At 71.1% G+C, this 45,217-nt stretch carries 38 protein-coding genes and 2 pseudogenes; 17 read left to right on the plus strand and 23 right to left on the minus strand.

Going from position 1 to position 45,217, the window contains the following annotated elements:
- A pseudogene (locus VET29_RS40115) lies at positions 1-145 on the plus strand (IS5/IS1182 family transposase); the annotation flags it as partial.
- A 6-nt stretch (positions 146-151) separates the two neighbouring features.
- Here VET29_RS40115 and VET29_RS40120 read toward each other — a convergent pair.
- From VET29_RS40120 to VET29_RS40135, 4 genes are all read right to left on the minus strand, one after another.
- On the minus strand, positions 152-628 hold the full coding sequence (locus VET29_RS40120; protein WP_324931366.1) for an exonuclease domain-containing protein: 477 nt from the start codon (positions 626-628) through the stop codon (positions 152-154).
- A gap of 192 nt (positions 629-820) precedes the next feature.
- Positions 821-1,153 (minus strand): DUF6204 family protein, encoded by a 333-nt coding sequence (locus tag VET29_RS40125; RefSeq protein ID WP_324931369.1) that lies wholly within the window; start codon positions 1,151-1,153, stop codon positions 821-823.
- A 164-nt stretch (positions 1,154-1,317) separates the two neighbouring features.
- On the minus strand, positions 1,318-1,950 hold the full coding sequence (locus VET29_RS40130; protein ID WP_324931372.1) for a hypothetical protein: 633 nt from the start codon (positions 1,948-1,950) through the stop codon (positions 1,318-1,320).
- A gap of 155 nt (positions 1,951-2,105) precedes the next feature.
- Entirely contained in the window at positions 2,106-6,038 is a 3,933-nt protein-coding gene (locus VET29_RS40135; RefSeq protein WP_324931375.1) for a discoidin domain-containing protein, read from the minus strand.
- A 248-nt stretch (positions 6,039-6,286) separates the two neighbouring features.
- On the opposite strand from VET29_RS40135, the gene VET29_RS40140 reads away from it, so the two are divergent.
- Positions 6,287-9,481, plus strand: a complete 3,195-nt coding sequence (locus VET29_RS40140) for a S8 family serine peptidase (RefSeq protein ID WP_324931378.1) — start codon at positions 6,287-6,289, stop codon at positions 9,479-9,481.
- Here VET29_RS40140 and VET29_RS40145 read toward each other — a convergent pair.
- From VET29_RS40145 to hemE, 5 genes are read right to left on the minus strand one after another with little or no spacing between them, the layout of a single operon-like run.
- On the minus strand, positions 9,463-10,218 hold the full coding sequence (locus VET29_RS40145) for a metallophosphoesterase (protein ID WP_324931381.1): 756 nt from the start codon (positions 10,216-10,218) through the stop codon (positions 9,463-9,465). The genes VET29_RS40140 and VET29_RS40145 overlap by 19 nt on opposite strands.
- A 5-nt stretch (positions 10,219-10,223) precedes the next feature.
- Positions 10,224-11,507, minus strand: a complete 1,284-nt coding sequence (locus tag VET29_RS40150; RefSeq protein WP_324931384.1) for a CoA transferase — start codon at positions 11,505-11,507, stop codon at positions 10,224-10,226.
- A gap of 20 nt (positions 11,508-11,527) precedes the next feature.
- Positions 11,528-12,220, minus strand: a complete 693-nt coding sequence (gene hemQ / locus VET29_RS40155; protein ID WP_324931387.1) for a hydrogen peroxide-dependent heme synthase — start codon at positions 12,218-12,220, stop codon at positions 11,528-11,530.
- Positions 12,221-12,224: 4 nt separating this feature from the next.
- Positions 12,225-13,742, minus strand: coding sequence for a protoporphyrinogen oxidase (hemG, locus tag VET29_RS40160; protein WP_324931390.1), 1,518 nt, complete (start codon positions 13,740-13,742; stop codon positions 12,225-12,227).
- On the minus strand, positions 13,739-14,773 hold the full coding sequence (gene hemE, locus VET29_RS40165) for a uroporphyrinogen decarboxylase (protein WP_324931393.1): 1,035 nt from the start codon (positions 14,771-14,773) through the stop codon (positions 13,739-13,741). Before hemE ends, hemG begins: the two co-directional genes overlap by 4 nt.
- A 135-nt stretch (positions 14,774-14,908) precedes the next feature.
- Here hemE and VET29_RS40170 point away from each other — a divergent pair, with 135 nt between their 5' ends.
- Complete coding sequence (locus tag VET29_RS40170) at positions 14,909-15,472, plus strand: DUF3000 domain-containing protein (protein WP_324931395.1); 564 nt, start codon at positions 14,909-14,911, stop codon at positions 15,470-15,472.
- Between the two features lie 86 nt (positions 15,473-15,558).
- On the plus strand, positions 15,559-15,744 hold the full coding sequence (locus VET29_RS40175) for a DUF397 domain-containing protein (RefSeq protein ID WP_324931398.1): 186 nt from the start codon (positions 15,559-15,561) through the stop codon (positions 15,742-15,744).
- Positions 15,745-15,918: 174 nt separating this feature from the next.
- On the opposite strand, the gene VET29_RS40180 is transcribed toward VET29_RS40175, so the two are convergent.
- Complete coding sequence (locus VET29_RS40180) at positions 15,919-17,067, minus strand: dipeptidase (protein WP_324931401.1); 1,149 nt, start codon at positions 17,065-17,067, stop codon at positions 15,919-15,921.
- 254 nt (positions 17,068-17,321) lie between these two features.
- Between VET29_RS40180 and VET29_RS40185 the strand changes: the two genes are divergently transcribed.
- The 3 genes and pseudogenes from VET29_RS40185 to VET29_RS40195 all read left to right on the plus strand — a co-directional run.
- Positions 17,322-18,038, plus strand: coding sequence for a response regulator (locus VET29_RS40185; protein ID WP_133902500.1), 717 nt, complete (start codon positions 17,322-17,324; stop codon positions 18,036-18,038).
- 169 nt (positions 18,039-18,207) lie between these two features.
- Positions 18,208-19,404 carry a ribonuclease D gene (locus tag VET29_RS40190; RefSeq protein WP_324931408.1) on the plus strand — a complete coding sequence of 399 codons (1,197 nt, stop codon included), beginning with the start codon at positions 18,208-18,210 and terminating at the stop codon, positions 19,402-19,404.
- An 85-nt stretch (positions 19,405-19,489) separates the two neighbouring features.
- A pseudogene (locus VET29_RS40195) lies at positions 19,490-20,299 on the plus strand (DUF72 domain-containing protein); the annotation flags it as partial.
- Here the strand turns inward: VET29_RS40195 and VET29_RS40200 are convergent.
- From VET29_RS40200 to dxs, 3 genes are all read right to left on the minus strand, one after another.
- On the minus strand, positions 20,295-21,440 hold the full coding sequence (locus VET29_RS40200; protein ID WP_324931466.1) for a HAMP domain-containing sensor histidine kinase: 1,146 nt from the start codon (positions 21,438-21,440) through the stop codon (positions 20,295-20,297). The pseudogene VET29_RS40195 and the gene VET29_RS40200 overlap by 5 nt on opposite strands.
- Before the next feature lie 23 nt (positions 21,441-21,463).
- Positions 21,464-22,138, minus strand: a complete 675-nt coding sequence (locus VET29_RS40205) for a response regulator transcription factor (RefSeq protein WP_324931411.1) — start codon at positions 22,136-22,138, stop codon at positions 21,464-21,466.
- A 132-nt stretch (positions 22,139-22,270) separates the two neighbouring features.
- Positions 22,271-24,196, minus strand: coding sequence for a 1-deoxy-D-xylulose-5-phosphate synthase (dxs, locus tag VET29_RS40210; protein WP_324931414.1), 1,926 nt, complete (start codon positions 24,194-24,196; stop codon positions 22,271-22,273).
- 96 nt (positions 24,197-24,292) lie between these two features.
- Here dxs and VET29_RS40215 point away from each other — a divergent pair, with 96 nt between their 5' ends.
- Positions 24,293-27,970, plus strand: coding sequence for a hypothetical protein (locus VET29_RS40215; protein WP_324931417.1), 3,678 nt, complete (start codon positions 24,293-24,295; stop codon positions 27,968-27,970).
- Positions 27,971-28,021: 51 nt separating this feature from the next.
- A complete protein-coding gene (locus tag VET29_RS40220) occupies positions 28,022-28,915 on the plus strand; it encodes a hypothetical protein (RefSeq protein ID WP_324931420.1) in 894 nt (297 codons plus the stop codon).
- Positions 28,916-29,307: 392 nt separating this feature from the next.
- On the opposite strand, the gene VET29_RS40225 is transcribed toward VET29_RS40220, so the two are convergent.
- Positions 29,308-30,456 carry a class I SAM-dependent RNA methyltransferase gene (locus tag VET29_RS40225; RefSeq protein WP_324931423.1) on the minus strand — a complete coding sequence of 383 codons (1,149 nt, stop codon included), beginning with the start codon at positions 30,454-30,456 and terminating at the stop codon, positions 29,308-29,310.
- Positions 30,453-32,468, minus strand: a complete 2,016-nt coding sequence (locus VET29_RS40230; protein WP_324931426.1) for an APC family permease — start codon at positions 32,466-32,468, stop codon at positions 30,453-30,455. Before VET29_RS40230 ends, VET29_RS40225 begins: the two co-directional genes overlap by 4 nt.
- 93 nt (positions 32,469-32,561) lie before the next feature.
- Between VET29_RS40230 and VET29_RS40235 the strand changes: the two genes are divergently transcribed.
- On the plus strand, positions 32,562-33,227 hold the full coding sequence (locus VET29_RS40235; RefSeq protein ID WP_324931429.1) for a TrkA family potassium uptake protein: 666 nt from the start codon (positions 32,562-32,564) through the stop codon (positions 33,225-33,227).
- Positions 33,228-33,261: 34 nt separating this feature from the next.
- A complete protein-coding gene (locus VET29_RS40240; protein WP_324931432.1) occupies positions 33,262-33,918 on the plus strand; it encodes a TrkA family potassium uptake protein in 657 nt (218 codons plus the stop codon).
- 9 nt (positions 33,919-33,927) lie between these two features.
- Here the strand turns inward: VET29_RS40240 and VET29_RS40245 are convergent, their stop codons facing one another.
- From VET29_RS40245 to VET29_RS40255, 3 genes are all read right to left on the minus strand, one after another.
- Complete coding sequence (locus VET29_RS40245) at positions 33,928-34,791, minus strand: hypothetical protein (protein WP_324931434.1); 864 nt, start codon at positions 34,789-34,791, stop codon at positions 33,928-33,930.
- A gap of 70 nt (positions 34,792-34,861) precedes the next feature.
- Positions 34,862-35,596 (minus strand): DUF3159 domain-containing protein, encoded by a 735-nt coding sequence (locus VET29_RS40250; protein WP_324931436.1) that lies wholly within the window; start codon positions 35,594-35,596, stop codon positions 34,862-34,864.
- Entirely contained in the window at positions 35,593-35,967 is a 375-nt protein-coding gene (locus tag VET29_RS40255; protein ID WP_324931439.1) for an OB-fold nucleic acid binding domain-containing protein, read from the minus strand. The genes VET29_RS40250 and VET29_RS40255 overlap by 4 nt, the downstream gene beginning before the upstream one ends.
- A gap of 97 nt (positions 35,968-36,064) precedes the next feature.
- Here VET29_RS40255 and VET29_RS40260 point away from each other — a divergent pair, with 97 nt between their 5' ends.
- On the plus strand, positions 36,065-36,781 hold the full coding sequence (locus tag VET29_RS40260; protein WP_324931442.1) for an alpha/beta hydrolase: 717 nt from the start codon (positions 36,065-36,067) through the stop codon (positions 36,779-36,781).
- On the opposite strand, the gene VET29_RS40265 is transcribed toward VET29_RS40260, so the two are convergent.
- Positions 36,778-37,446 (minus strand): DUF3710 domain-containing protein, encoded by a 669-nt coding sequence (locus tag VET29_RS40265; RefSeq protein WP_324931445.1) that lies wholly within the window; start codon positions 37,444-37,446, stop codon positions 36,778-36,780. The genes VET29_RS40260 and VET29_RS40265 overlap by 4 nt on opposite strands.
- On the minus strand, positions 37,447-37,917 hold the full coding sequence (dut, locus tag VET29_RS40270; RefSeq protein ID WP_324931448.1) for a dUTP diphosphatase: 471 nt from the start codon (positions 37,915-37,917) through the stop codon (positions 37,447-37,449).
- 24 nt (positions 37,918-37,941) lie between these two features.
- On the opposite strand from dut, the gene VET29_RS40275 reads away from it, so the two are divergent.
- On the plus strand, positions 37,942-38,412 hold the full coding sequence (locus VET29_RS40275) for a DUF3093 domain-containing protein (protein WP_324931451.1): 471 nt from the start codon (positions 37,942-37,944) through the stop codon (positions 38,410-38,412).
- A gap of 55 nt (positions 38,413-38,467) precedes the next feature.
- On the opposite strand, the gene VET29_RS40280 is transcribed toward VET29_RS40275, so the two are convergent.
- The gene (locus VET29_RS40280) at positions 38,468-38,776 is read right to left on the minus strand and encodes a DUF4193 domain-containing protein (protein WP_324931454.1); all 309 of its coding nucleotides are present in this window, start codon (positions 38,774-38,776) and stop codon (positions 38,468-38,470) included.
- 482 nt (positions 38,777-39,258) lie between these two features.
- Between VET29_RS40280 and cei the strand changes: the two genes are divergently transcribed.
- Positions 39,259-39,930, plus strand: a complete 672-nt coding sequence (gene cei, locus VET29_RS40285; RefSeq protein ID WP_324931457.1) for an envelope integrity protein Cei — start codon at positions 39,259-39,261, stop codon at positions 39,928-39,930.
- Here the strand turns inward: cei and VET29_RS40290 are convergent.
- The gene (locus VET29_RS40290) at positions 39,927-40,742 is read right to left on the minus strand and encodes an inositol monophosphatase family protein (protein WP_324931470.1); all 816 of its coding nucleotides are present in this window, start codon (positions 40,740-40,742) and stop codon (positions 39,927-39,929) included. The genes cei and VET29_RS40290 overlap by 4 nt on opposite strands.
- 65 nt (positions 40,743-40,807) lie before the next feature.
- On the opposite strand from VET29_RS40290, the gene ppgK reads away from it, so the two are divergent.
- Together ppgK and VET29_RS40300 are read left to right on the plus strand one after the other, a co-directional pair.
- Entirely contained in the window at positions 40,808-41,569 is a 762-nt protein-coding gene (gene ppgK / locus VET29_RS40295; protein WP_324931460.1) for a polyphosphate--glucose phosphotransferase, read from the plus strand.
- A gap of 237 nt (positions 41,570-41,806) precedes the next feature.
- Positions 41,807-43,177: an RNA polymerase sigma factor gene (locus VET29_RS40300; RefSeq protein ID WP_324931474.1), complete on the plus strand. Its 1,371-nt coding sequence runs from the start codon at positions 41,807-41,809 to the stop codon at positions 43,175-43,177.
- Between the two features lie 140 nt (positions 43,178-43,317).
- On the opposite strand, the gene VET29_RS40305 is transcribed toward VET29_RS40300, so the two are convergent.
- A complete protein-coding gene (locus VET29_RS40305) occupies positions 43,318-44,112 on the minus strand; it encodes an EamA family transporter (RefSeq protein WP_324931477.1) in 795 nt (264 codons plus the stop codon).
- 272 nt (positions 44,113-44,384) lie between these two features.
- Between VET29_RS40305 and VET29_RS40310 the strand changes: the two genes are divergently transcribed.
- Positions 44,385-44,576 carry a DUF7455 domain-containing protein gene (locus VET29_RS40310; protein ID WP_324931463.1) on the plus strand — a complete coding sequence of 64 codons (192 nt, stop codon included), beginning with the start codon at positions 44,385-44,387 and terminating at the stop codon, positions 44,574-44,576.
- Positions 44,577-45,217 lie beyond the last annotated feature (641 nt).

Genomic DNA, 45,217 nt, shown 5'->3' on the forward strand with positions numbered 1-45,217 from the left:
CCGGCGCTGCACCGACCGCGACGCCACGATCATCGACTTCTACCTCCACCTCGCCGCCGCGTTCGTCACCGTCCGCTGCCTCATCCAAGCAGCCCGCCACACCCACCGATGGGACACCCACCCCACCACCCGCCGCCTCAAGTAACCCCATCTACTGCCGGAGCCTCTTAATCACCGCATTTCCGGCGCGGGACACTAGCCCATGGGCGAGGTCGAACTCCTCGACGAGCGCGCCAAGCTTGTAGGTCGTGCGACCGGGCAGCAGGCGCCGGGCGAGCTTGAGCGTGTCGAACACCTCGGGGCACTCCCAGTCGCCGAGCTTGCGCTGAAGCACGCCGACATCGACGTGCGCGTTGTGGGCGATCAGCGCGGAGGCGTCCAGTGCCTTCAGCACGTCGGCTTCGACGTACGCGAAGACCGGCGCGTCGGCCACCTGCTCGTTGCTGATGCCGTGGATCTTTCGAGCGAAGGAGGTGATCGGCAGGTCGGGCTTGACCAGCCAGCTCTCCGGCTCGCCGATGGCGCCGCCGACGATGGGCACCGCGGCCAGCTCGACCAGGTTGGGCGGCTGCTGACCGTTGCCCTCGACATCAACCACGACGTAGGTCAGCGAGGCCCAGTCGGTCATGCTGGCGTTCCCTTCCATCCGGTCTACGACCTTCAGGCTGCTCGCCTCCGGCAACACGCTGGCAACAGGGTGTACGTCTTCAGCAGTCGGCACCCGATGAGCAACGTCCGCTTCGACACCCCCGTCTCACGCGCCCGCATCCGGCACCGCCGGTGATCGTCGTGGGCAGTGGGCGGAGCCGGTCGGTGGTGGCTATCGGCGGCGGATCTTCATGAGGTTCATGTCGGTGGCCGAGGCACGCAGGTCGCGGAAGTCGACGCCGTACGCCTCGACCGCAGTGGCGGCGAGGGCCAGTGCGCGGTCGCACACCGCGCGGTCGGTCGCGGCGACCTCGGCACGTAGCTCGACCCTGAAGCTGAAGAAGTCCAACCCGCGGTCGTAGCTCAGCGCGCCGTCCGGTGAGAAGCGGCCCGCGGTGAGCATGTCGTGCTCGTCCGCGGCGGCGAGCAGTCGGGCGCGGCCGGCGTCATCGAGGTCGGTGAACCGGCCGCGAACCGTCACGCGGTAGGTGTGCTCCTCAGGCATGGGTCTCCCTCACGGAACCGTCGAGGGTGGTCAGCCTTGCGGAGCGACGACGGTCGGGCAATCGAATTCACGATCCCCACCGGCACCGTGGTCGGCATCACCGAGTCGCGCACAGACGGAATGTCCCGCCGGAACCGTGGTTCCGGCGGGACATTCCGTTGACATCACACGCAGTAGCTCGGGATCGCCATCGCCGTCAGGGTGGCGCTGTGGCCGGCCACGAACGTGGTCGACGTCGGGGTCGCCACGCCGTTGCGGACCGTGAAGCTCTGCAGCCTGCCGGCGTAGATCTCGTCCTCCCAGGGATCCTGCAGCTGCGCGGACAGCAGGACCACCTCGCGATGACCGTTGACCTGCTTGCAGCCGTAGCGGCTGATCTCACGGATGCCGCCACCCTCGTACAGCTCGAAACCCCCGCCGGAGGCCGCCAGCACCGGCTGCCAGTCGTAACCGTTGTTCAGGTGCCACACGCCGAACCACGAGGTGCTGATGCCGTTCAGCTCCGTCACGAGCACCTCCTGCCGTCCGTCTTGGTCGAGGTCCACGACACGCAGCGGCGACACCGGCTCCCCACCGGTCGGAATGCGCTTGTAGTAGCTGGTCGGACCCACGGTGCCGACGAGGATCTGGTCGTTCGGGTTGTCCTGGGCCTGTGCCAGGGTCACCCGGTCGATCCGGTGGTCGCCGTTGAGGTCGGCGTACACGACCGACATGTCGTCGTCTGCCGACGCGGTGGCCGGCGCGACGAATGCCGCGGCGATCGCGAAAAGGGCGAGCAGGGGCACAAACGCTTTCATTTAAATTCTCCCCAGAATTCCTGACGCTCCCCGAAGCGCCGCTATTTGTCACCTGGAGAGACGCCGGCCGGCAACCGGAGTTCATTGATGTGGCTCAGATCACAGCGAAAGGGGTGGCCGGGCACCCTCGTCCCGGCCACCCCCGCACTGCCCGGTCAGTTCCTGTTGATCGTGAACGTGGTCGTCGTGTTCCTGATGTCCACGGCGTTGTTGCTCAGCGTCAGGTTCGTGAACGTGACCGAGCCACGGGCCGGCCCCTCACCCGGTTCGGGCAGTTCGTTGGCCCAGATGCCGAATCCCGACTTCGCGTCGTAGGCGTCACCGCTGCGCCTCGCCCCCGAGATCGACACGTTGGTGAACACCGTGTCGGCCACCGGGAACAGTGGCTGCCCACCCACGTAGTCGGTCTGGAACATGACGCCGCTGTACGTCGGGTCCACGATGTCCACATCGGATACCCGAATGCCCTGGAATATCTTCGTCGCCGAGTAGACCCAGATTCCCGGGAAGGTCTGGGCGCCCCAGAAATGGCCACCCGACCGAACGACCGAGGCATTCTCGAAACGGGTCGGCGGCGATGAGCAGAACCCGTTCATCGGAATGCCGAAGTCCAGCGAGCTGATCGTGATGCCGGAGTACACCAGCGTGTCCGCCACGTACAGGTTGCGGAACACGTTGTTGCAGCCGCCGTACACCGCGATGCCCGCGGCCCGCCACGTCAGCAGCGACGACAGGTTCTCGAACGTGTTGTTCGCGACCTCGCCGCCACCGCCGTCCTGCGCGTTGAACAACGCGAAGCTGTCGTCGCCCGTCGCGCGGGACTCGTTGTTGGACACCAGGTTCCCCGAGCTGCCGTTGGTCATGTTGACGCCGTCGGCGAAGGTGTCCCGGATCCGGTTGTTGCGGATCGTCATGTTGTCGGTGTTCGCGCCCCAGTAGAGGCACACCATGTGCTCGACCCAGACGTTCTCGATGGTCGTGTTCGAGATCCCGTTGAAGTCGAACACCTTGCCCGGCCCGTCGATCCGCGACGTGTAGTTGCCGAAGTAGGCGAACCCGGAGAACACCGACCCGTTGGCCGAGGACTCCGCGCGGAACCCGATGTCGGAGTTCTCCTGCCCGGACGGGGCGAAGAACCTCGTGTACCACGGTCCGGCACCGACGACGCGGACCGCCTTGAGGTACACCTGGAACTTGCTGGACGTCTGGTAGTCGCCAGGCGGCAGGTAGACACCCACCAGGTTGGCGTTCTGCCGCGCCTGGTCGAGCGCGTTCTGCACGTCCTGCTGCGTGAACCCGGCCGGCACCGCGTACCGCGCGGGGTCCGGGTTCGCGATCGGCGACACCTGCTCGAGGTTCACGAAGTCGACCGCGAACGTGCCCGAGTTGGCGGCGTCCTTCTGCAGCCTGATCCGGTGGCCCGCCGGGACCGACGAGTTCAGCATGACGTTGGCCTCGTCGTAGATGTGCCGCGGCCCACCGGCACCCGGCGAGTTGCCGGGCCCCGCCTCCGCGCCGTACAACCACGCGTACTTCGACGTCAGGTTGATCGCCTTGTGGAACACGCCGTCGACGTAGATGTTCAGCGTCGAGTCGGTCCCGCCACCGCCCGCCGAGTCCGGGATGGAGAACCGGGTGACGAGCGTGTTGGTCGGCGCCTTGGTTGTCCACTCGACGTACGCGCCGTTGGTGTTCAGCGTGACGGCACGCCGGCCGGACGCCTCGCCGGCGAGGTCGCCGACCGTCCTGTTCGGACCGATCACGGACGCGCCGCCGCCGGTGACGCCGTCCTCGGCCTCGTAGTAGTCGTACGGCATGTTCGCGCCGCGGCCGACGAACAGGTTCTGTGTCGAGGTGTTGTTGGCCTGCTTGGCCGGCAGCTCGTTGCCGTCGTTCGCGAGCACGGTGGTGACCGTGTACCGGCCGTTGGCGGCCGTCCACGAGCCGAGCCCGACGGGGTTGGCCGACGCTCCCGGCTGGATCACACCACTCGCCGAGCCGGTCAACGTGGCGACCGTGGCGCCGGTCGTGGCGTTCCTGAGCGTCAGGGTGACGCCGTGCGCGCCGCTCGCCGAGGCGATCGTGCCCTGGTTGCGGATCGCCACCGAGAAGCTCACCGCCGCGCCGGCCTGCGGAGTCGACGGCGACCAGCTGACCGAGGCGACCAGGTCGGACGTCGGCACCGCGGTGACCACGAGCGGCGAGCCGCTGGTGAGACTGTTGTTGGTCTCCACCTTCTCGATCACCGTGTTGTCCTCGTCGACGACCGCCTTCGGCGTGTAGCTGCCCGCGTTTCGCGCGCCGATGTTCGCCGTGACCGTGGTGGTCGCGCCCGCGGCGAGCGCCCCGACCGCGGCCGTGCCGACGGCCGTGTCCCCGAGGTAGAACCTCACGTTGGTGGCACCGGACTGGCGGTCGCCCGCGTTGCGGACGGTGGCCGACAGCGTCACCGCGTCGCTCTCCGACGGCGAGGCCGGGGTCCAGCTCAGGTTCGACACCTGCAGGTCCGGGTTCGCGGCGGGCTCGCCGATCACCTGGAGCTCGGCGACCTGACCGGCCGGCGCGCCCGTGTTCGCGGTGAAGCTGAGCCGCACGTCCGCCGCGGTCGCGGTCACCGGGATGGTGACCAGGTTCTGGGTGGACGGGTTGAAGTTGTACTGCTGCGACCCCACGATCGAGCTGAACGTCGTCGAGGCCTGGTCGCGGCCGAGCACCTGGAACGTCTGCGTGCGCGGACCCCAGACCGGGTCGGGGTTCAGCTTCACCACGACCGACGTGATGGCCGCGTTCGCGCCGAGGCTCACGGTGAGGGTGGCGGGGTTGGCGTTGCCCTCCCAGTACGTCGTCACGTTGTCGTCGTTGGCGTTCGTGGCGACGAAGTCGAACACGCTGCCGGACGCGGTGATCGGCTTGCCCACCGCGAGGTTGACACCGGCGCTGGTGCCGTTGCGGGTCACCGTGTTGCTGTTGGGCGACTGGTTGCCGGCCGCGTCCCGGGCCCGCACGTAGTACGAGACGGTCGCGCCGGCGGGCTGGTTGTCGGTGAAGCCGCGCACGTCCGCGCCGACGCTCGCGCGCAGCACGCCGTTGGCGTAGACGTCGTAGCCCGTGACGCCGACGTTGTCGGTCGAGGCCTGCCAGGACAGGGCGATCTGGCCGGACGCGGGCTGGGTGTAGGCGAGGCTGCCCGGCGCGGTCGGCGCCTGGGTGTCCCCTGTGGACGGTCCGTAGGCCTCGAGCTCGGACAGCTGCGCGGCGGGCCAGCCGGTGTTCGCGGTGATGTTCAGCCGCACGTACCGGGTGGTCACCGAGTTGAAGTTGATCGTGACGGTGTTGCCCGACGCCGGGTCGAACCGGTAGCCGGCGGACGCGACGAGGTCGGTGAACGAGCTGCCGCCCGCGCTCTGCTGGACCGTGATCGTCTGCGTGCGGGCCTCCCAGCCGGTGGGCAGCTTCAGCACGAGCCGGTTGGTCGCGAGCGACGCGCCGAGGTCGGCCTGGATCCACTGCGGGAACACGTTGTTCGTGCTCTCCCAGTAGGTGGCCTGGTTGCCGTCGATGGCGTTCGACGCGTTGTACGGCGCGTTGGTGCTGCTGGCGGAGGCGGACGCGACCGCGGTGACGAGGTCGCGGTTCGACACCGGCGCCGCGTAGACCGCCAGGTCGGACAGCCTGCCCGCGCCGGTGAACGCGACCCGGACGTACCGCGCCTGGACCTCGCCGAGGGCGACGGTGGCCTCGGCGCTGCGGGGGATCACCGTCCGCGCTGTGCTGAAGGCGCCACCGTCGACGCTGGTCTGGACGCTCAGCTGCGTGGTGCGGGCGGCGGGCAGCGTGAGCACGGCCCGGTCGAGCCGGGTGACCGTGCCGAGGTCGACCTGCGCCCACTGGTCACCCGATCGGGTGCTCTCCCAGTAGGTGGCCTGGTCACCGTCGGTGATCCGGGTGGCGGTGACCGCGTTTGACGAGGTGGTGACCGGCTTGCCGTGCGCGAGGTCGGCCTTGTCCGCCGAGGCGGTGGGTCCGGTCGCGACGGCAAGCCCGACTACGAGTGCCGTGGCCGTGACCCACGACAGTAAGCGCTTCATGGGGCCTCTCCGTTGAGACGATGTCACTGAACGGGATGGTGATCGAAAATTGCAGGCGTTTGCTCGCTTTTTGCATCGATTAAGTCATAGAGTTGCCCACCCAATACCAGAAGTCAACGGGCAGGTGCGGGGTGTGGGCTGAACGGCCTATCGTCGCCCGTTCGGTTGATGCAAGACTGTCCGTACACGCCTGGGCGCTGCGGGTAGTCGATCGGGGGCGCCCTACCGCACACCTCTGGAGGTGTCAGGTGCGTAAGTTCGGCCTTGACCGACTCGGCACCAGCGCCGTCGTACTGGGCCTGGTGTTCGCCACCGCGCCCGCCGTGCACGCCGACCCGCGGTTCCCACCGCAAGCTCATGGCAGAACCATCACTCTGGTCACCGGAGACCAGGTCGTCCTCACCGGTTCGGACGCCCGCGAGGTGCGTCCGGGTCCCGGCCGCGCCGGCATGCGGTTCTCCGTCCACGAGGTGGCCGGCCACCTGTACGTCGTCCCCGCCGACGCGCTGCGGTCCATCGCGTCAGGACAGGTCGACCGGCGGATCTTCGACGTCACCACGTTGACCGAGTTCGGCTACGACCGCCGCGACACGGTCCCGCTCATCGTCACCGGCCCGAGCGCGACCCGCTTCGCGCCGCTGGGCAGGGCCCTGCCCAGCATCGACGGCTTCGCGTTCGACGCCGCGAAGGGCGACACCTGGCGCACGCTCACGACGACCCGGGGCGTCAGCAGGATCTGGCTCGACGGCAGGCGCGAGGCGGTTCTCGACCACAGCGTCCCGCAGATCGGCGCGCCGGCCGCGTGGGCGGCGGGCTACACCGGCGCGGGCGTCACGGTGGCGGTGATCGACACCGGCGTCGACCAGACCCACCCGGACCTGGCCGGCCGGCAGGTCGCCGAGGCCAACTTCGCCGGCACGCCCGACAACGAGGACCACTTCGGCCACGGCACGCACGTCGCCTCGATCGTCGCCGGCACCGGCGCGAAGTCCGGCGGCAAGTACCGCGGCGTCGCCGACGGCGCGTCCATCCTGGACGCGAAGGTGCTCGACGACAACGGCTCCGGCCAGGACTCGTGGATCATCGCCGGCATGGAGTGGGCGGTCCAGCAGGGCGCGGACATCGCGAACCTGAGCCTCGGCGGCACGGACACACCGAAACTGGACCCGCTCGAGGAGGCCGTCGACAAGCTGTCGGCGGAGTCCGGCACGCTGTTCGTGATCGCCGCGGGCAACTCCTACCGCGACGGCACGATCGGCTCGCCGGGCAGCGCGGACGCCGCCCTCACCGTCGGCGCCGTGGACGACGAGGACAACCTGGCCGACTTCTCCAGCCGCGGCCCGCGCGTCGGCGACGGCGCGATCAAGCCGGACGTCACCGCGCCCGGCGTGAACATCGTGGCCGCACTGCACTCCGACGGCACGATCGGCGAGCCGGTCGAGCCCGGCTACACGTCGCTGTCCGGCACGTCCATGGCCACCCCGCACGTCTCGGGCGCGGCCGCGCTGCTCGCCCAGCAGCACCCGGACTACACGGGACAGCAGCTGAAGGAGCTGCTTTCCGGCTCAGCGAAGCCGCGTGCCGGCCTGACCGCGTTCCAGCAGGGCGCCGGCCGGATCGACGTGGCGCGGGCGATCACGCAGGACGTGGTGAGCGAGCCGGCGAGCGTCAGCGTCGGCACGGTCGCCTGGCCGCACGACGACGACGTGCCCGTGACCAGGCCGGTGACCTACCACAACGACGGCGACGCCGACCGCACGCTCGTGCTGTCGTTGGCGGACACCGCGCCGGCGGGCATGTTCTCGTTGAGTGCCAACGAGATCACGGTTCCCGCGGGTGGCACGGCCGAGGTGTCCGTGACCACCGACCCGGGTGCCGGCGACGCGGACGGGTACTTCTCGACCGCGGTCGTCGCGACGGCCGGTGACACCGTGGTCCGCACGCCGGTCGCGGTCGACCGCGAGGCCGAGAGCTACGACCTGACCGTCGACACGCTCGACTCGACGGGCGCGCCCACCGCCGGCTACAACCTGCTCGTCGTCGGCCTGACCGGCAGCGCGCTGGCGTTCCCGTACGACGAGGACGGCAGCGTCACCGTGCGGCTGCCCAAGGGCCGCTACCTGCTGGACGACACGGTCCGCACCGGCACGGGCGGGGACCTGAGGTACGCGCTGATGGTCGAGCCGGACCTGTTGCTGGACAAGGACACCACGGTCACGGTCGACGCGCGGACCGCGAAGCCGGTCGAGGTCACCCCGCCCGCCGAGGCGGAGCTGGCGATCGGCGACATCGGCTACTCGATGGTCACCGAGGCGGGCGGCATGTCGTCCGCGTTCCTGACCGACGTGCTCGACATCGTTTCCACCGCCCCGGTCGGCGACCCGGTGCCGGGCACCGCGTTCACCGCCAAGATCAACACCCAGTGGTCGGGCGCGGACGGGTCGTTCTACGGCCTGGCCTGGTTCCCGCACGGCGCGATGCCGGCCGGGTTCACGAAGGCGGTGCACCCCCGGGAGCTGGCGACCGTCGACACCCGGCTCGGCACGCCGGCCCCGGACCGCACCGGCGACAAGGTGACCTTCCCCTTCCCCACCGAGGGCGACGGCTTCGTGTTCGGCGTCGCCCAGGAGATACCGCTGCCGGGCGCGCGGGTCGAGCACCTGACGACCGACGGCGTTAAGTGGCAGTCGTTGCTGGGCCAGCGGAACGGGAAGGACACCGAGGCGCAGTTCACCTCTCCGTTCGAGAGCTTCCTGGCGGGCCGGACGTACACGCGGCGGCTCAACCACGGCATGTTCGGCCCGACGATGACGAACGACGGTTTCGCGGGTGGTTCGGTGTTCCGCCTGGGCAACGAGTTGTTCGTGCAGCCGTCGCTGTACGGCGACGGGGCCGGCAACATCGGACAGTCGGTGCTGTCGTCGGCGAGGTTCGAGCTGTACCGCGGCGACGAGCTGATCTCCTCCAGCGCGTCGCCGGGCGGCGTGGCCACCGTGCCGCCGGCGGAGTCGACCTACCGGGCCGTGGTGCGGACGGAGCGGCCGAGGACCGTGTTCGACGTGAGCACTGCCATCGAGGCGTCATGGACGTTCCGGTCGGCGCACGTGGACGAGGAAACCCTGGTACCGCAACAGGTGTCGGTGATCCGCTTCGCGCCAGGGCTGGACGCCGGCAACTCGGCGCCGGCCGGGAAGGGGTTCCTGGTGCCGGTTTGGTTGCAGCACAACGGGACCGGCGCGGCCGAGCGGCCACGCACGCTGAGCGTCGAGGTCTCCTACGACGAGGGAAGGACCTGGCGGAAGGCGAGCACCCTGCTGCACATGATCGTGATCCTGCGGCATCCGGCGGACGCGGAGTCGGTGTCCCTGCGGGCGAGTGCGACCGCACGGGACGGCAGCACGGTGACGCAGACCGTGATCCGGGCCTACAAGCTGCGGAAGTGAGTGATCAGCCCGAGCTCGCCCGTCTCGTCGGAGCTGATCCGGTGGAAGGCGATCGCGGGCGGTAGGTCGTAGGTGATGCCCTCGTCGCCCTCGAACGGGAGCTGAAGCGTCGACACCACGCCGGGCGCCACGATCACGGGGCGCCCGGCGAAGGTCGACGAGGCGGCGGTGTGCGCATGTCCACAAAGGACGGCGAGGACCCCGTCGCCCAGCACCTCGGCCAGCTGGTCGGGGTTGAGCAGGCGGATGCCGTCCAGGAACGGCTGGCCCATCCGCACCGGCGGGTGGTGGAAGCAGACCAGCACCGGGTCCTCGGTGTCGGAGATGACCTTGTCCAGCCAGGTCAGCGTGTCGTCGTCGAGCAGGCCCTCGTTGCGGCCCGGGATGGACGAGTCGCACATGGCGATCGTGAACCCGCCCAGCTGGTGGACCTGGTTGATGGCCTCGGTGTTGGCCGGCTCGGCCAACAGGGTTTCCCGGTAGGCGGTGCGTTCGTCGTGGTTGCCCGGGCAGATGAGCACCGGGAACCGCAGCGTGCCGAGGAGCTCACGGACGATCTCGTACTCGACCGGCGTGCCGTGGTCGGCGAGGTCGCCGGTGACGAGGACGCCGTCGAGGTCGCCGGGCAGGGCGTTGAGGTAGTCGACGACCTTGCGGGCGCGGGCCAGCGCGCGGGCGCCGCCGTCGCCCCGGAAGTCCTGGCCGATGTGGATGTCGCTGACGTGCGCGAGGAGCATGGGTCTCACCACCAGGTTGCCAGGTCACGGCCGGGTGCGCGGGGGCCGGCCAGTTCGACGGACGCGTTCGGGACGCGGATGTGGGTCAGCCGGCCGAAGTCGCTGTCGGTCTCGGTCAGGAACGGCGTCGGGTCCACTTCGAACACCTCGCCGTCCGGCACCCGGCCGATGTCGTGCAGTGACTCCGCCGTTCTGGCGAGGGAGAGCTTGATGTGCCACGAGCCGCCCTCGATGGCACGCCGGTACAGCGTGGTCATCACCGCGTGGGCGGCGAGCCAGCCGGTGCCGTGGTCGAGCGCCTGCGCCGGGAGCGCGCGGGGCTTGTCCAGGCCGCCGTGCGCGGCGATGCCGGCGGACATCTGGACCAGGCTGTCGAAGCCGCGCCGCTCGCGCCACCGACCGGTGTGCCCGTACGCGGAGAGGCTGACGACGATGATGCCGGGGTTGCGCCCTGCCAGGTCCTCGGCGCCGAATCCCTTACGTGCCAGCGAACCTGGCCGGAAGGACTGGACGAACACATCGGTGCCGGCGGCGAGGGCACTCAGCTCGGCGCCGAGGCCGGTGACACACTGGCGCTTGCCGAAGTCGGTGTCCCGCACCAGGTCCAGGAGAACGGGCCAGCCCGGCGGGGTCACGTGGAGGACGTCGGCGCCGTGTGCGGCGAGGACGCGGACGCAGACCGGGCCGGCGATGACGTGCGTCAGGTCGAGGACCCGGACGCCGGCCAGTGGGATGTCGGCCTTGCTGAAGGGCCTCGGTGGCGCGTCGCCGATCTTCTCTATGGCCACCAACGGTTCCTGACGGATGGTGGCGCCGGGCCCGTTGGCCAGCCAGTCCTCGCGGGTGCGCAGCGCCGCCGCGGCACCGCCCTCGGCCAGCACCAGCTCCTCCACCTCGACGGCGGTACGCCGGGCGACCGCGGGCGCCGGGTCGTCGCCGAACACCCGGCGGATCGCGGCCGCGTGGTGGGGGTAGTTGGCGTGCAGGCGGACCCAGCCGTCGGACGCCTGGTAGTCGCCCGAGAGCGGCGACCACAGCGGCTTCGGCTCCTCGCCGGCGACCCGCGTGTGCCGCTCACTGCGGAACGCCTCCGCCGCGTGCCCGCCGTGGACGGCGACCGACTCCGGTGCGGTGCCGCCGCGCAGGGTCAGCAGCTCGTGCGCGGCGGCGGTGGCGAACGCCACACACGTCGCGGCGAGCTGGACCACCTTGTAGGGACCGGGAAAAGCATCCACACGCCGTGCCCCCGCGGGCTCGGTACCGCCGTTCGTCGGCGTGCCAGCATCCATGCTTCGCGCGGCTCCGCTCACTAGGGCAGGTTCGCGACCAGCTCGGCCGGGGCGATCTTCGTGCCGGTGTAGAACGGGACCTCCTCGCGGACGTGCCGGCGGGCGGTGCTGCCCCGCAGGTGCCGCATGAGGTCGACGATCCGGTGCAGCTCGTCCGCCTCGAACGCGAGGATCCACTCGTAGTCGCCGAGTGAGAACGACGCCACGGTGTTGGCACGCACGTCCGGGTAGTCGCGGGCCATCTTGCCGTGCTCGGCGAGCATGTGCCGGCGCTCCTCGTCGGGCAGCAGGTACCACTCGTAGGACCGTACGAACGGGTACACGGACACGTACTTGCGCGCCGGCTCGCCGGCCAGGAACGCCGGGATGTGGCTCTTGTTGAACTCGGCCGGGCGGTGCAGCGCGACCTGGCTCCAGACCGGCGTGGACGCGCGGCCGAGCGCGGTGCGGCGGAACCCGGCGTATGCGGCCTGGACCTGCTCGATCTCCTCGGCGTGCCACCAGATCAGGAAATCGGCGTCGGCACGCAGCCCCGCGACGTCGTACACCCCGCGAACCACGACCCCCTTGGCTTCCAGGCCGTCGAGGAACTCCTGGGCCTCGGTGGCGGCCGGTCCCCGGTCGTCGGGAAGGCGACCGGTCTCGGCGCGGAACACCGACCACATGGTGTAGCGGAGCGTGTCGTTGAGCTCGGTGAAGTTCAGGCGGGCCATGGCTTCATACTGCCATCAGCCGTGCGGCCAGCCGCTCCGCGGCGGCGGTGGCGGTCCGCACACAGGCGGGGATGCCGACGCCCCGGAACACCGCGCCCGCGACCGCGAGCCCCGGCACCCGCTCGACGGCCCGCTCGATCTCGGCGACCACGGCGGCGTGGCCGACGCCGTACTGCGGCAGCCCGCCACCCCATTTGGTGACCGTCCAGGCGACCGGCTCGGCCTCGACACCGGAGAGCTCGGCGAGGTCGGCCAGGACATCGGCGAGCAGGGCGTCCTCGTCCCGCTGGAGGGCCTGCTCCTCGCCGACCCGGCCGACCGACGCCCGCAGGCGGGTTCGCTCGCCGCCCCACTTGCGGCTGGTGAAGGTGAAGGCCTTGGCCGTGAAGGGAGTGCCGTCACGATGGCGCTCCCCCACGGCGAGGAGGACGCCGCTGGCCTCGGGGAGGGCGACGTCGGGCAGGACCATGGAGACGACGGCCATGGAACCGACCTGGACGCGCCCGTAGGCGTTGGCGGCCTCGGGGGCGATCCCGTCGAGCAGCTTGCGCGCGGCGGGCGCGGGCACGGCGAGCACGACCGCGTCGGCATCGAGGAACTCCGGCCGCGGCACCGGCCCCACCTCGACCCGCCACCCGCCCGGCCCGCCGTCCGGAAGACGCCCCGCGCCGGCACGGCCACCGGACCCGATGTCCTGAGGCTGCCCGTCCCGAGGAAGGCCCGCACGCCCGTCGGCGGCCGAACCGCGTCCCGACCCGGGGTCCTGACCGTGCCCCTCGCGCCGCTCCAGCCGGCGGACCGTCGTGCCGAGGCGGATCTCCGCGCCCGACCGGCGGGCCAGCTCCGCCACCAGCACCCGCATCCCGCCCGGTAGCGCGGCGAAGACCGGCTTCGCGGGACCGGCCGAGGGTGCCGGCAGCAGGCTGTCCGCCGCGGCCGTCAACGAGCCCGTCTCGTCCAGCGCCTTCACCAGCGCCGGCATCGTCGCGCGGAGCCCCAGGAGGTCCGCCCGGCCCGCGTAGACGCCCGCCAGCAACGGTTCCACCAGGTGGTCGACCACCTCGCGGCCCATCCGCTCGGTCAGCAGCCCGCCCACCGACGCGTCCTCGCCCGGCGCCAGCCGCAGCGGCGGCAGCGACGCCTCGGCCGCCACCCGCTCGGCGCCCTCCGCCGACAGGACGTCGCGCACCGCGTCCGCACCCGCCGGCACGCCCAGGAACGTCCGCCGCGGCAGGGCGACCGTCGTGCCGCCCGCGTGGATCGTCGCCGCCGCTCGTTCGGGGTGCACCACGGCCAGGCCCAGCTCCGCCGCCAGGTCGGCCGCGGCCGGGTCACGCAGGACGAACGCCTCGGCGCCCACATCCGTCGGGACGCCGTCCAGGTCGAGGGTGCGCAGCTTGCCGCCGAGCCTGTCGGACTGCTCCAGCACGGTCAGGCGAGCGGCCGGCCCGAGCAGCCGCCGCAGGCGGTACGCGGCGACCAGTCCGGAGACGCCGCCGCCGACGATCAGCACATGGGTCATGGCTCGAGGCTGTGCACCAGCTCGACCACGCGGCTGAGCACGGCCGGATCCGTGTCCGGCAGCACGCCGTGGCCGAGGTTGAAGATGTGGCCGCCGGCCGCCCGGCCCTCCGCGTGAATGCGCCGGACCTCGGCCTCGACGACCGCCCAGTCGGCCAGCAGCACCGCCGGGTCCAGGTTCCCCTGCAGGACGGGCGCGCCGGACAGCCTGCGCGCGGCCTCGTCCAGCGGCAGCCGCCAGTCCACGCCGACGACGTCCGCGCCGGCCTCCCGCATGGCGGGCAGCAGCTCGCTCGTGCCGACGCCGAAGTGGATCCTGGGCACGTCGAGGCCGTCGAGGACGGTCGTCGAGTGCGGCAGGACCAGCTCGCGGTAGTCCCGCTCGGACAGCGCGCCCGCCCACGAGTCGAACAGCTGCACCGCCTGCACGCCGGCCTCGATCTGCAGCCGCAGGAACGCGCGGGCGATGCCGGCGAGCTTGGCCAGCAGCGCGTGCCAGGTCTGCTTGTCCGAGTGCATGAGCGCCTTGGTGTGCTCGTGGTTGCGGCTCGGCCCGCCCTCGATGAGGTACGACGCGAGCGTGAACGGCGCACCCGCGAAGCCGATCAGCGGGGTCGCGCCCAGCTCGGCGCGCAGCAGGCCGATCGCACGGGCGACGGGCCGCAACCGCTCGACCGCGTCGGAAGGAAGCGCGGCCACCTGCGCGGCCGTCCGCACCGGCTCCGCGACCACCGGGCCGGTGCCCGGCACGATGTCCACCCCGATGCCCGCGGCGACCAGGGGCACCACGATGTCGCTGAACAGGATCGCCGCGTCGACGCCGTGCCGGCGGACGGGCTGGAGCGTGATCTCGCAGACCAGCTCCGCGTCGAAGCACGCGTCGAGCATCGGCACGCCCTCGCGGAGCTTCCGGTACTCGGGCAGCGAGCGGCCCGCCTGCCGCATGAACCAGACCGGGGTGTGGCTCGGCTTCTCGCCGGCGGCGGCCGCGAGGAAGGGCGCGGTCCGAACCGCGGCGATGTCAGGACTCACGTCCACCAGCGTCCCACGCGCACGACCAAGGCGGACGTGGGGTCGCGGTGATCAACTTACGGTGTGCAAATCTCGGTATCCACTCCGGCGCGGCGTCCCTGCTCACCAGCTCGGGTGGTCCTACAGTTACGAGTCGTGACCAGTACGTCGGGAGCGCCCGAGCTGTTCACTCAGGCCGTCGCCGCCCTCAAGGGACTGCGACCCAGGCCCGAGTTACAGCTCGGCGTTGTACGCGCTCCACAACGCCTCGCGCCGTGGGCGTACGCGTTCACCGCGGAGATCAACGGCCCGGCGGACGAGCTCGCCACCGGCCGGCTCATCCTGCTGCACGACCCGGACGGCCCGGAGGCCTGGGACGGTGTGCTGCGGGTGGTGGCCTACGTCAGAGCCGAGGTCGACGCCGAGCTCGCGGCCGACCCGCTGCTGCCGGCCGTCGGCTGGTCGTGGCTCACGGACGCGCTGGCGGCCACCGGCGCCGAGTACCGCTCGCTGGGCGGCACGGTGACCGACACGTCCTCGGCCCGCTTCGGCGACATCGCGGGCCCGGCCAGAACCGACGACCTCGAGCTCCGGGCGTCGTGGACGCCGGTGGACGCGAACCTGGCGCCGCACGGCGAGGCCTTCTTCGACGTCATGGCCAGCGTCGTCGGCCTGCCGCCCGTGGGCGTGACGTTGTTCAGCCAGCGGCAGCCGTACTGAAATGGACCTCTCGGCAACTCGCAGGATGCAAGTTGCAAGTTAGCCTGTCTGGTGAACCAGCACCCACAGGCGATGGGAGGCGCACCATGAACCACGGTCCCGCATTCAGGTGGCGCAAGTCGAGCTTCAGCTCCAGCGGAGCTGAGTGCGTCGAGGTGGCGTCCGCCGGCCGCGGCGCCGTCCGCGACAGCAAGAACCCCGACGGTCCGACGATCCGGACCGACCTCCACGCGCTGGTGTGCGCGGCGAAGGCCGGCCGGTTCGACCACTGAGCGGAGCTTGCGCAGCGAACACCGTCGCCGGCGAGACTCGCGCAGCGAACACCGTCCCCGGCCGAGCTTGCGCAGCGAACATTCGTCGTCAGCGGAGCTTGCGTAGCGAACATCGGCGCCGGCCGAGCGTGCGCGGTGAACATCGGCGCGCGACGCTCGCGCGGCGAACGGCCGTCACTGCTTGGCCGCGTAGTCCTCCGCGTCGGTGAGGGCACGCAGGACGTTCTCGCCGGCCAGCTTCGCACAGTCCTCCTCCGTCCAGCCGCGGTCGAGCAGCGCCGCGAACAGGTTGGGGTAGCCGCTCACGTCCTCTAGGCCGGCGGGCAGTTCGTCGACCCCGTCGTAGTCCCCGCCGATCCCGATGTGGTCGACGCCGGCCACCTCTCGCGCGTGCTCCACGTGCGCCACGACGTCCGAGAGGGCCGCCTTCGGCCGCGGCGGGCCGTCCCAGGTGTCGGCGAACTCCTTCCGCGCGGTCAGGTCCGAGTGCCGGAGGCCGGCGGCGGTCATGGCGTCCTTCAGCGCGTGATCCCACTCGACCGCCGCCTTCGACACGAACGACGGCACGAACGTGACCATGCAGACGCCGCCGTTGCCCGGCAGGCGGCGCAGCACGTCGTCCGGCACGTTGCGGGGGTGGTCGGCCACGGCCCGGCACGACGAGTGGCTGAAGATCACCGGCGCCTCGGCGACGTCGAGCGCGTCCCGCATGGTCGTCGCGGCCACGTGGGAGAGGTCCACGAGCATGCCGATCCGGTTCATCTCGCGGACGACCTCACGGCCGAAGTCGGTGAGGCCGCCGGCCGCCGGCTCGTCGGTCGCGGAGTCGGCCCACGGGGTGTTGTCGTTGTGCGTGAGCGTCATGTACCGGACGCCCAGGCGGTAGAGGGCGCGGAGCACGCCGAGCGAGGAGTTGATGGAGTGCCCGCCCTCGGCGCCGAGCATGGACGCGATCCGGCCCTCGGCGAACGCGGCGCGGGCCTCCGCGGCGGTGCCCACGATTCGCAGTTGCGACGGATACTGGGCGGCCAGGGTGTGTACCAGCTCCGCCTGCTGAACGACCGCCGTGACGGCCGCGTCGCCCGAGAGCCGGCACGGAACGTAGACGGACCAGAACTGCATTCCGAGCCCACCGGCCCGGAGCCGGGGGAAGTCCGTGTGCAACTCCGGCTGCGGCTTTGTCAGGTCCACCTCGAACGCCGCCGAACGGGTTTCGTCGACTCCTGGCAGGGACCGCAACGCCCATGGCAGGTCGTTGTGTCCATCGACCAAGGGAGTGGATTTCAGCAACGCCCGAGCGCGTTCGAAGGATGGGTTCTCCACTGCCGCGACTCCGTTTCATCGAGTTCCGACCTATAGACGTTACGCCACAGGGCAGAAGTCACCCGATCGTGTTACATCTGCCCGTCAGTGTGATGTCTCGATTGGATAGATAACGAATTGATCATCCCGCTAACCCGCTTGGGGGGCTAGGCTGCGGACGTCGACACCACTTTCGGTCCAATGGCGGCGCGGCTGTTTGGCCGAAGGTCCCGGTGTAGGTCGGGGGGCACGACCGACTCCAGGGAGGTAGTGACGTGGCTGCCGTCGGCTTAGGTCAGGCCGCTCGAACCACGCCAGCCGGTGTTTTGCCGGCCAACATGGTCCCGCATCCGCGGGAGGAGCTGTTCTCAGTACTGGTGGTCGATGACCATCCGTTACTAAGGGAGGCGATAGCTGCCCGGTTGACCCAGATGGGTGCCGGCACCGTCCACGAGGCTGCCACGGTGGCCGAAGCGAGGGCGCGAGCACTGGCCACCGGCCCGTGCGATCTCGCGATCCTCGACCTCGGCCTGCCGGATGGCAGCGGGATCGAGCTTGTCACCGAGCTGCGTGGCCATGGTTGGCCCCGCATCGTGGTGCTGGCTTCTTCCGACGACCCGTACGCCGTGCGTTCGGCCTTCCAGGCAGGGGCTCAGGCCTACCTGCTGAAGTCGGCCTCGCCGGTGGTGGTGACCGACGGGGTTCGTCGTGTGCTCGAGGGCGGCGTCTACGCCGACCCGAGCGTCGCGCCGATCCTCGCCACGGGTACGCGGGTCCCCGGCACCGACAACACGCCGCGTGAGCTTTCCGCTCGCGAGGTGGAGGTGCTGCAGCTCGTCGCGGACGGGCAGTCCAACAAGGAGATCGGCGAGGGACTCAACCTGTCAGCTCTGACGGTGAAGTCCCATCTCTCGCGGATCGGCAGGAAGTTGGGCACCGGTGACCGGGCACAAATGGTCGCGTTGGCCATGCGTGCTGGCGTGATTCGCTGAGTTAGACCGTGCTGGCCGGGCTTGCGAGGGCATTCGCGGGCCCGGCCAAATCGGGTACTGAGAGTTACAAACGGGTCGCTGCCTGCGCATCTGTCACACCCGTGACGTAAGGTCATCGGCCGTGGGTGACACGGGGACGGGAACAGACGAGGGGGCACGGCCAGATCCGGTGCTGCTGACAGAGCCGGCGGAAGGCACGCCGGACGTCGTGGAGACGCATCGGGCCTTGCGCGAGGCCGCCGACGCACTGGCCGCCGGCCAGGGGCCGGTCGCGGTCGATACCGAGAGAGCCTCCGGCTACCGGTACTCACAGCGCGCCTATCTGGTCCAGTTACGCAGACAGGGCGCGGGCACGTTCCTGGTCGACCCGGTCGCACTGGACGACGAGATCGACCCGCTCATCGAGGCGCTGGCGGACACCGAGTGGGTGCTCCACGCGGCCTCGCAGGACCTCCCCTGTCTCGCCGAGCTGGGCCTGCGCCCCGCCCGCCTGTTCGACACCGAGCTGGCCGGCCGGCTGGCCGGGTTCGAGAGGGTCGCGCTGGGCACGCTCGTCGAGCTGCTGCTGGGCTATCACCTGGAGAAGGGCCACGGCGCCGCCGACTGGTCCCGCAGACCGCTGCCGCAGGACTGGCTGGACTACGCGGCACTGGACGTGGAGCTGCTGGTTCCGCTGCGGGACGCGCTGGAGGAGGAGCTGGCCGAGCAGGGCAAGCTCGACTGGGCCCTGGAGGAGTTCGAGGCGCTGCGGACCGCCCCGCCCGCGCCGCCACGCGCGGAGCCGTGGCGGCGGACGTCCGGCATCCACCGGGTGCGCTCGCCGCGTGGGCTCGCGGCGGTGCGTGCGGTGTGGGAGGCGCGGGACACGCTGGCGAGGCAGCGGGACATCGCGCCGGGGCGGGTGCTGCCGGACGCGTCGATCGTGCAGGCCGCGGTGGCCGCGCCGGCGACCGAGGAGGAGCTGATCGCGCTGCCGGTGTTCCGGGGTCGCGCGCAGCGGCGGATCGCGGACGTCTGGCTACGGGCCCTGCGGACCGCGGCGCGGATGCCGAAGAGCGAGCTGCCCGACCCGTCGCCGGCACATGACGGACCGCCGCCCCCGAACCGCTGGGGCGACCGGGACCCGGCCGCGGCGGCACGCCTGTCGGCGGTACGCACGGCGCTGGCGACGATCGCCGAGGCCCACCGGCTACCGGTGGAGAACCTGCTGCAGCCGGAACTGGTGAGGCGGACGTGCTGGCGGCCGCCCGCGGAGCTGTCGGCGGAGGCGGTGGGCAAGGTCCTGCGTGACGGCGGCGCCCGCGAGTGGCAGATCGAGCTGACGGTGGACGCCCTGGCGCAGGCGTTGACCGACGCCGCGGACTGACCGGCCTGACCGGCCGGCCGCCGGCCGCTGTCCGGTGGGTGGGGCGCTTCCCTGGGACGATGGTGGGGTGCGCGGCAAGGCGTGGATCGGCACGTCGGGGTGGCGGTATCCGCCCTGGCGCGGCGAGTTCTACCCGAAAGGCCTGGCGCAGCGCCGCGAGCTGGAGTACCTGTCCCGGCAGCTCGGCTCGACCGAGATCAACGGCTCGTTCTACTCGCTGCAGCGCCCCGAGTTCTACCGCCGCTGGCACGACGAGACGCCGCCGGACTTCGTGTTCGCGGTCAAGGGCGGCCGCTTCGTCACGCACATGAAGCGCCTCAGGGACGTCGAGACGCCGCTGGCGAACTTCTTCGCGAGCGGTGTGCTGGCCCTCCGGGACAAGCTCGGCCCGGTCCTCTGGCAGCTGCCGCCGAGCCTGCGCTTCGACCCCGAGCTGCTGGCCGGCTTCTTCGACCTCCTCCCGCGGGACACCACGGCCGCGGCCAAGCTCGCCGGCAGGCACGACGCACGCCTCGACGGCAGAGCGCTCACCGAGGCACCCGCGCACCGCCCGCTGCGGCATGCACTGGAGGTCCGGCACCCGAGCTTCGTCGACCCCACGCTGCCGGACCTGTTGCGCGCACACGGAATCGGCCTCGTGGCGTCCGACGCGGCCGCCGACTGGCCCTACCTGGAGGACGTGACCGCGGACTTCGCGTACGCCCGCCTGCACGGCGCCACCGAGCTGTACGCGAGCGGGTACGACGACGACGCGCTGGACGCCTGGGCCGACCGGGTCCGCGGCTGGACCGCCGGCGGCCACGACACCTACGTCTACTTCGACAACGACATGAAGGTCCGGGCACCGTTCGACGCCATCGGCCTCATGACCCGGCTCGGCACGAAAAACCCTAGTGCGCGGCCGGCAGGTGGACGGTCACCGTCAGGCCGCCGCCGTGGACGGCCTCCGCGGCCACCGTGCCGCCGTGGGCGCGGACGACCGCACGCACGATGGACAGGCCCAGTCCCGTGCCCGTGTGGGCGGTCCGGTGCACGCCGCCGCGGCGGAACGACTCGAACAGCTCCTCGACGCGTTCCGGGTCGACCGGCATGCCGGACGAGGACACCCGCAGGGTCGCCCAGCCGGGGCGCACGCTGCTGTGGACGTCCAGCCAGCCACCGTCCACGTTGTGCCGCACCCCGTTCTCCAGGAGGTTGCCGGCCACGCGCTCCAGCAGCGCCGGGTCGCCGTTCACCGGAGCGGGCGCGCACGTGAACGTGGCCCGCAGCCGGCGCCGCTCGGCCTCGGTCCGCACGGCCTGCCACGCGCTGCCGACCACGGTCGCCAGGTCGACCCGCTCGACCAGGCCGATGCCCATGCCGTCGGTGCGGGCGAGCAGCAGCAGCGCGTCGACGAGCTGGTTGGCCCGCATGGCGGCCGAGCTCACGACGCCCGCCATGCGGCGCAGCTCCTCGGCGTCGGCCCCGGGATCGGCGAGCGTCACGTCCAGTTCGGTACGGATGACCGACAGGGGCGTGCGCAGCTCGTGGGACGCGTTGGCGACGAACTGGCGTTGCGAGGAGAACGTGGCCTGGAGCCGGTCGAGCATGGCGTCGAACGTGTCGGACAGCTCGGCCACCTCGTCGCGGGGGCCGCGCAGCGCGATCCGCTCCTCCAGCGACTCCGCGGACAGGCGCCGCGCGGTGCCCGTGACGTCCCGCAGGGGCTTGAGGACCCGGCCGGTGAACGTCCAGGCCAGCAACGCGGTCGCGCCGACCACGCAGACGAACGCGACGGAACCCGCGATCAGCACACGGAAGCGGGCGTTGTCCCGCAGCACCTCGGTGAGGTCCTCGGCCTTCACGTTGACGCCGCTGACCACGACGGTCGTGCCGGCAGGCAGGGACGGGCTGACGACCGAGTCGCCGGCCAGCATCCATCCCAACCACAGCAGGAGCGCCGCGACGACGGCCACCAGAGCGGTGGCCAGCAACGTGATCCTGGCGCGCAACCCCGGCCCGCGCCGCTGCTGTGCCGGCCCCGTCGCGCCGCTCATCCGCTCCGCCACCCGCGCCCGCGTCACTCCACCCGGCTCGCCGCCGGCACCCGGTACCCGGAGCCGACCACGGTGTCGATGATGCCGGGCTCACCCAGCTTCTTGCGCAACGTCATGACGGTCACGCGCACGGTCGTGGTGAACGGGTCGGCGTGCTCGTCCCAGACGCGTTCGAGCAGTTCCTCGCTGGAGACGACCGAGCCGCTGGCCGCGAGCAGCACCTCGAGGACGCCGAACTCCTTGCGCGTCAGGTCGACCTGCTCACCGCCGCGGGTGACCGTCCGGCGGGCCGGGTCCAGCTCGACGTCGCCCGCGCGCAGCACCGGCGGGGTGACCGGGGTGGCCCTCCTGGCGAGCGCCCGGACCCGCGCGACCAGCTCGTCGAAGGCGAACGGCTTGGCGAGGTAGTCGTCGGCGCCCAGGGACAGCCCCTCGACGCGGTCGGCCACCGAGCCGCTGGCGGTCAGCATGATGACCCGGGTCAGCGCCCCGGAGGCGACGATCTCGCGACACAGCTCGTCCCCGGACATGCCGGGCAGGTCGCGGTCGAGCACCACCACGTCGTAGCGGGTGACGCTGGCCTTCTCGTGGCCCTCGTCACCGTCCAGGGCGACGTCCACGGCCATGCCTTCACGACGCAGCCCCCTGGCGATGGCGTCGGCCAGGGGCTCTTCGTCCTCGACGATCAGAATCCGCACCCCACAACGGTGCCACAACTACCCTTGACAGCGCTCTCAGGTCCTGTCAAGGACCTTCCGGAAGGACGCGGTCGAGGTGTTCGGCCAGCGTGCGGAGGTCGTCGCGCCAGGTTGCGCGGTACCGGTCGCTCCTCAGGGCAGCTCGGCGGGAGCGGGGCTCGCGTCGGTGCGGGTGGCGATCCACTCCGTGACCCGGCGGGCCACGTTCTGCGCGGTCATGCCCAACCCGACCAGCACCTCGACGCGGGTCCCCTGCCCGTGGAACTCCTGCGGCAGCCCGAGGTCCCGCAACGGCACGTCCACGTCGGCGTCCCGCAGGGCCGCCGCGAGCGCCCAGCCGAACCCGCCGTGCCGCCCGTTGTCCTCGACCGTCACCACCAGCCGGTGCGCGTCCGCCAGCGTGACCAGCTCCGCCGGCACCGGCTTGATCCACCGCGGGTCGACGACCGTGACGCCGACCCCCTGGTCGGCCAGCCGGTCCGCCGCCGCCATGCCCAGCTCGGCCAGCGCGCCGACCGTCACCAGCAGCACGTCCGCCGTCTCGTGGGCGGCCGGCCGGCGCAGGACGTCCACGCCGCCGCGCCGCTCCAGCGCCGCGACCTCACCGCCCACCGACGCCTTGGGGAAGCGCAGCACCGTCGGGCCGTCCTTGACCGCGACCGCCTCGTTCAGCTCCTCGCGCAGCGTCACCGCGTCGCGCGGCGCGGCCACCCGCAGACCCGGCACGACCCCGAGCAGCGAGAGGTCCCACATCCCGTGGTGGCTCGGCCCGTCCGGCCCGGTGACCCCGGCGCGGTCGAGCACCAGCGTGACGGGCAGCCTGTGCAGCGCCACGTCCATGAGCAGCTGGTCGAACGCGCGGTTCAGGAACGTCGAGTAGATCGCGACGACCGGGTGCAGCCCGGCCATCGCCATGCCCGCCGCCGACGTCACCGCGTGCTGCTCGGCGATGCCGACGTCGAACCAGCGGTCCGGGTGCGCCTCGGCGAACTTCGCGAGCCCGGTCGACCGCAGCATGGCCGCGGTGATGGCCACGACGTCCGGCCGCTCGTCGCCGATGCGTGCCAACTCGTCGGCGAAGACCGACGTCCAGGAGGCGGCGCCCTTGGCCGTGGTCGGCTTGCCCGTCACCGGGTCGATCGGGTCGGTCTGGTGCATCTGGTCGACCTCGTCGTTCTCGGCGAGGGGGAACCCACGACCCTTGCACGTCGCGACGTGCACGATGACCGGCCCACCGAACTCCTTGGCCCGGCGCAGCGCGGCGTCGAGCGCCGCGAAGTCGTGCCCGTCGACCGGCCCGAAGTACTTCAGGCCGAGGTCCTCGAACATCATCTGCGGCGAGAGCGCGTCCTTGATGCCGCGCTTGGCCGCGTGCAGGGCGGCGTACAGCGGCCTGCCGACCACGGGCGTGCCCTGCAGCATCCGCTTGCCGGCCTCCAGCGAGCGTTCGTAGCCGGGCGAGAGCCGCAGGGACGCGAGGTGGTCGGCCAGCCCGCCGATGGTCGGCGAGTAGGACCGGCCGTTGTCGTTGACGATGATCACCATCGGCCGGTCCCGGCCGGCGGCGATGTTGTTGAGCGCCTCCCAGCACATGCCGCCGGTCAGCGCGCCGTCGCCGACCACGGCGACCACGTGGCGGCGCTCACCGCGCAGCTCGAAGGCCTTGGCGAGCCCGTCGGCGTAGGAGAGGGCGGAGGAGGCGTGGCTGCTCTCGACGAAGTCGTGCTCGCTCTCGGCGCGGCTCGGGTAGCCGGAGAGGCCGCCGAGCAGGCGGAGGCGGTCGAAGTCGTCCTGGCGGCCGGTCAGCACCTTGTGGACGTAGGCCTGGTGGCCGACGTCGAAGATGACCGGATCGTGGGGCGAGTCGAAGACACGGTGGAGGGCCATGGTCAGCTCGACCACACCCAGGTTGGGGCCCAGGTGACCGCCGGTAGTCGTCACCTTGTCGACGAGAAACTGGCGAATCTCGCCGGCCAGCCTCGGAAGTTGTTCCCCTGACAGCCTTTTCAGGTCTGCCGGGCCGTGCACCGAGTCGAGCAGGGACTCCTCGTCGGTCACCGCTGGTCACCCCTGTTCTCAGATCGCGGAGATCGTGCCGGTGCCGCCAGTCTACGAGTGGTCCGGTCGGACCAACCCGCCCCTACACTCGGGCCCGTGCCAGTCGCATTCGACACCGCCGGTATGGAGCGACACGACGAGCGAACCTGGTTCGACCCACGGACCGGGGACCAAGTCAGTCTCACCTATATCGGCCTGGTGCCCGACATCCCCGCGCCGCTAGACGACCTGCCGCTGCTACGCAGAAAGCTGGCGCGGGAAACCGCCGAGACCGGCTCGATCATCGAGGCACACGTGGTGAGCCTGGATGGTGTGCCGGCGCTCTACCAGCTGATCAAGCTGCCGATCCCCGGCCAGGACACCGGCCTGGCGTTCATCGCGGCATTCACCCTGCCGAAGGCCGAGTGCAGCGTGGTCCTGCGCATCCAGTGCGCGGAGGAACACATGACCGGCCTCCGCGAGTCGACCGTGGCGGGCCAGGTGGGGTTCGAGCACTGCTTCCCACCGCACCCGTACGCGGCGGACGTCCACGGCCAACTGCCGTACAGCCTGGCCGACGAGGCGGCGTGGGACAAACAGTTCCCCGACCACCCGCTGACCAGGGCGAGGGCGTGGGCGCACCGGACGCTGGCGGAGGCCCGGGTGGACCCGCGGTTCGCGGCGCTTCCCCCGTTCCACTTCCCCGCACCGGAGGCCGAGCAGCCTTGGCAGGCGCCACCCCCACCCACCGAGCCGACAGCCATCGAACCGACGCCGACCGATCCGACGCCGACCGAACCGACGGGCAACGAACCCACGGGCAACGAGCCGCCGACCGAGCAGAACGCGCCGGTGGAGCCCGTCCGGCAGCCCGAGCCCGGACCGGCATGGCAGGCGGCCGCGCCGAGCGAGGCACCGTCCGGGCGCGACCCCGGCCCCGGGCCCCGGTCCCGGCAGGCCGACTCCGACACCTGGCGGGGCGCGCCGGTCCAGGCGTCGTCGAACGGGGCCTCGCACTGGGAGCCGGCACCGCCCAACGGCTCGGCGTCCTCACACGGGGAACCCGTGCGGCACACCGCGCCGGCGGAGCCGCCGCCCGAGGCACCGTCATGGCATGCCGCGCCCGACCCGGCGGCTGGCTGGCACACGCCCGCAGAGTCGGCGGACGCACGGTCCCACCAGGTCACGCCCGGAGAACTCCCCGCCTGGCAGCCCTCCCCGGCCCCCGCACTCGGCGAGGTCCCCTCCTGGCACGCCGGCTCCACCCCACCCGACCGGCCGACGTCACCACCGGAATCGGCTGAGCCGGGCGCCCGGCAGAACCCGCCCCACGGCGACGCGCAGAACCCACCGACCGAAGGCGATACGTGGCAGAACTCGCCCGGCGGCGCCTTGGAGAACCCGCCGACGGACGGTGGTGCGTGGCAGAGCCCGCACGGCGGCGCCGTGCAGAACTCGCCCGCGGAAGGTGATGCGTGGCCGAGCCGACCAGCGGAAGCGTGGTCGAACGAGGCGCCATCGTGGCGGCCCGAGCCTGCGGCCTGGCAGCCCGAGCCGCCCCACGCCACACCCAACGGAGCCGATCTCCGGCAGCCGGCATCCGCCGACGCCATCGAGACACCGACCCACCAGGCACCGCATGCCTGGCAGGCCGAGCCGGCCCAGTCGCCGCCGAACGAGGCGTTCCCGTGGATGACGAATTCCGACGAGACGGCTTCACCGCACGCCTCACCCGACGAACCGTCGCCACCGCAGGACGCATCGGCCGACCTCTTCCCCTGGCAAACCGCCCCAGCCGAGACCTCCCCGAGTGAGGCACCTTCCCGGCACATCGCACCGCCGGAAACCTCACCCAACGGGGCGCCACCCCGGCAGGCCACACCTGGCGAACCCCTCCCCACCCGCCAACGCACACCGGCCCAGGAGCCACCCGGGACACCCCGGCACGCCACCCCAGCCCAGCCCTCTCCCGACGAGGGACCCTCCTGGCGCACCACTGCCCCCGAATCCACACCCAACGAGCCCCCATCGCCGCCCACCACGACGGCCGAGCCCGCCCCCTGGCAGACCCCATGGTCTCCGGCCGCGGCAAGCGACGCACCCTCCAGCCACGTCACGCCCGCCGAGTCCGCACCCGGCGAGGCTCCGCCCCGACCAACCACACCGGCCGCCGCCCGGCACGCCACGCCCTCCCCGGCCCCAGCAAACGAGACACCTTCCTGGCACGTCAGAGCCAATGAACCCGCGCCCGACGAGCTACCGTCCCGTCGAACCAGGTCGGCCGACGCAACCCCACCCACCGAGCCGCCATCCCGGCATGACGCACCGGCCTGGCACCCCACACCCACCCCCCACGCGCCGAACGAGGCACCCTCCCGGCACATCACACCCGACGCAACCCCACCCGACGAGCCACCATCGCGGCGAACCAGGTCGGCCGCCTCGCACAACACACCCACCCCCGACGCGCCGAACGAGACACCCTCCCGGCCAACCACGCCGCCCGAGCCCGCCGCCTGGCAGTTCGCGCAATCCCCGGACTCAGCGCAAGCTCCGGACTCAGCACGTTCCCCGGACTCAGCGCAATCCCCGGACTCAGCGCAATCCCCGGACTCAGCGACCGACGCCCCCTCCAGGCACGCCAGATCTGCCGAGTCCCCGTCCGCCACACCGCCGTCGCGGCGGGGCGTTCGAGGTCTCTCCTCTCGCGAGCTACCCGCCTCCGCGGCCGATGAGGCGGCGTTCCGGTACGCCGACGAGGCCGCAACCAACCAGCCCGTGGCACCGCCTCGCCCGCCCCTCCAGTCCGTGGCACCGCCGCCCTCCCCCGAACCGCCCGCCGAGGCGCCGCAGCAGCCGCCCAGGTCGTCACGGTCGGCAGAGGAGCCTCGACTGACGGCGCCGTTCCGGGTGTCGCCGTTCGAGGGGCTGCCGTCGGGTGAGTCGGAGGCCGTCTCACTGTTCGAGCCCGCTTGGACGGAGTCGGGCCGGACGTCCGTCGACGAAGGCTCGCCGGGTGGCTCTCCGCCGGCCGGGCCGGCGCTGGCTTCGCTGGCCGAGGCGCCGCGTCAACTCGAGACGACCACCCCTTCGGGTGACAACGGGGCACGGCAGGCGCCCGCCAGGGCGGGGGACGTGCTTCAGACCGTCCTCGTCGGGCTGCCGTTGGCCGGGTATCTGCCGCTCTGGCAGGAGAGTGGCGTCACGTTCTGGCGGATGAAGGACCCGGAAGCCGTACGGGCCCGGCTCGGCGCGGGCGTGGAGTCGCGGTCCGAGATCGACAACCGGCGTTACCGGGAAGCCGCGATGTTCAGCCCGTCGCGGGGAACCCTGTTCCTCATGGACCGGGTCCGTGACGACTCCGGTCACCTGGGCGGCACCAGCACGCAGCTCGAGCCCGCCACCGAGGACGAGGCCTACGCGGCGGTCGACGACAAGGCCGTCTCGGAGCTGTACGTCTGGCTCGGCGAGGTGGTCCTGGCCTCGGTGCGGCGTGGCGAGTTCGTGGCGGTCGAGTCCGGCGGGTGGGAGATCCCGATGCGGCCGGTCGTGCTCATGATGCTGCGGACCGACGGACGGGAGTGGCACTCGGTCGTCGAGACCTCCCCGGTGCCCGCCGGCGCGCCGGTGTGGCGGGACCAGCAACCGGTCGACGGGGACACCCAGGTGCTGGCCTCGCCGGCGACCGACCAGACCATCCGGGCGTCGGGGCTGCTGACCAGGTTCGCGGTGGCCACGTGGGGTATGCACCCGTTCCAGCTGGGACTCTCGTTCGGGCCGAACCCGACGCTGTGATTCGGTAGGGTCGAAGCTCACGATCGGCACATACGAGGGTGGGGACCAGCAGTGACCGAGCCGGAGCCGGTGATGGCGCAGGCTGAGCAGGACCAGCTGACGAGGCAGGTTGGGCGGGCGCTCCTGACCGTGGCGGGGGCCGACTGGCAGCAGATCAGGGCCGAGTACCGGTCCGCAGGCCGGCACATCGAGGTCGACGTCCTCGTCAAGGGACCCGACGGGGTCGAGCGGACCGTACGGCCACCCCAGGAGGTCGTCGACGGGTTCGGCCGGCTGCGGCAGGGGATGTACCGGCCGGGCCGCGGCACGTGGCTGTCGGCGCTCTACCTGCTCGACCCGCCGAGCAGCTTCAGCGCCGAGTTCGAGCCGGACGTGGAGCCCCGCTGGCGCCGCGTCCCGCCGCCGATCGGCTTCGCGGACGAGCTGCGGTTCTTTCCTCGGGGGGACGAGCACATCCCGGACTGGCTGCGCCAGCGTGCCGGCCTGCCGCCTGCCCCGGACGCCGCCGTCGAGCAGAGCGCGGCCACCGGACCGAGCGGGCCATCGACCGGCGCCGGAACGGCCGGGCCCGGACCAGGCGGAGCGCACGATCCCGGCGTCGCGGCGCCACCCGGACCAGGAGGTCCCCACGGGCCGGGCATGCGGCCGGGACCGCCGGCACGACCGGGCGTTGCCGCCGGACCGGGCGGGCTGCCCACCCGCACCCCGGGTGGATCACCCATGGGACAGCCGGGACGGCCGCCAGCTCCTGGCCGTCCCGCGACGCCGTTCGGTGGGCGGGAAGGCACGCCGCCGAGCCCGCCACGAGGCTTCGACGCGTCGCCGCCCGAGCCGACGCCACCAACCGGCATCCCGGCCGGCCCCTACGCCGGCAACGAGTCCGCGCAAACTCCGCCACGCGGAGACAACTACGGCCAGAACAGCGGGTGGGGACCACCCCGCTGACGCCCCGCGCGGGAGGCCCGAGGCGCCCTGCCGCGGAAACCTGGGACCACCGACCAACCACCGCATCTCCGGCAGCGGTGGTAAGTGCTTTGTCACGTCGAGCTGGCCTGCACGCACGCGACCGAACTGGGCCTCGTGCCGCGGCGAGCGGCCCAGCGTTCGCGCAGGTCACGGCCTCGAGTCCGATCCGCGCTCTGGCCCGGCTCGCCAACGACCTGACAAGCACCACTAGTGTCCCGCGCCGGAAATGCGGTGATTGAGTCGGTGGATCCGGGTTTCTGCTGGCAAGACGCCGGTTCGCCCTCGTACTGGGTCGTACCTGGGCGAACCGGCAACGCCGCCAGCAGGAAGCTGGGCCGCCGAATTAGTTGCCTGATCTCCGGCGCGGGACACTAGCGAGTCAGCAGTGCGACGCACTCCACGTGGTGGGTCATCGGGAAGGCGTCGAACGCCCTCAGCCGCTCCAGCCCGAACCCGTGCGTGGCGAACGTCGCCACGTCCCGGGAGAGTGCCGCCGGGTCACAGGCCACGTACACCACCCGCCGCGGGCCCCGGGAGACGATCGCCTCCACGACCTCACGCCCAGCCCCCTTTCGCGGCGGGTCGAGCACCACGACGGCGGGATCCGGGCCCTCGCCCGCACGCAGCACGGACTCCACCTTCCCCGCGAACACCCGCACCTGCGCCAGATCCGCCAGGTTCTCCGCCGCCTCCTCGGCCGCGGGCCGGAACGACTCCACGGCCATCACCGAACCGGACGACCCCACCGCCTCGGCCAGCACCGACGCGAACAGGCCGACCCCCGCGTACAGGTCCCACGCCGCCTCCCCTGCCCGCAGGCCGGACCACGCGGCCACCACCTCGGCATACACGTCGGCCGCGTCCGGGTGTGCCTGCCAGAACCCGTCCGACGACACCCGCCACTCACGGCGGGCCGCTCGTTCCACGGCCACGCCGTCGCCCACGTGCGTCTCCGCGTTCGCGTCCACCGACACGGTCAGCGCGGAGCCGGGCGCCCAGGACCGGCCCACCACCTCGTCCACCGTCCCGTACGCGGAGATCGGGCAGTCCTCCACCGGCACCACCCGGTGGCTGCGGTGCGCGCGGAAGCCCGGGCGGCCATCCGAGTCCACCGTCATGCGGACCCGGGTGCGCCAGCGCAGCGGGCCGCCGGGCAGCTCCTCCACCTCCACGGGCATGGTGACACCCGCCAGGCGTCGCAGTTGCTCGGCGATGACCGACGCCTTCAACGCACGCTGCGCCGCCCACGACGCGTGTTGCCAGTCGCAGCCGCCGCAGCCGCCCGGGACCGCCACCGGGCACGACACCGGCACGCGGTCCGGGGACGCCGTCAGCACCGACACCGCGTCGGCTCGGCAGAACGAGCCGCCTCGGTCCTCGGTCACGGACACGACCACGCGCTCACCCGGCAGCGTGTGCCGGACGAACACCACCCGGCCCTCATGCCTTGCCACACAGTGACCGCCGTGGGCGACCGGGCCCACCGAGACCTCGAAACGGCGGCCCAGCCACGAGTTCACTTCGGGTCCTTCGAGGACAGACCGCGCCGCACCGCACCCGGCGGCACCTCCTGGCGGTCGCGGTAGCGCTGCTTCAACCGCTCGGACGACGCCAGCTGCCACGGCACGCTCGTCACCATCACACCCGGCACGAACAGCAGCCTTCCCTTCAGCCGCAACGCACTCTGGTTGTGCAGGAACTGCTCCCACCACCGGCCCACCACGTACTCCGGGATGTACACCGTCACCACGTCGCGCGGGTTGGCCGTCCGCACCCGTTTCACGTACTCCATCACCGGCTTCGTGATCTCCCGGTACGGCGACTCGACCACCTTCAGCGGCACGGAGAAGTCCTCCTTCTCCCACTGCGCCACCAGTTCCCTCGTGTCGGTGTCGTCGACGTTCACCGTCACCGCCTCGAGCACGTCGGGACGGGTCGCGCGGGCGTAGGCGAGCGCCCGCCGGGTCGGCAGGTGCAGCTTCGACACCAACACGATCGCGTGGTTGCGGGACGGCAGCGTGAACGTCTTCTGGTCCAGCTCCGCCTCGCTCAGCTCACGTGCCACCCGGTCGTAGTGCTTGCGGATCGCGGTCATCAACACGTAGATGGCCGCCATCGCGGCGATCGCGATCCACGCGCCCTTGATGAACTTGGTGATCAGCACGATCACCAGCACGGTCGCGGTCATCAGCAGGCCGACCGCGTTGACCGCGCGGGACCGTCTCATCCGGGACGCGGCCGCCTTGTCGGGATCGGCGCGCAGCAACCGGTTCCAGTGCCGGATCATGCCGCTCTGGCTCAGCACGAACGACACGAACACGCCCACGATGTACAGCTGGATCAGCCGCGTCACCTCGGCGTCGAACGCCACCACCAGCACGATCGCGAACCCGGCCAGCCCGACGATGCCGTTCGAGAACGCCAGCCGGTCGCCCCGGGTGTGCAGCTGCCGCGGCAGGTACCGGTCCTGCGCCAGGATCGAGCCGAGCACCGGGAACCCGTTGAACGCGGTGTTCGCGGCCAGCACCAGGATCAGGCCGGTGAAGAAGATGACGTACCAGATGGCGGGATCGAAGCCGCCGAACACGGCGTTCGCGAGCTGCGCCACCAACGTCTTCTGCTCGTAGTCGGCCGGTGCGTTGACCAGCTGGCGGGCCGGGTCCTCCGCGATCTTCGCCTTGGTCACCGTCGCCAGCATGATGAGGCCCAGGAACATCACGATCGCGAAGACGCCCATCAGCAGGAGCGTGGTCGCCGCGTTCCGCGACTTCGGCTTGCGGAAGGCCGGCACACCGTTGCTGATGGCCTCCACCCCGGTCAGTGCGGCACTGCCGGACGAGAACGCGCGGAGCACCAGGAACACCAGCGCGAACCCGGTGAGGTGGTCGCCCTCCTCGACCAGCCCGAAGTTCGCGCTCTCCGCCGCGATGTCGTCGCCGAGCAGGAACACCCTGGTGGCACCCCAGATGATCATGACGACGATGCCGACGACGAACGCGTACGTCGGGATCGCGAACACGGTGCCCGACTCGCGGATCCCCCGCAGGTTGATCGCGGTCAGCACCACGATCGCGCCGACCGCGAACTCCACCTTGTGCGTGGCCACGTACGGCACCACCGAGCCGATGTTGGCCATCGCCGACGCGATCGACACCGACACGGTCAGCACGTAGTCGACGAGCAGCGCGCTCGCCACCACCAGTCCCCATCTCGGCCCGTGGTTGACCGTCGCGACCTCGTAGTCACCGCCACCGGACGGGTAGGCGTGCACGTTCTGCCGGTAGGAGGCCACGACCGCGAGCATCAGCGCGACGACCACGACGGCGATCCACGGGCTGTACATGTACGCCGAGACCCCCGCGACGGACAGCGTCAGCAGGATCTCCTCCGGCGCGTACGCCACGCTGGACATCGCGTCGGAGGCGAACACCGGCAGCGCGATGCGTTTCGGCAGGAGCGTGTGCGAGAGGCGGTCGGTGCGGAACGGACGTCCGACGACCAGCCGCTTCAGCACGGAGGCGAGCTTGGGCACGAATCGAAAGCGTAGGCGGTCCCGTCACCGGGATGGAGCAGCCACCGGTAGGTTCTGCATACGACACCGGAGGAGAGCGAGGAGGGCCAGGTCGTGCACGTGGTGATCATGGGCTGCGGCCGGGTCGGGTCGTCGCTCGCCGCCGCGGTCGAACGACTCGGCCACACCGTCGCCGTGATCGACAAGGACGCGCAGGCGTTCCGCCGGCTCGGCAGCGACTTCCACGGCCAGCAGGTCGTCGGCGGCGGCTTCGACCGCCGGGTGCTGATCGAGGCGGGCATCGAGCGCGCCGGGGCGTTCGCGGCCGTGTCCAGCGGCGACAACTCCAACATCATCTCCGCCAGGGTCGCACGCGAGACGTTCGGTGTCGAACACGTGGTCGCCCGGATCTACGACGCGAAGCGGGCCGAGGTGTACGAGCGGCTCGGCATCCCGACCGTGGCGACCGTGCCGTGGACGACCGACCGGCTGATGCGGACGCTGCTGCCGGACGGCGTGGCGTCGGCGTGGCGGGACCCGACCGGCAAGGTCGCGATCGTGCAGCTGCCGTTCCACGAGGGCTGGGTCGGGCACACGGTCGCGGAGCTGGAGTCGGGGACGGGCGCGCGGGTCGCGTTCATCATGCGGTTCGGCACCGGGGTGCTGCCGGCGCCGAAGTCCGTCGTGCAGCACGACGACCAGGTGTACGTGGCGGCGCTGTCCGGCACGGTCAGCGACGTCACCAACGCGGCCGCCCAGCCGCCCGAGGAGACCTCGTGAGCGGAGCTTGCGGAGCGGGAGAGGGGGCGTCCTGATGCGGGTCGCCATCGCGGGCGCCGGCGCGGTCGGCCGGTCGATCGCCGCGGAGCTGATCGCCGACGAGCACCAGGTCATGCTCATCGAGCGGCAGGAGAGCCAGTACGAGCCCCAGACGGTCGAGCAGGCCGAGTGGGTGCTCGCGGACGCGTGTGAGCTGGCGTCGCTGGAGGACGCCGGCATGCAGCTGTGCGACGTGGTCATCGCGGCCACCGGCGTCGACCAGGTCAACCTCGTCGTGTCGCTGCTCGCGAAGACCGTGTTCGCCGTGCGGCGCGTGGTGGCGCGGGTCAACGACCCGGCGAACGAGTGGCTGTTCAACGAGGCGTGGGGAGTGGACGTCGCGGTGTCCACGCCCCGGATGCTGGCCGCGATGGTCGAGGAGGCCGTGTCGGTCGGCGACCTCGTGCAGCTGCTCACGCTGCGTCAGGGACAGGCCAACCTGGTCGAGCTGACGCTGCCGGAGGACACCCCGCTCGCGGGGCGCCCGGTCCGGGAGGTCGTGCTGCCGAAGGACGCGGCCCTGGTCGTGGTCCTGCGTGGTGGCCGGGTGATCGTGCCGCAGCCGGACGACCCGCTGGAAGCGGGCGACGAGCTGCTGTTCGTGGCGTCGGCCAACGTCGAGGACGAGATCCGCAGGGCCCTGGGTTACTGAGGGAGCGGGTTACTGAGGGAGCCCCGGCACCACGACCTCGGCGACGGCTCGCGTGTCCGGACAGGCGTCGGCGCCGTGGCCCACCAGGTCCACACCGGTGAGCTTCGCCTCCTCCACCAGGCCCGGCCGGTCCGGCAGCGGCCGCTCGACGGACACGAAGCACACCGCGCCGATCACCTCGACCCTCCCCGGGCGGCCGCCGACCGTCTCCGGCGTGCCGCCGGTGCCCGGCGCGACGACCCGGAAGCCCAGCCCGATGGTGCCGAGCTCGCAGTTGTGCCCGTGCGGGGACGGGTCCGGGACGCCCCGCTCGACGATGGCCTCGACCTCCGGGCGGTCGAGCAACGCACAGGGGTCGAGGCTGCCGAACGAGTCCTTCCCGTACGTGACGTGCCCGACCTTCCCCTCCTCGATCACGCCCAGCGTGCGCGCCACCATGTCGTCGGCCACCGTGCACAGCTGCTCCGGGGTCGCGGTCCCGCTGTCGAGGCGGCTGGCGCCGACCAGCAACCAGTTGTGGTCGGAGAACCCCACCCAGCGCAGGCAGCCGCCGAACTTGTCACGCTGCGGGTCCTGCCAGATCCGCACGCCCCTGGGCAGCTTGCCGGGGTAGTCGTAGGGCTGGATCGAGTCGTCGTCGGACTGGACCGGTCCCACGATCCGGTGCGTCCCGTCCACGTCCACCCGGCACTGCTCGAACGACGACTCCGGGGTGCCACCCGCGGCGTCGAGCATCGAGCAGTAGTCGATCGTCCTGAAGTCCCCGAACACCGTGTCCGCGGTGAGCGCGGTCGGTTTGGGTGGTTCGTCGGCTTGAGGAGTGGTGCACGCGGTCAGCAGAAGACCGCAGAGGATCAGCCCCAGAACTCGCATGCCGGCCTTTATATCGGGCCGAGGCGTCCCGCGACGTGGTTTTCACCAAGGCCAGGGACCTCGCGTCCGGTCAGGCGCCCTCGGGTTCCGGCTTGCCCGCGTACTTGGCGCGGAGCTGTTCCTCGATCTCGCGGTCCTCGGCCGCCGAGTCGACCGCGACCTTCTTGACGCGGTGACCGGCCCGGGTGACGGCCCACACCGTGACCGCGAAGGCGAGGATCGTGAGCGGGTAGCCCATCGCCAGGCGGGCGAACGCCAGCCAGCCCGTCTGGTCCTGGTCGTACAGCCAGCGCTGCACCACGAACCGGGCGGCGAACACCAGTACCCAGGTCAGGGTCGCCAGCTGGTAGGAGACCATGGCCCTGCGGTCGGTGCGCCACGACTTGCCGTGCCCGTTGAGGCCCGCCCAGACGACACCCACCAGTGGGCGCCGGATGGCCATCGACGCCAGGAACACGCTGCCGTAGACCAGGCTCGTCCAGATACCGAACAGGAAGAAGCCCTTGGCCGAACCGGTCCGGTAGGCGATGAACGCCGCGATCCCGACCCCGAAGAAGCCGGAGATCGCGGGTTGCAGCGGCTCCTTGCGGACGACGCGGACCACGGTGATGAGCACCGCGCTGCCGAGCGAGCCCCAGATGGCGACCGTCAGCCCGAACAGCATGTTGAGGAGCACGAACACGACCACCGGGAGTGACGAGTAGATCAGGCCACTGACGCCGCCCATCTGCTCGAGGAGCGTCGACTCCTTCTGGGTCTTCTCCGTCGGGTCCTTCTTGTCGGCCTGGGCCGAAGGTTCAGTCATGTGGCCGTCTGCAACTCGTAGTAGGGGTTGTAGAGCACCTTGCGACCGTCCCGCATGGCGATGCGGCCCTGTGCCTTGATCGTACGGCCAGGCTCGATGCCCGGGATCCGGCGACGACCGAGCCAGACTAGTGTCACGCCCTCGGTTCCGTCGAACAGCTCGGCCTCGAGCGTCGCGACGGCGTCGCGTGGGCTCAGCTCGACGCTGCGTAGGCGACCGACGACGGTGACCTGCTCACCGAACCGGCAGTCGCATGCCCTGCGTGCCCCGACCGCCTCGACGTGCTCCGAGAGGTCGTCAGCGTCGAGCTCCTCCACCTCGCTGGTCAACCGTTTGACCAGGCGACGGAAGGGGCCCTTCCCGGTGCCCATCTATGGCGCTCCTGTTTTCTGTGAGGCCGGCCCCGACTCCGGCCCGGACGAAACCAGCGTAACCACCCGAAGCGTGCCCTGGTGGAGGATCTCCCACGTGAATGTTGCGGAACCGGGACCTGTGGACACCGCCGTGCTCCTGCCCGGCACCGGGTCGGACGACGTGTTCGTCAGATCCGTGTTCGAGGTGCCGCTCGCGGCCGTCGGTGTGCGCACGGTCACCCCGAAGCCCGTGCCAGGGACGATGCTGGCCGAGGCGTACCTCGCCGAGCTCGACGAGGCCGCCCGGAACGGCCCGGTCATGGCCGGCGGGGTGTCGTTCGGGGCGCACCTGGCCGCCGAGTGGGCACTGGCGAATCGTGACCATTGCGGCGGGCTCGTCCTGGCACTGCCCGGCTGGCACGGCACGCCAGGAGACGCACCCGGATCGGTGTCCGCCCGCGTGGCCGCCGAGCTGGTCCGTGCGAAGGGCGTGGACGCGGCGCTCGCGGCCGCCACGGCCGGCGTGCCGGCCTGGCTGGCCGCCGAGCTGAACCGCTCCTGGCGCGGCTACGGCGACGGCCTCGCCGACTCGCTGGCCGCCCCGGCGGACCGCCCGGCGCCGACCCTCGCGGCGCTCGCCACCCTGGATGTTCCGGTCGGCATCGCCGCGTTCGTCGACGACCCCGTGCATCCACTGGCGGTCGCCGAGGAGTGGCTGCACGCCCTGCCGCGCGCGAGCCTGTGCACGACACGGCTCGAGGTGCTGGGCGTGGACCAGGAGTCCCTCGGCCGGGCGGCGGTGCTGGCCTGGTTACGCGCGGGCCGGCGCTAACCCTGCTGCTGGGCCTCGATGTGTTGGGCGATCGCCGGCGGCAGGTCCAGCGGGAGCGGCGTGCGGACCGGCATCGGCTGTGTGCCGCGCACCACGATCGCGCCGCGGACCAGGTCGTGCAGTGCGTGCGAGCTCTTGTCCGCCAGCTCCGGCGGCCCGGCGACCACGCCACGCAGCATCCAGCGCGGACCGTCGACACCGACGAACCGCAGTGACACCTCGCCGAGCGCGGCCATCAGCTCGAGGCCCCACTCGCCGGTCGTGGTGCGGACCGTCGCGCCGTCGCCGCGCAGCTGTTCGGCCAGCTCGGTGGACACCTCGCGCCACAGGCCGCCGGACTTGGGCGCCGCGTAGCCGTTGACGGTCAGCTGCCCGAGCGGGGTGATCACGTGCACCGCGCGCACGGACCGGTTCTGGTCCAGCTCCACCTGCAGCTGGGCGCCCTCGGGCACCGGCAGCCGGACCGAGCCGAGGTCGAGCCGGCTGAGGCCGTCGTCGGGCGCCTCAGCCACGTCGTGCGGGCCCGCGTACTCGAACAGGTCACCCTCGAACTCGGGTTCGGCGTCGCCGCCGTCCTGGTCGTACTCGCTGTACTCGCTGTACTCGCCGTACTCGGGCTCGTACTCCTCGGCCTCGGCGCGCTTGCGTCGTCCGAAAAGTCCCACCTATCCACCCTCCACCGGACTCAGCACAGCGTGCCCCCCGGTCGATCCGTAACCACCCGCGCCGCGCCGCGTCTCGCCGAGGTCGTCCACCTCACGGAACACCGCGTGCTCGACGCGCTGTACCACCAGCTGGGCGATCCGGTCACCCCTGCGCAGCTCGATCGGCTCCCTCAGGTCATGGTTGATCAGGCAGATCCTGATCTCGCCCCGGTACCCGGAGTCGATAGTGCCCGGCGTGTTCACCACGCTCAACCCGACGCGCGCGGCGAGCCCGGAACGCGGGTGTACGAACGCGGCGTAGCCGGCCGGCAGGGCGATCGCCACGCCGGTGCCGACGATCACCCGCTCACCGGGCCTGATCGTCTCGTCGGTCGTGGTCACCAGGTCGGCGCCGGCGTCACCGGGCGTCGCGTACGACGGCAGGGGAACACCGGGGTCGGTACGGGTGAGCAGGACCTCGACGCTTGGCACGAGCCGCGAGACTACTCTGGATCCGTGACTGACAGTGCGGCAGGGAAAGCCCCGGCGAGGACCGAACACGCGGAGCGGCTCTACGTACCGTGGTACTCGTGGCTGCTGCCGATGTTCGCGGCCGGGCTGATGGCCGCCACCGTGCACATGGGTTACCCGGGCGTGCGGGCATGGCTGCCCTACGTCGTGCTGGTGCCGCTCATGGCCGTGCTGATCTGGCGTGCCGGCCGTGCGCCGGTGCGGATCGAGGACGACGAGCTGTACGTGGGCACCGCGCATCTGCCCCTCGAGCACGTCGGCACCGTCGAGGTGTTCGGCGCCAAGGAGAAGCGCAAGGTGCTCGGCCCGAACCTGGACCCGACCGCGTTCGTGCTGCACCGCGGCTGGGTCGGCCCGACGGTACGCGTCGAGGTGACCGACCCCGCGGACCCGACGCCGTACTGGGTGTTCTCCACCCGCCACCCGGAGAGGGTTGTCACACTGCTGAGCAGGTGACTCCCTCCGTCGGGTAGGGCCCATCCCCCCTTCGAGGTGAACGGGCCCTCCTCCCTCATGCGCAGTCGCGGCAGATCGGCTGCCCGTGCTGTTCCTCGGCCAACCTGCTGCGGTGATGCACCAGGAAACACTTGGAACAGGTGAACTCGTCGGCCTGTTTCGGCACGACTCGTACGGTCAGGTCCTCGCCGGACAGGCTGGACAGGTCGGCGCCGGGCAGCTCGAAGCTCTCCGCGGTGTCCGACTCGTCAACATCGACGACTCCGGACTGGTTCTCGTTTCGACGTGCCTTCAGCTCCTCGAGCGAGTCCTCCGCGAGATCGTCGGCCTCGCTGCGGCGTGGCGCATCGTAATCGGTGGCCATCTGTGTGCACCCCCACTTCAGGATGTGTTCGCGCGCTGGTCAACGTTCAGGTGCCCCGATTTGTGCCCGCCATCTCAAGTGACGGACATCTCGCACGCCACGCCGCATGTCCCCGCCGGATAACGGCGCCCGTCGGAATCGATTCGCGTCTCATGTTCGACGACCGGAGCGGGCAGAGCGTAGACCATGCTCAGGGATCGATCCAGCAGGTCACCCGTTCGGGTGTGTTGCCCCACGATGACGCGGCACGGGCAGGCCTTCGCGGCCGTCCCGCCAGGGCCGACGCCGGCGGCGTGCCGAACGTCCTGGACGTGGCGATCGTGCCGAGGCAACCCCGTGCGACACGATACGTCTACAGTTCGGGTCCTCGAGCCGCCGAACGGAGCTGAACCGCCTAGGCTGATCAGCAGCGAACGCATGGGGTGGGGGAACGCAGGTTCGGCAAGCTCAGGAGGGCGGGGATTGTGGCGGCGGGGAACGTCATGAGAAGCGGTGGTCAGCGCTACCGGAAGCGCCGGCCGTTGCCCGCGTTCCTGCTGATCCTGGTGCTCGGCATCGCGGCGACCATCGTGTGGTTGCGGATCATGAACTCGGACGACGACACGACGGCGTTCGTGCACTGCGACAAGCCGACCACCACGCCGACCGTGCCCGCCGGCCAGCCGAAGCCGACGCTGGGAAAGGCGTTGGAGCCGAACGCGCTGGACCGCACGAAGCCGGCGCTGCCCGGCTCGGTGCTGGTCCGGGTCGTCAACGCGAGCAGCCAGCGTGGCCAGGCCAGGTTGGTGACGGAGAACCTCAAGGGCTACGGGTTCACGCAGGTCGCCGACCCGGCCAACGACACGCTCTACGGCGAGTCCATGACCTGCCGGTCCCAGATCCGGTTCGGCACACAGGGCACCGCCGCGGCGCGGACGCTCAGCCTGCTCGAACCCTGCGCGGAGCTGGTCCGGGACGGCCGGCAGGACGCGACCGTGGACATCGCGCTCGGCGAGAAGTTCGACGACCTGGACCCCAACAGCGCGGGCAAGCAGCTGTTGGAGGACCTGAACGACTTCGCCAAGCAGAACCCCGCACAGGGTGGTTTACAGGCGAACGCGCAGCCGGACCTCAACCCGCAGCTCCTGACGGCGGCACGCGACACGAAGTGCTAAGGCGTCTGTTCGGTCAGCCCGACCTCCTTGACCGCCGCCAGCAACTGGTCGGCGATGCCCGGCGTCGCGCAGAAGATCAGGCCCGGACCGACCGCGTCGGCTGAGGTGGGCAGTCGCACCACCGCGCCCGCCTCCTCGGCGACCAGTGCGCCGCCTGCCCAGTCCCAGCGGGACAGGCCGTGTTCCACGTAGCCGTCCACCCAGCCGGCCGCCACCGAGCACAGGTCCAGCGACGCGGCCCCTGGCCGGCGGATGTCACGGACTTTCGGGAGCAACCGGGCAATCCCGGCAGCCTGCCACGACCGGAGCTCCGCGCGGTAGCCGAAGCCGGTCGAGACCAGAGCCATGTCCAGCCGGGTGGCGGTCGAGACACGCAGCTCGACCCCGTTCCGCCACGAACCCCCACCACGCAGCGCCGTCCACTCGCGGCCGGTCTCCGGCTCGACCACCGCCGCGGCCACGGACACGCCGTCCACCTGGGCCGCCAGCGAGACCGCGTACCAGGGCAGGCCGTACAGGTAGTTGACGGTGCCGTCGATCGGGTCGACCACCCAGCAGACCTGGCCGGGCGCGGCCTGGGCGCCACCCGTCTCCTCGCCGAAGACCGGCTCACCGGGCCGCAGCTCCGACAGCCTGGACCGCACCAGCTTCTCCACCGCCACGTCCGCGGCCGTCACCACGTCGGTCTTCGACGTCTTGGTGTCCACGTCGTGGATCGCGCTGGGACGGGAGCTCATGGCGAGCGCGGCGGCCTCGCGAGCTACCGATACGGCAACGTCCAGCAGCACTTCCGTGGCTCCCACGAGACCTATCCGACCACATCCGGATAACCTCCGGGGAAAGCGTCACTGAATCGAGTACGAAGGGAACCGTGGGGATGGCTGCAACCCTCGGCTTCGGCGTGGACATCGGCGGGTCAGGCATCAAGGGCGGCGTGGTCGATCTAGACGTCGGCAAGTTGGTCGGGGAACGCGTGCGGATCCCCACGCCAGACCCCTCGAAGCCGGACGCGGTCGCGGACGTCGTCAAGCAGATCGTCGACGAGTTCGGCTGGACCGAGCCCCTCGGGGTGACGCTGCCCGCGGTCATCAAGCACGGCGTGGCGCACACGGCCGCGAACATCGACAAGTCGTGGCTCGGCACGGACGCCGGCTCGCTGTTCGCCGACCGGCTCAAGCGCGAGCATGACGAGGTCGTCGTGCTCAACGACGCGGACGCGGCCGGCGTCGCCGAGATCACCTACGGCTGGCCGGACGACCAGCACGGGGTCGTCGTCCTGCTGACCTTCGGCACCGGCATCGGCAGCGCCCTGTTCCTGAACGGGAAGCTCGTCCCCAACACCGAGTTCGGCCACCTGGAGGTCGACGGGCACGACGCGGAGACCCGCGCGGCCGCGTCGGTCAAGGAGGAGCAGGACCTGTCGTGGGAGGAGTGGGCGGTACGCGTCTCCCGCTACGTCCGCAGCCTCGAGGACCTCATCTGGCCGGACCTGATCATCGCCGGCGGCGGGGTCAGCAAGAAGGCCGACAAGTGGCTGCCGCTCCTGGACGTGCGCACCCGCGTGGTCGCCGCCGAGCTACGCAACGACGCCGGCATCGTGGGCGCCGCACGGGCCGCCAAGGTGGGCCACGACGGCTGACCGGAGCTCGTCGCCCCGAACGGGGGCCTGCCGGGGTGCGCGTCGCCCCGAATATTGAACGTTGAACCAGCAAAAACTGATCGTCTCGTATCCCGGGCCGACGCCCGCACTGCCTCCTTCGTAGTTACAATGGAACAGTGCCCGCGGCTCAGGTCGCGGGGCGTTCCCCGAACTCCGGCAGGCCAGTCATTCACAGAGTGCCTGGCGTTGCCAGTGATGAGCAGCGAAAGGGCGTACGTGGCAGCCGCACGAACCGCAACCCGACGCTCCACCGCTTCGGCGGGCGCGGCCAAGTCGGCCAACGCCCAGCCGGACACCGACGAAACCACTGAGAAGCCGAGCTTGAAGACCGCGACCAATAAGACGGCCGGCGCCGCCACGAAGCCGCGCGCGCCGCGCAAGACGACCGCGACCAAGTCCGCCGGGCCCAAGAAGACCAAGGCCGACGCCACGAAGAAGGCGGGTTCGCCCGCCGACGGCGAGCCGGGCGACGGCGAGGAGCCCGATCTCGACTCCCCGGACCTCGAGGATCTCGAGGACGTCGAGATCGAGGCCGACGTCGTCGAGGACACGGTCGAAGAGGTCGAGGAGAAGGACCCCAAGGAGACCAAGGACGGCGACTTCGTCTGGGACGAGGAAGAGTCCGAGGCCCTGCGGCAGGCCCGCAAGGACGCCGAGCTCACGGCGTCGGCGGACAGCGTTCGTGCCTACCTGAAGCAGATCGGCAAGGTCGCGCTGCTCAACGCCGAGGAGGAGGTCGAGCTCGCCAAGCGGATCGAGGCCGGCCTGTACGCGGCGGAGCGGGTGCGCAAGGCCGAGGAGGAGTCCGCGGAGAAGCTGAACCCGCAGCTCCGCCGCGACCTGCGGTGGATCGTGCGGGACGGCGAGCGCGCCAAGAACCACCTGCTGGAGGCCAACCTCCGCCTGGTCGTGTCGCTGGCCAAGCGCTACACCGGCCGCGGCATGGCGTTCCTGGACCTGATCCAGGAGGGCAACCTGGGTCTGATCCGCGCGGTCGAGAAGTTCGACTACACCAAGGGCTACAAGTTCTCCACCTACGCGACGTGGTGGATCCGGCAGGCGATCACCCGCGCGATGGCCGACCAGGCCCGCACCATCCGCATCCCGGTGCACATGGTCGAGGTCATCAACAAGCTCGGCCGTATACAGCGTGAGCTCCTCCAGGACCTGGGTCGCGAGCCAACGCCGGAAGAGCTTGCCAAGGAAATGGACATCACCCCGGAGAAGGTGCTGGAGATCCAGCAGTACGCCCGGGAGCCCATCTCACTGGACCAGACCATCGGCGACGAGGGCGACTCACAGCTCGGTGACTTCATCGAGGACTCCGAGGCTGTCGTCGCGGTCGACGCGGTGTCGTTCACGCTGTTGCAGGACCAGCTCCAGTCGGTCCTGGCGACGCTGTCCGAGCGCGAGGCCGGCGTCGTCCGGCTGCGCTTCGGTCTCACCGACGGGCAGCCACGCACGCTCGACGAGATCGGACAGGTCTACGGGGTCACCCGGGAGCGGATCCGGCAGATCGAGTCGAAGACGATGTCGAAGCTGCGCCACCCGTCGCGGTCGCAGGTGCTTCGCGACTATCTGGAGTGAGCCGGTCCTGACCAAGTGGCCCCTCCACCCCCGCCAGGGTGGAGGGGCCACTTCTTTGTCGTGGGTGGTAACTCTCGATCCGTCCCGCCGATCGATTGGCACGTTCGGATTACGATCGCTTGAACGCCGATCGCGGCAGACTAGAGCGGTTCTGGACCGGACTCACCGTCCCGTGTCCGGATGGTGAGACCAACGACCACCGCGAGAATGCCCAACGCCTCCAACGGCGTCGGTACCTGGTGCAGGACGGCCAGCCCGATCGCCGTGGCCGTCACCGGGAGTAGTGCCAGCAGCAACGCGAATCGCGACTGTCCCATGCGCCGTAGGACGACCTGGTCCAGTACGTAGGGCACCACCGTGGCCAGCACGCCGACCCCCAGGCCGAGCACGAGCAGACGCGGCGAGGTCCACACCGGGCCGGTGCCCAGGGCCAGCGGTGACAGCACCACGGCCGCGACGGCGAAGCCGACCGCGAGACCGTCCACGCCCTGCCCGCCACGCGCGACCTTTCTCCCCAGAACGATGTATCCGGCCCAGAGAACCGCTGCGCTGAGAGCGAACAAGACACCGAGCGTGCTGCCCGCCCAACGCACGTCCGCGATCAGGACGACGCCACTGACCACCAGTAACAGTGCCCCAACGTCCCTTACGGAGCGTGATCCAAACGAGGCGATGAGAACCGGCCCGACGAACTCCAGCGCGACCGCCGTGCCGAGCGGCAGCCGGTCGATCGACTCGTAGAACGCGAGGTTCATGACGGCGGTGACCATCCCGAACAACGCCGCCAGCCAGAAGATCCGCCCATGCCACGCCGCACGTCCGGGCCGTCGCCAGGCGAGCAGGACCACCGCGGCGCCGAGCTGCCGGAGCCACGCGACCGCCGCGGGAGACAGCGTGCCGAACAGCCACACGGCCGCCGCCGCGCCGAGGTACATCGACACCCCGCCGATCACGAAGAGTAACGGCGACGGGAGGCGAGTGGCGCGTATCACTGAACCAATCGAGCCCACGTAGCGATCCTGCAATGTGAGAGACCGAATACGACAACCGGGTTAATTCATGGGTCAAGTGATCTCACAATCAGAGCGGGAACACTGACGAAGGCCCAAACGTCTGGAAGAGTAGAGGTTGCGACACCGCGCCAGCAGTGGCCGCAGCCGAACGGCACCGGGACTCCACCGGATGCCGGGACGGAGGGAGAATCGCCATGAACACAACGCTCACCCGCCCCGACCTGACAGCTGCTGACCGCTGCGACCGCTGCGGAGCAGCCGCCCAGGTGCGGGCCATCCTTCCCTCCGGCGGCGAACTCCTCTTCTGCGGCCACCACGCCCGGAAGCACCAGGAGCGCCTTCGCGAGCTGGAAGCAGACCTCCAGCAGGGACAGCCACCTGCCTGATCGATCGATCGCTCGGGGCGAGGTGTGTTCGCGGAAAGCGCGAACCGCCTCGCTCCGCGGCTTTTCCGGGGGTGCAACCCCCGGGAGCCCGCCCGGCGGGCTCTGCCCCCGGACCCCGGACCCCCGGGCCCGTGGTCGCCTGACCGGGGTGCGTCGCCTGACCGGGGTGCTTGGCCGGGGTGCTTGGCCGGGGCGCTTGGCCGGGGCGCTTGAGCCGGGGGTGCCTTTGCCGTTCACCCGCATCGCGGGGAGGCTGAACGCGCCGTACAGCGCGGCGCTGTATGTGAGCGTCCACGGCATAGCAGGTGCCGGGGCCCCATGCCCCAACAAGAGGCCGGCCGACGCCGGGCCGACCAGTACCGCCATTACCGGGACGTCCAGGAAGAACGCCTGAGCGGCCAGCAGGAGTGAGCAGCACGCCTGCCCGGTCGTCGCGACGAGGTACACCTTGCGCCGGTCCCGCCGGTCGACCAGCGCCCCGGCGAACAACCCGAGCACCGCATCAAGCGGCAGTGCCTGCGCCATGCCCACAGCGCCCGTCCAGACGGGGTTACGCGTCGCCTCCCAGACCTGGTGAAGGACGGCGACGAGCGTGAGCTGGCCGCCGAGCCCGGACACCGTCTGCCCGAACAGGAGCCGCC

Source organism: Actinophytocola sp. (assembly GCF_035634895.1).
In the GTDB taxonomy this organism is placed as follows: Bacteria; Actinomycetota; Actinomycetes; order Mycobacteriales; family Pseudonocardiaceae; genus Actinophytocola.

What these genes read in the sequence shown, in the direction of transcription:
- VET29_RS40135 (WP_324931375.1), bottom strand. Translation starts at nt 6,038, where the DNA reads ATGAAGCGCTTACTGTCGTGGGTCACGGCCACGGCACTCGTAGTCGGG.
- VET29_RS40130 (WP_324931372.1), bottom strand. Translation starts at nt 1,950, where the DNA reads ATGAAAGCGTTTGTGCCCCTGCTCGCCCTTTTCGCGATCGCCGCGGCA.
- VET29_RS40175 (WP_324931398.1), top strand. Translation starts at nt 15,559, where the DNA reads ATGAACCACGGTCCCGCATTCAGGTGGCGCAAGTCGAGCTTCAGCTCC.
- VET29_RS40150 (WP_324931384.1), bottom strand. Translation starts at nt 11,507, where the DNA reads ATGGATGCTGGCACGCCGACGAACGGCGGTACCGAGCCCGCGGGGGCA.
- hemG (WP_324931390.1), bottom strand. Translation starts at nt 13,742, where the DNA reads ATGACCCATGTGCTGATCGTCGGCGGCGGCGTCTCCGGACTGGTCGCC.
- VET29_RS40200 (WP_324931466.1), bottom strand. Translation starts at nt 21,440, where the DNA reads ATGAGCGGCGCGACGGGGCCGGCACAGCAGCGGCGCGGGCCGGGGTTG.
- VET29_RS40280 (WP_324931454.1), bottom strand. Translation starts at nt 38,776, where the DNA reads ATGGCCACCGATTACGATGCGCCACGCCGCAGCGAGGCCGACGATCTC.
- VET29_RS40240 (WP_324931432.1), top strand. Translation starts at nt 33,262, where the DNA reads ATGCGGGTCGCCATCGCGGGCGCCGGCGCGGTCGGCCGGTCGATCGCC.
- cei (WP_324931457.1), top strand. Translation starts at nt 39,259, where the DNA reads ATGAGAAGCGGTGGTCAGCGCTACCGGAAGCGCCGGCCGTTGCCCGCG.
- VET29_RS40250 (WP_324931436.1), bottom strand. Translation starts at nt 35,596, where the DNA reads ATGACTGAACCTTCGGCCCAGGCCGACAAGAAGGACCCGACGGAGAAG.
- VET29_RS40125 (WP_324931369.1), bottom strand. Translation starts at nt 1,153, where the DNA reads ATGCCTGAGGAGCACACCTACCGCGTGACGGTTCGCGGCCGGTTCACC.
- VET29_RS40305 (WP_324931477.1), bottom strand. Translation starts at nt 44,112, where the DNA reads ATGTACCTCGGCGCGGCGGCGGCCGTGTGGCTGTTCGGCACGCTGTCT.
- VET29_RS40120 (WP_324931366.1), bottom strand. Translation starts at nt 628, where the DNA reads ATGACCGACTGGGCCTCGCTGACCTACGTCGTGGTTGATGTCGAGGGC.
- VET29_RS40310 (WP_324931463.1), top strand. Translation starts at nt 44,385, where the DNA reads ATGAACACAACGCTCACCCGCCCCGACCTGACAGCTGCTGACCGCTGC.
- VET29_RS40145 (WP_324931381.1), bottom strand. Translation starts at nt 10,218, where the DNA reads ATGCTCCTCGCGCACGTCAGCGACATCCACATCGGCCAGGACTTCCGG.
- VET29_RS40245 (WP_324931434.1), bottom strand. Translation starts at nt 34,791, where the DNA reads ATGCGAGTTCTGGGGCTGATCCTCTGCGGTCTTCTGCTGACCGCGTGC.
- VET29_RS40255 (WP_324931439.1), bottom strand. Translation starts at nt 35,967, where the DNA reads ATGGGCACCGGGAAGGGCCCCTTCCGTCGCCTGGTCAAACGGTTGACC.
- hemQ (WP_324931387.1), bottom strand. Translation starts at nt 12,220, where the DNA reads ATGGCCCGCCTGAACTTCACCGAGCTCAACGACACGCTCCGCTACACC.
- ppgK (WP_324931460.1), top strand. Translation starts at nt 40,808, where the DNA reads ATGGCTGCAACCCTCGGCTTCGGCGTGGACATCGGCGGGTCAGGCATC.